Consider the following 57,274-nt stretch of genomic DNA (forward strand, 5'->3'; position numbering starts at 1 on the left):
ATTTTATATTAAGGCGATTGTAGAAATATATCCCGATATTTTTGTATTGCGGGGAAGATATGAATCAGATTGCGCTGGTTTACGTCGCCATGATATTTTTGTTCGCGTCTGCTGTGGATGCCGATGCCAAGCGTTTTCGGTTTTTTGCGGTGCCTGGCTTCAGTCGCGGTGAGACGATCGACAGGGTCTACGACTTGCCAAATCAAACGACTTTCGTGGTGGAAGGGAAGTTCTTTGACCTCGGTTATCTGAACAGCAGTAGTGGCGACGCTTATGTTCTTTATAATGGCGACCAATACGTGAAGTTGGACGAGGTGGGCCTTAAGGGCATTTCCAGTATGCTTGGATTTGACCCTACCGTCGAGGACCGCAAAAAACGTGCGGCGGCTTCGGAGGCGGCTGAGCCTGTAGGGAGACTGATAGGTGGGTTTGTGCTGCTCGTGGGCCTGTTCGTGCTCCTGCGCAGGGGTATTCGCTGGTACTATCGGTCGGGTAGCAGAAACGCTCGTCTCGAGCGGGAAGATATCGGGGAGGTCGTCGAATTACCGGAACCCCGTCCGCCGACCATACGTCAGCAACGTGCGCCAGTTACCCAGGATTATACGCCCGCTCTCAATGAGGTTGCATCGCCGACCAGAAGACCGGAGGCCGCGCCAAATCGCGCGGGGATGGCAGTCCTGCCGTTCGGACGCAGGAATGCCTGATGCCGTCTAGACAAACGGCATTTTCCAGGACGTTCCGGCTGTGACTGTTATTCGAACCTGTCGATGATGCTGATGCCACTTTCCTGGAAACGGTCCATGGCGGGAAGGGCGGTGATGGCATCGGAAAGGGTGATGTGGCGGCCGATCAGTTTTTCGGGCGCGAGCTTACCGCTCTCGATCATCGCCAGCATGTCTTCGTAGCGCCATGCCTGCATGCCGTGGCTGCCGTAAATCTCCAGCTCGTGGGCAATCACCCGGGCCATGGGGATGGCTGGCATGGCGTGATCGGCCAGCATCAGCCCTACCTGAACGTGGCGCCCGCGCCGGCGCAGGTTGCTGATGGAATTGCAGCAGGTCTGCGGGTGGCCAAGCGCGTCGATAGAGACATGCGCGCCGCCGCCGGTCACTTCGCGCACCGCCTCCGTAACATCGGCAACCGAGCGGCTGTTGATGGTGGCGGTTGCGCCGAGTTGGCGGGCAAGTTCGAGCTTGTCTTCCGCAATGTCGATGGCGACGACCTGAGCGCCGAGGCCTGCGCCGATCATGATGGCGGAGAGGCCGACGCCGCCGCAGCCATGTACCGCCAGCCACTCGCCGCCTTTCAGGCGACCCTGGTCCGTCACAGCCCGGAAGGACGTGGCGAAACGGCAGCCGAGACCGGCGGCAGTTGCGTAGCTCATCGTATCAGGCAGATGAACAAGGTTCTGGTCCGCGTAATCGATGGCGACATATTCGGCGAAAGAACCCCAATGGGTGAAGCCGGGCTGGAACTGCGTCTCACACACCTGTTGATTGCCGGAGCGGCATTCATGGCAACGGCCGCAGCCGGAAACGAAGGGAACGGTGACACGGTCGCCTGTCTTGAACCTGGTAACGTTCTTTCCGACCGCGGCGATAACGCCGGCGAATTCGTGGCCGGGGACATGCGGCAGGCGAATATCCGTATCGTGGCCCATCCAGCCATGCCAGTCGCTGCGGCAGAGGCCCGTCGCCTTCACCTCGATGACCACGCCGTCGTCGGTCGGCTCCGGATCAGGCAGGGATGCCATAATCGGGGTCTCGCCGAACAGTTCGTAAAAAAGCGCGCGCATCCTGGCCTCACATTGTCGGTAAGCAGATTTGAATTATACCTGCTCTATCTGCTTCCGACGCTGGAGAAAAGCCATTTAATCTTTGATCACCATAAGATCACCAGCCGCGAATTTAAGCGTTACTTGTTCGCCCAGGGCGGGCGGTGCGGTGCCGGGATCGTTGAACATGTCGAAAGACAAGGTCGAACCGCCGAGATCAAGACGGGTTCGGATGACCGAACCCAGGAACTGGCTTGAGGTGACGATACCGGAAATAGCGACGTCTCCCTTTGCGTCAGCCCCGAGAGCTCCTGCTTCCGGGCGCAAGGCGAGGGTGATTTTTTCACCGTTTGCAACATCGACCGGCTTGTGGAGCGTCACGTTCTGCTCTCCGACACGGATTGTGCTGGTAGAGGAATCGACGACGGTTGCGTCGATCAGGTTCAGCGTGCCGACGAAGGAGGCGACAAACCGGGTCGCGGGCTTGTTGTAGATATCGAAGGGCGAACCGATCTGGTCGGCGCGGCCGGAATTCATGACAACGATACGGTCGGAGATCGACAGGGCCTCTTCCTGATCGTGGGTCACGAAAATCGTGGTGATGCCGAGCTTTCGCTGGATCTGGCGGATTTCTTCGCGCAGCGATACGCGGATCTTGGCATCGAGCGCGGAAAGCGGCTCGTCCAGCAGAAGCACTTCCGGCTTCGGGGCCAATGCGCGGGCAAGCGCCACGCGCTGCTGCTGGCCGCCTGACATCTGGTAGGGGTAACGATCCGCCAGATGCTCCAGATGGATGAGCTGAAGCATTTCCTTCACGCGTGCATCGATCTCGGCTTTCGGCTTGCCGGCGACTTTGAGCCCGAAGGCGACATTTTCGTAGACGTTCATGTTGGGGAACAGCGCATAGGCCTGAAACACCATGCCGATATTGCGCTGGTTGGGCCTGAGCGTCGTCTGGTCCTTGCCGTTGATGACGATCGATCCGCCGGTAGGGATTTCGAAACCGGCGATCATGCGCAGCACGGTGGTCTTGCCGCAGCCCGACGGGCCTAGAAAGGAGACGAACTCGCCCTTTTCGATGGCCATGTTGAAATCATGGACGACCTGTACGGAGCCGAAGGATTTCTTGATATTGCTAAGTGTCAAAAAGCTCATGAAAATCTTGTCCTCAGGCCTTGGGAGGCGCGCCCTTCTGGTAGCGTGAAACGAGTTGGATCAACCCAAGGCAACCCCAGGTGATGCCGAAGGAGATCACGGCAAGTGCAGCCGGTTCATAGGCGCGGTTGGCGCCAAGCAGCTGCATATAGGGGCCAAAGGCCGGGCGGTTCAAAAGGGCGGCCATGGTGAATTCACCGATGACGATGGCGAAGGTCAAAAACGCACCTGACAGCACGGCGACCAGAACATTGGGCAGGATGATGCGCGACAGAATGGTCGTCCACCCCGCGCCAAGGCTCTGCGCCGCTTCCGTCAGCGTCGAGACGTCGATGGTCCTCAGACCAGTATCGACGGCGCGGTACATGTAGGGCAAGGCTAGCGTGGCATAACCGAACATCAAAAGCAGGTTGGTGCCGAAGGTCGTGCCGGTCAGCGGAAGCCAGCTGGAGGTGTTGTAAAGCCTGATATAACCGAACACGATGACGATGGCCGGGATGACCAGCGGCAGGAGCGTGATGAATTCGATATAGGGGCGCAGGCCCGGCAGTTTGAGGCGGACCCAATAGGCCGTGGGCACCACCAGCAGCACACCGAAAACGATGGTGAAGAGAGCCATCACCACAGAATAGCTGAAGGTTTCCTGAAAACGCGGGTCGGTGAGCACCTTGCCATAGGCGTCGAAGGAATATTCACCGCGGCGCATTTTCAGCGAGAAGTTGGTCATGCCGATCAGCGGCAGGGCGAAATAGAGCAGGCCGAAGATCAGCGCGCCCCAGGCGAAAAATTTCTTCATTTGAGCCACCTTTCGCTACGGGCGCGCAGCCAGATGTAAAGCGCATTGGCAATGCCGGTGACGACGATCATGCCGAAGGCGAGAGCGTAACCGAGATGCGGATTGCCGAGAACGTCGCCGCGGATCTGCGCGAAAAGCAGGATGGGCACGATGTTGAGCGACGAGCCGGTAAGCGCGATCGCGGTGGCCACCGCACCGAAGGCATTGGCAAACAGCAGCGACATGGTGCCAAGCAACGATGGCAGGAGGATGGGGAAGGCCACCATGCGCCAATATTGCACGCCGGTCGCGCCAAGGATTTCCGCAGCTTCGCGCCACTCGCGCTTCAATCCGTCAAGCGCCGGCGTGATGATGAGGATCATCAGCGGAATCTGGAAGAACAGATAGGTGACGGTCAGGCCCCAGAAGGACAGGATGTTGAAGCCGAGGAGTCTCAGATCAATGCCGATCTGCGTCTTTAAAAACACGGTGAGTAGGCCGACCGGGCCGAGTGTGGCGATGAAGGCGAAGGCGAGCGGCACGCCGGCAAATTGCGATGCGACGCCCGAAAATGTCAGGAGTGGTCCGCGAATGCGCTGCGGCAGACCGCCCAGAACCACGGCGGCGGCGACGGCAAAACCAATCAGGCAGCCAAGAGCCGCCGAGGCGAGGCTGATCTTGATCGAAATCCAGTAGGCCGCGAGGATGGACGAGGTGAAAAGCCCGGCGACGTTTTCCAGCGTCAGGCTGCCATCGGGACGCTGGAATGCACCGACCACGATTTTCATCGTCGGAAAAATCAGAAACAGCAGAACAAAAACAGCAAAAGGTACGACGCCTAACCAATGAAGCGGCAACTTTCTGCCCGCATCGGATGGTCCGCCGGTGTTGGTTGATGGCATGCCTGGTCCCCAAACGCCGTCTTCAAACGGTCTGTCTATAAAGTTCTTTATTATCGCACGTCCGGTTAAAACGGAATCGTCAGACGCACTTTCGATCTTTGTTTTGTGCAATTTCCGGGGGTAAAACCTAGGGAGTTTTACCTGAAATGCTCTCAAAGAAGCACCCCGGCTTTTTGAAAAGCCGGGGTGTATTTTTCAAAGGTTACTTCACGTTCGCGCCGACGACGCTGTCCCAGCCGCCGGTAACGGCGGCCTTGTTGGCGTCGACATCTTCGAGCGTCGGGAAGATTGCCTTTTCATAGGCTGCTGCCGGCGGCAGGCTGTCGATCAGTTCCTGCGGAACCTTGCCGGCCTTGACCATCGCGTTGAAGCGGATCGGGTGGCAATAACCCTTCAGCCAACCGAGCTGACCGTCGTCGGAATAGAGGTGTTCCATCCAGAGCTTGGCAGCGTTCGGATGCGGGGCGTAAGCGGAAATGCCCTGAACGTAAACGCCAGCCAGAACGCCTTTTTCCGGAACCACGACTTCCGTGGGCGGGTTGTCGTTCAGTGTCTTCTTCCAGGAGAGCGCGTTATAGTCCCAGGCGACGATGATCGGGGTAGCACCCTGTGCCAGCGTGCCAGCCTTGCCGATGACTGGCAGGAAGTTGCCAGCCTTGTTGAGCTCGGCGAAATATTTCAGGCCAGCCTCACCGGCTTCCTTGCCGGACTTCGCACCGCTGGCAAGACCGGCGGCGAGAACGCCGAGGATAGCCTGGTTGGAAGCGCGCGGATCGCCGGCAAGCGCTACCTGACCGGAATATTCCGGCTTCTGCAGGTCGGCCCAATCCTTCGGCACGTTCTTGACGAGGTCCTTGTTCACGAAGAAGGACATCACGCCGTAATAGTCGCCGTACCAGTAACCTTCCGGATCCTTGACGTTGTCAGGGATTTCGTCCCAGGTGGAGACCTTGTAAGGCTGCAGCAGGCCTTCGGCCTTCATCTGCGGGCCGAAAGCGAGACCGACGTCGACAACGTCAGGAGCCTGCGGGCCCTTGTTGTCCTTGTTCGCCTTTACCGCTTCGACTTCATCGGCAGAGCCGGCGTCGGGGTTGAGTTCGTTGACGGTGATTTCCGGATATTTCGCCTTGAAAGCGGCGATGACGTCGCCGTAACCACACCAGTCGTGCGGCAGCGCGACGGTGGTCAGCATGCCTTCCTTCTTGGCGGCAGCGATCAGTTCGGCGCTTGGCGCAGCGGCAGCGATCGCGGTGGAGGCCATTACCAGAGCGGTGGTGGCAGCAAGCAGTCGACGGCAATGAGAGATCACTTTTTTCTCCTCTTCGTGTTCTCGTATTACGGACGCTGATACGGATTCTGGATGAAGCTAATGTGACGGCTGGATTGCAATTTATTTATCCGGATTCCGTCACTTTACGCCCATTTTCCGCCATCACCCGGCTTTGTGCCTGCAATCGCGGGGTAATCCCATCATCATTCGTGTTGGACAGATATGTTCCCCAGCTTGTTTTTATCCCGCTTTATCGCGCTGGTAGCGATTTCAGGTATCCAATCAGCCGGCGGTTTCCGCGTCAAGCACTGTGCCGGCTACTAATGTTCATGTCCGGTCCGGCCTGCGGAACAGACGCGTCTGCTCGAACAGGCCTTCCAGCGCGTTCATGCGCTCCTTGGTTTCATCCCAGGTGCTGCTCTGCACCGCTTCGATCAGCGCTTCGACGACAAACAATGTAACGACCGATGAATCCCATGCCGAGGGGGCTTCGATCTTCACACGGAAGGTGTGCAGCGCGTGGCGCGCCACCGGCGATGTCCACTGATCCGTGAAAAGAATGATCTGTACGCCGTTTGCCTTCGCCACCTCGGCAAGCGTCGTCATGTCGTGCTCATAACGGCGGATGTCGAAGATCACCAGCACATCGCCGGCGCTCATATTCAACATATATTGAGGCCAGGCGCTGGAGTTGGACGACATCAGCGTCGTCTTTGGCCGGATCACCTGCATATGCGTGAAAAAATATTCGGCAATCGCGCCGGTGATGCGCCCGCCGACGAAATAGATGCTGCGTTTGCGGTCCGAGAGCAGCCTTGCGGCATTGTCGAAGACCGCGGTGTCGAGATCGCTCAAAGTGTCGCGCAGATTGCCCGTTATGGCGTCGGCGAAACGGTTGAGAATATGCAGACCCGGCGCATTGGTTGCCCAGCGGTCATGTTTGGCAACCGGGCCGGAGATCGTCGCTTCCAGTTCCTGGTGCAGATGGGCCTGAAACTCCGGGTAACCTTTGTATCCGAGCTTCTGCACCATGCGCGCCACCGTCGGCGTCGAAACACCCGCATTTTCGGCAATCGTGGTGATGCTGCCGAGACCCGAGACGGGGTAGTTGCCGAGAAGGCTCTCCGCCAGCCGTTTTTCCGAACGGGTCAGCGCGTCATAGTGGGCATGGATGACATCCGACACGGTGGCCGTCGTACTGCGCAAATCTTTCCCCTTCCGGTCTTTTTGCCGGTGTATGGGCGAATATAAGCATCTGTGCCAGCTATCGAGTCAATGGGGAAAATGAAGAGAAAATTTCAAAATTCCATTTGACACTCGCGATAATGTGAAGAATTCTTTTCGTCATCGGCGGGATGGCAGGTTTCGGGGCGGGATGCGTGCATGACGGTGCGTTCACGGTTTTTCACGGAAGCGGAAGGACAGGCTGTCGGCGTCGAGAACGCCGCAGCAAAGGGCGACGTCGTTCTGGTCTGCGAACATGCTTCAGCCACCATCCCGGAAAAACTCGGTACGCTCGGTCTTTCGCCGGACGTGCTTTCGAGCCATGCGGCCTGGGATCCGGGTGCCTTGGCGGTTGCAAGGCTGCTTTCGCAGAAGCTTGATGCCACGCTCATTCATCAGCGGTTTTCGCGCCTGGTCTATGATTGCAACCGGCCGCCGGAATCGCCTTCTGCCATGCCGGTCAAAAGCGAGATTTACAATATTCCCGGCAATCTCGATCTGAGCGATGCGGAACGGTTTGCCCGAACCTCGGCGCTTTACGTGCCGTTTCACGACCGTGTCAGTGAGATTATTGCCGAGCGGCAGGACCGCGGCCGCAAGGTGGTGGTGGTGACCATTCACAGTTTCACGCCGGTCTATCACGGTCAGTTCCGTGAAGTGCAGATCGGCATCCTGCACGATACTGACAGCCGGCTGGCCGATGCGATGCTGGTGGGCGCCGAGGGTTCTGCGCTCACGGTAAAGCGCAACGATCCCTACGGTCCGGAAGACGGTGTAACGCATACATTGCGGCTGCATGCGCTGCCGGACGGACTTTTGAACGTCATGATCGAGATCCGCAACGATCTGATCGCCAATGACGGAGACCAATCGGTAATTGCCGATTTTCTCCACGAGCTTATGGGGAAGGCGCTCTCATCAATCGATGAGTGAGGGAGCAATGGGGCGGCTTATGGTGAAAACACCGCGGCCGACCGTCAATTAGACTGCCGCAATCGACAAAAGCCGGAACGGCATGAAGCGGCAAGGGAACAGCAGATGCGTGCGGCGCAGTGCGGGAAACCTCCCGGGCGATGCCGGAAACTGGGGGCACAATCGGCCAATAACGGCTGGCTGGCTTTTTTTTCTATTAAGGAGAGAAGGGCATGGACGGTTCATCATCAGGCGTCAGCTACAAGAAGGCTGATGCATCCTATTTCGAAAAACGCGGACTATCCCGATACGCGGGCGTGTGGTCGCTGTGGTCGCTTGGCGTCGGCGCGGTTATATCAGGGCATTTTTCCGGATGGAATTTCGGTTTTTCCACCGGCGGCTGGGGTGGCATGCTGGTGGCGGGCATCATCATCGCCATTATGTATCTCGGGCTGACATTCTCGATTGCGGAAATGAGCCCGGCGCTGCCGCACACGGGTGCTGCCTATTCCTTTGCCCGCACGGCCATGGGCCCGTGGGGCGGTTTCGTCACCGGACTTTGCGAGAATGTCGAATATGTGCTGACGCCGGCGGTCGTCGTTACCTTCATCACCGCCTATGTGAACTCCATTCTCGGCCTCGATCCGGCCTATTCACCCTTCGTGTGGATAGCCTTCTACGCGATCTTCCTTGCTCTCAACGTCTTCGGACTTGAGCTTTCCTTCAAGGTCACCCTGGTCATCACGCTGATTTCACTCGGCGTTCTGGTGTTCTTCTGGGTTAGCGCCATTCCGAACATGGATTTTTCGCGTTACGCGCTTAATATCGGTGTCGGACCCGATGGCAAGGCTGTGGAGCTGCCGGAAGGCAACGGTTCCTTTTTCCCATTTGGTTTTTCGGGCGTTCTTGCCACGCTGCCTTTTGCGGTCTGGCTGTTTCTCGCCATCGAGCAGCTGCCGCTGGCGGCTGAAGAATCCGTTGATCCGAAACGCGATATGCCCAAGGGTATCATTCTCGGCGTCATCACGCTGATGGTTTCGGCCTTCATGATCGTGTTGCTGAACCCGTCACTACCGGGCGTCGGCGCCTTTCATCTCAGCTCGTCCCTTGAACCGCTGCTGGATGGCTTCAAGGCGATCTACGGCGATGGCGGCGTGGTGCTGCTTGGTCTCGTGGCATTGACCGGCCTGATTGCCAGCTTCCATACGATCCTCTATGCGCAGGGCCGCCAGATCTATTCGCTGTCGCGTGCGGGTTACTTCCCGACAGTGCTGTCAATCACTCATTCGAAATACCGGACGCCATACGTTGCCAATATTGCCGGCGCGCTCGTCGGCCTTGCGGTCATGCTCGTCATCTGGTTCTCGCTGGGTGCGGAACAGGGCGGCAGCATCATCGGCAGCGTGCTTTTGAACATGGCCGTGTTCGGTGCGATGTTCTCCTACATCCTGCAGGCGATTTCCTTCATTCTGCTCAGGAAAAATCTGCCGCATATCGAGCGGCCGTTTCGCTCGCCCTTCGGCATTCCGGGCGCGGTGTTGACAATCATCATCGCCATCGTGACGCTGCTCTATCAGATCCAGGATCCGAACTTCACCAAGGGTGTGCTGTGGGTAGCCGTATGGTTTGCGGTTGCCATTGCCTACTTCGCCTTTGTCGGACGCCATCGCCTCATCCTGTCGCCGGAAGAGGAGTTCGCGCTGGAGCACAAGCAGGCTGCCATGGCAGCGGCGGCTGCAAAGGCCTGATGCTCGAACTGACGGGCGGCCGCATACCGGCCGCCTGCTCGCCACATGAAAAGGGATGGACAAAATGACGAGCTATACATTCGACGCGCTGAAGATGGATGTGGCCGAAGGGCGCATCGACACGGTTCTGGCCTGCCTTGTCGACATGCAGGGGCGTCTGATGGGCAAACGGTTCCAGGCGGAGTTTTTCGTTGAAAGCGCCTTTGAGGAAACCCATAGCTGCAACTATGTGCTTGCCACCGACATGGAGATGGAAACCGTTCCCGGTTACAAATCCTCAAGCTGGGAAAAGGGCTATGGCGACTATACGCTGAAGCCCGACCTTTCGACGCTGCGGAAGGTGCCGTGGCTGGAAGGCACGGCGCTGGTTCTGTGCGATGTGCTCGATCACCACACCCATGAAGAAGTGCCGCATTCGCCGCGCGCGCTGCTGAAAAAGCAGGTGGCGCGGCTGGAGGCGATGGGGCTTAAGGCCTATATGGCCACCGAGCTCGAATTTTTCCTGTTCGACCAGACCTTCGATGCGGCACGCGCCAGCGGCTACAGGGACCTGAACCTCGCCAGCGGCTACAACGAAGACTATCATATCTTCCAGACGACCAAGGAAGAGGACGTCATGCGGGCGCTGCGCAAGGGCCTGCAGGGTGCGGGAATTCCGGTCGAGAATTCCAAGGGCGAGGCGTCTCCCGGTCAGGCGGAAATCAATGTGCGTTATGCCGAGGCGCTGACCATGGCCGACCGGCACGCCATCATCAAAAACGCCACCAAGGAGATCGCCTGGTCGAAGGGTAAGGCGGTGACGTTCCTTGCCAAGTGGAACTACAATGCCGCTGGCAGTTCCTCGCATATCCACCAGTCGCTGTGGAGCCTGGATGGCAAGCCGGCTTTCCTCGACAAGGATGGCGAACACGGCATGTCGGATGTGATGCGGCATTATGTTGCCGGGCTTCTGGCGCATGCCAGCGACATCACCTATTTCCTGGCGCCCTACATCAATTCCTACAAGCGGTTCATGGCTGGCACCTTCGCGCCGACCAAGGCGATATGGAGCCTCGACAACCGCACGGCAGGATACCGCCTTTGCGGCGCGGAAACCAAGGGCATCCGTATCGAGTGTCGTGTCGGCGGGTCGGATCTCAATCCCTATCTCGCCATGGCCGCCCTTCTTGCGGCGGGCATTGACGGCATTGAAAATAAACTCGAACTTGAGCCCGCTTTTGTCGGTGACGCCTATGGCGGGAAGGACGTGCGCGAGATACCCAAGACATTGCGCGACGCGACCGCCTTCCTGGACGGATCGAAAATGCTGCGTGAGGCCTTTGGCGACGACGTGGTCGATCACTATGTGCACGCCGCAAGGTGGGAGCAGGAAGAATACGACCGCCGCGTGACCGACTGGGAAGTGGCGCGCGGTTTCGAGAGAGCCTAATCATTACGGGAAAACATCATGACCATGATCCAGAATATCTCGCCCATCGACGGCTCGGTTTATGCCGAGCGGGAGGCGATGTCGCTGGAAGCGGCGCGCGCCGCCGTTTCTAAAGCGCGCAAGGCGCAGAAGGACTGGGCGCGACGTCCGCTTGAGGACCGTGTTCAGCTGGTTCTCAAGGGTGTGGCGCGCCTTAATGAAATGGTGGCCGAGGTGGTGCCGGAACTGGCGCATATGATGGGCCGCCCGGTTCGTTATGGCGGCGAGTTCAAGGGCTTCAACGAGCGCTCCAATTATGTCGCCTCCATTGCGGCGGATGCGCTGGCGCCGCTCGTCATCGAGGAAAGCGGCAATTTCGAACGCCGCATCGAGCGCGAAGCACATGGCGTGGTCTTCGTCATCGCGCCGTGGAACTATCCCTACATGACGGCGATCAATACCGTTGCCCCGGCTCTGATGGCCGGCAACACAGTCGTCATCAAACATGCGGCGCAAACGCTTCTCGTCGGCGAGCGGATGGTGCGGGCTTTCGTCGAGGCGGGCGTGCCTGACGATGTCTTCATCAATGTCTTCCTCGATCACGGCACGACCTCGGCGCTGATTTCCGAAGGCCTGTTCAATTTCGTCAACTTCACCGGTTCGGTGGAAGGCGGCCGAGCCATTGAGCGTGCTGCTGCCGGCACCTTCACCGGTCTCGGGCTTGAACTCGGCGGCAAGGACCCCGGCTATGTGATGGAGGATGCTGATCTCGACGCTGCCGTCGATACGCTGATGGATGGCGCGACCTATAATTCCGGGCAATGCTGCTGCGGCATCGAGCGTATCTACGTCAACGAAAACCTCTATGACGCATTCGTCGAGAAGTCCGTGGCGTGGGTGTCCAACTACAAGCTCGGCAATCCGCTGGAACAGGAAACGACACTCGGGCCGATGGCCAACAAGCGTTTCGCCAAGGTGGTGCGCGCACAGATCGCTGATGCCGTCTCAAAGGGCGCCAAGGCTTTGGTCGATCCCAAGCTTTTCCCTGCCGATGACGGCGAGAGCGCTTACGTCGCTCCGCAAGTGCTCGTCAATGTCGATCATTCCATGGAGTTCATGACCGAAGAAACCTTCGGCCCCGCTCTTGGCATCATGAAGGTGAAAAACGACGACGAGGCCATCGCCCTGATGAATGACAGCAAATATGGCCTCACTGCCTCGCTCTGGACGCAGGATGCAGCGCGTGCCGGGCGTATCGGCCGTGAGATCGAAACCGGCACCGTGTTCATGAACCGTGCGGATTATCTCGATCCCGCGCTCTGCTGGACAGGTGTGAAGGAAACGGGCCGTGGCGGCTCGCTTTCCGTTCTCGGTTTCCAGAACCTGACCCGACCGAAATCCTACCATCTGAAGAAAGTCACGAAATGAATATCGTCGCCAACTGGAGCTATCCCACCGCCGTCAAGCTTGGCCGTGGCCGGATCAAGGAACTGGCGGAAGCCTGCAAGACGCTCGGCATCAAGAAGCCGCTTCTCGTCACGGATCGCGGCCTTGCCAATATGGCGATTACCGCGCATGCGCTCGATGTACTGGAAGAGGCTGGGCTCGGCCGGGCGATCTTCGCCGACGTCGATCCGAACCCCAACGAAATCAACATGGAAGCCGGCGTAAAAGCCTATCGCGATGGCGGCCATGACGGCGTCGTCGCCTTCGGCGGTGGTTCCGGCCTCGATCTTGGCAAGACCATCGCATTCATGGCCGGGCAGACGCGCCCGGTCTGGGATTTCGAGGATATCGGTGACTGGTGGACGCGGGCGGACGCCTCGAAGATTGCGCCCATCGTCGCGGTTCCGACGACGGCGGGCACCGGTTCGGAAGTTGGCCGCGCCAGCGTCATCACCAATTCGCAGACCCATGTGAAGAAGATCATCTTCCATCCGAAGCTTTTGCCCGGTGTCGTCATCTGCGATCCGGAGCTTACAGTCGGCATGCCGAAGGTCATCACGGCAGGCACGGGCATGGACGCCTTTGCCCATTGCCTCGAAGCCTATTCGTCGCCGTTCTTCCATCCGATGAGCGCCGGCGTTGCGCTTGAAGGCCTGCGTCTGGTCAAGGAATTCCTGCCACGCGCCTATAAGGACGGCACGGATATCGAAGCGCGCACCAATATGATGGCGGCGGCTGCGATGGGGGCGGTTGCCTTCCAGAAGGGTCTCGGCGCCATTCACTCGCTCTCGCATCCGATCGGCGCTGTCTATAACACCCATCACGGCATGACCAATGCCGTGGTCATGCCTGCCGTCCTGCGTTTCAACCGCCCGGCCATCGAAGACAAGATTGCCCGCGCTGCCGCATATCTCGGCATTTCGGGCGGTTTCGATGGTTTCTATGATTATGTGCTGGAGCTTCGCAAGGAACTCGGCGTGCCTGATAACCTGACCGCCATGGGCATTAAGCCTGACCGCATCGACGAACTGGCGGCAGAAGCGATCAAGGATCCGAGCTGCGGCGGCAATCCGGTGCCGATGACGCTGGAGAATACCAGGAAATTGTTTGAGGACTGCTTTTAAAGGGTAGTTATGGCAGCCATGAGATTTTCAGTTTTTTCGCCATTGCTCGCAGTGGCGTTTCTAAGCCTGCCCCTTGTGGCGCAGGCCGCTTCTTTCAGGGAACTTTCCGGTCAGGGTTACAAAGTCGGAGCTCTGTCGAGCACTAAGGCGGGGATCCGGGGATGGAATTTGTCCAGGGGTTCAGACCGCTATTTCTGTGAAATGCGCGCGACTATGGCGTATTCTGGAAAGAAAGGCATGGTGTCCTTCACCAGCGCCGGACGCATGATTACGCTTGATCGTGCAACCGTTGAGAAAAGGCTGGGCAGTTCCCTGAACTTGCCGAAGTACGAGGATCTAAAAGCCGGCCGCCTGCGCGCGGACGATGTGGGTTCCTGCCGAAAGCTGGGGTGATCAATCAGATGGCAAAAGCCCGCGATTTATCGCGGGCTTTTTGTTGTCCACACAAACGATCTTAGTCTTTTCTTAACCATGTTCGTTAAGGTTATGGAAAGCACCATGATTGGTTCGGTGCATGAATGAGCATGAAACGGCTCTGATCATCAGGGGATATCATGCCTGTCATTACTTTTGCTAACACCAAGGGCGGCGCGGGAAAAACAACTGCCGTATTGCTTCTGGCAACCGAACTTGCCCGCAGCGGCCACCGCGTAACGGTTCTGGATGCCGATCCGCAATTGTGGATTTCCCGCTGGCACGAATTATCAGGCGAGATCGAAAATCTCTCGGTAATTTCGCATGTCACGATGGCGTCCCTCGAGGGGCATATCCGCGAAAACAATGCCAATACCGACTGTTTCATCATCGATCTGCCGGGAGCGAAAAACCCGCTTCTGACCATGGCGCTTGGTATTTCCGACCATGTGCTGATACCGGTGCAGGGCTGCGCCATGGATGCGCGTGGGGCTGCCGAGGTTCTTGACCATATCGAGTTCCTGAACCGCAAGATGGGCAAGGCGATCGCCCATTCCATCGTGCTGACGCGGGTCAACGCCATGGTGGCGACGCGCTCGCTGCTGCTCGTCAAAATGCTGCTGGCCGAGAAGAACGTTTCGGTCCTGAATACGCCGATTGTCGAAAGAGCGGCCTATCGCGATATCTTCGATTATGGCGGAACGCTTCTCTGTCTCGACAAGGACAAGGTCAGCAATATCGACAAGGCGGTGGAGAATGCGAAAGCATTCGCGAGCGAGGTGCTAGGCCTTTTGCCGAAACCCCTGTCGCGGTTGGGCACCCAACCCGCGCGCTTTTTCACCCGCAAGGCGGCTTGAAAACACTGCCAATGCCCGGACTGCTGGAGGTGCGGGCATTATTTTTTGCTTGATTTGGAAATGATCGTTTCCTATATTGCGATCATGACCGATACCACCCACACCAATTCCCCGGAACAACGCCATCGCGGCAGGCCGCGCGAGTTCGATATTGACCGCGCGCTTGATGGAGCAATCCGTGTTTTTTCTAGGCGCGGGTATCACGCCACCTCTGTCGGTGATCTTACAGATGCGATGGAACTGGCGCAGGGCAGTCTCTACAAGGCTTTCAAGGACAAGAAATCCATCTTCATCGCGACGATGGAGCGCTACAGGACCTTGCAGACGGAGCGGTTTGAAGCCGCCGTTGCCGGTTATGATACCGGTTACGAGCGTTTGCGAGCCGGCCTGATGTTTTATGCGGAACGGTCGCACGGTGCCACCGGTTCGGATGGATGCCTCGTGGTTGGCGCTGCCGCCGATCTCGCCGCACTGGACGACGATATCGCTGTCGTGGTCGAGCGGGCGGTGAAGGCGAGGGAGCGGATCGTTGCCCGGCTGGTGGCTGAGGGGCAGAGGGATGGTTCCGTGCAGTCGAAGACTGATCCCGATGATCTCGCCAGAGCGATGTTGTGCATGATGTACGGCATGCGGGTGGTGGGAAAGACCGGGCGCAGTCTGGAAGAGATGACGGCCGTGGTGGATATCGCCCTGAAACTTGCCGACTAATTTTGTGGCTATTTAGGAAACATTCGTTTCCATATTGGAGAAAATGATGACGACGCGTGTAGTTGAAGGGGAGGATGTTTACGAAACATCCATTTCCCCGGCCCTGACTTTTCTACTGGCTACCGCCTGCGGACTGATTGCGGCTAATCTTTATTATGGCCAGCCCCTTGCCGGCATCATCGGGGCGGAGCTTGGCCTGTCTGCCGGCGCAACCGGTCTGATCGTGACCCTGACGCAGATCGGTTACGGCGTCGGGCTGCTGTTCGTCGTGCCGCTTGGCGATCTGGTCGAGAATCGCAGGCTGGTCGTCAGCACCGTTTCGATGGCGGTGCTTGCGCTCCTCGCGGCGGCTTTTGCCCCGCATGCGGCACCTTTTCTGATTGCGGCCTTTCTGGTCGGTATTAGTTCGGTCGCGGTGCAGGTTATCGTTCCCTATGCGGCGCACATGGCGCCGCACGCTGTTCGAGGGCGGGTAGTCGGCAATGTCATGAGCGGATTGATGGCGGGTATCATGCTGGCGCGCCCGGTCTCCAGCCTCCTGTCGGAAGTGGTCTCCTGGCGCGGTGTGTTCCTGACGTCGGCTGGCGTCATGGCAATTCTCGCCGTTGTGCTCTATCGCCTTTTGCCCGTTCGTGTGCCTGAGGCAAGGCTGGGTTATGGGGCGTTGATGGCCTCCATGGGCAGGCTTGCCGCCCATACGCCTATCCTGCGGCGGCGGGCGATCTATCACGCCTTCCTGTTTGCTGCCTTCAGCCTGTTCTGGACGACGACGCCGCTTTATCTGAGCGGGCCGCATTTCAATCTCAGCCAGGGCCAGATTGCGCTGTTTGCCCTTGCCGGTGCAGCAGGCACCGTCGCCGCGCCGATTGCGGGGCGCATGGCTGACCGGGGCTGGACCTATGCCGCTACTTTTGCCGCGATGGTGGCAGCGGCGCTGTCATTCGCCGTCACGCATCTTGCGCCCGAAGGATCGCATCTGGCACTCGGCATTCTCGTGGTCGCCGCCATCGTTCTCGATTTCGGCGTCACCACCAATCTGGTGCTCGGTCAGCGCGCCATCTTCACGCTCGGGGCGGAATTCCGCAGCCGTCTGAACGGCGTCTACATGGCGACATTTTTCATGGGCGGTGCGATTGGCTCTGCCGTCGGCGGCTGGGCCTATTCCGTCGGGGAATGGGGTGCTGCGTCCTGGGTCGGCTTTGCTCTACCAGCGGCGGCGCTGCTTTACTTCCTGACTGAAAAGCGCGGATAACATTCATCAACGAAAAAGCCCGGCGGAATGGCATCCGCCGGGCTTTTGCAATTCGTCTTCGCGGTCAATCCTATTCCGCGAACTCAACCACGACGCCGGGTCGGACCATTTTTGCCAGCTCCGTCGCATCCCAGTTGGTGAGGCGGATACAGCCGTGGCTGTTGGTCTTGCCGATCTTCGAGGGTTCCGGCGTGCCGTGGATACCGTAGGTCGGTTTGGAAAGGGCAATCCAGACCGTGCCGACAGGGCCGTTTGGACCGGGCGGGATTTGCAGGATCTTGTCGTTCTGGCCCTGCCTGAAGTTGATCTTCGGATTGTAGGTGTAACCCGGATTAAGCGCGACGCGCTCGACGGTGTGTGTGCCGCTTGGCGAGGGCGTGTCCGTAGAACCGATGGTGGCGGGATAAGCGGCGATCAGAGCGCCATCCTCTCCATAAGCGAAGACCTGCTTGATGCCCTTATGCGCGACGATGCGGGCCACCTGTCCCTTTTTGGGTTCCCCGGGATTGACCACCTTGATGATGGTGCCGGGCACGGAGAAATCGATGCCGGGGTTCAGTTCTTTCAGATAGGTCTCGTCCATGTGGAAGCGTTCGGCCAACGCCTCCGACGTGGAGGTGAAGGAGAGGGCGGGTAGCTGCGACTTCTCCGCATAGTCATCCGGAATGGAGGCGACATAGGGGCCGGCTGCATCGGCTGCGGTGATCGTATAATCGACGATCGGCATGCCGCCGGAGGCGCGCAGACGCTCGAGAATGTCCTCGGAATTGTTCGGGTCGAGTTTTTCGCCGGTCATGTCCTGCCAGGCGGCAATCGCCTTGTTGACGTTGTCGCCCATCTTGCCATCGATCACGCCGGGCGAGATGCCTTCGCGGTCGAGGAAGGTCTGAAGTGCCACGATCTCCTGGCGAGACCTGTTGACCGGTGTGGTGACGGGCGTGTGGCGCTCGATCAGGTGCTGCGGCTGCGGAACGGCAGCCGTGGTGCTTTCTTCGGGCATCGGCTGGTTGAGCGGCGCGCTTTCGACAGCGCCCGGGCCGGGAACCGAGCCGGTATAGACATCATCGCCGGAACCATTGCCGCGATATTCGCGGTAATCGCGCACGCTTCTATTATCCTGATAACCGTAATCGCGCTGCGGCTCACGATATTCACCGCCGGGGGCGGGGGGGTAATAGGTTGTGTCGCGCTGCTGTACCTGTTGCCGCTGCTGATAGCCTGACGGCATTTCAGTGGCCAGCAGGTTGCCGTACCGGTCATAAAATACCGTGCGGCCCATATTGTCGCGACTGATGACGATGTCGCCACGTTGGGGCACGAAGTCGAGAACACGGCCATCCGGCGTCACCAGAACCGGCTGTTCCTGATAGCCATAACGCTGCTGCGCGCCAGCCTGTAGAGGCGCGCAAACCGCCGCCAAGGCAATCGCCAGACCCAGAGCTGCGTTAACAAACTGTTTCACGATTCTGCTATCCCTTACTTCGTTCACCGATAAACACACCGTAATCTTGACCCTATTGTGAAAAAGGTGAATTCACGGTTAAAGCAATCTTAATTTACGTCACGGTTAGTAGCGTTTCCGTGATTATTGCGCTTTTACTGCCACAGGGAGGTTGTCTTGCGTTCGTTTCAGGCCGGCAAATCGCCACGCATTTTCCTCGATGAAACCTCCGTTTTCGATATTGGCGCCTGTGTTGTCGATGGTATCGACATCGCGCCCGGCCGTGCCATTCCAGATGATGGCGATCCGCGCATCGACCATTCGCTGGAAGGCTTTCTGTTCACCTGCGGTCCCGATCATATCCGCCATCCCGAACCGATCGGCGGTGAGGGCGAGGGGCGTCGATATCCTTTGCATGGGTCCTTCTCCGCGCATCCCGCCAAGATAGTTGCCTTCGACGTTCATGAGTCCAATGCATTGGCGCGTGCCGAGGTTCCCGTGAACCTTGCCGATGGCGGCACGGCCCTTCTCGAGCGGACATGGCGCATCGATGGCGAAAGCGGCGAAGTCAGCCTCGATGACCGGATCGTCAATACGAGTTCGCGGCCGATCCCGGTTTTTCTGATGTACCACATGAATGTCGGCGCGCGGCTGTTTGACGAGGCCGTTCGGCTGGAAGGTGCCATGTTCGATGGCGGTGGTCATGGCTGGCGCTTTGGCGAGGAGCCGGGCACGGTGTTCTGTGTTCCCGCCGGTCAGGATGAATGGGCGGAACTTGCGCTCGGTCCGATTGCTACAATTGGCGGCAAGACGCTGAAAGTACGTTTCGGCACGGAGACGTTGCCCTATCTGCAGATGTGGCGGAACCAGAAGGATCCGGCCAATGTGCTTGGCATCGAACCGGTTTCGCACCGCTGGGTGGCGCGCGGCGAGCTTGAGGCCGCCGGCGAGTTCAATATGCTGCAGCCGGGCGAAAGCCGCTCCTATGGTCTTCGCTTTTCCATCCTCTGAATAGGGGACTGAATGGCGTACCGAATGAAGGCGCCGCATCATTGACGCAAGGGTTTTGAGCCCTTACATCGGATGCGGATTTCAGACAGTGGCGACAGCGTGCCAGCGGCGCCAAGGCGCCGGTTTAAGCGGAGGCATTAATATGGATATCAGGCGCATAGACGACGAATATTCGGTCACGGGACAGATCAGCGTTGCCGATCTCGACGAGGTCAAGGCACTCGGCTTCAAGTCGATCGTCTGCCACCGCCCGGATGGCGAAGAAGAAGGCCAGCCGCTTTTCGCCGATATTGCCGAGCGTGCCGAACAGCTTGGCCTGACCATCGTGCATGTACCGGTTGGCCGCTACGGCGTCGATGCGGATGCGGTTACCGGCATGGTGGATGCGCTTGACGAATTGCAGCGCCCGATGCTCGGCTATTGCCGTTCCGGCGCGCGCTCGACTGCGATCTACGAAAAGACCCACCACCTGCGCGGCTGATTTTCCGCGGATAATTCGATTTTCTAAAGCCAATCAACAGGAGTTTTCCATGACCATCAAGCGTATCGAACCGGGCAAGCGCATGAGCGGCGCCGTCATCCACGGCAACACCGTTTATCTGGCCGGCCAGGTCGGTGAGGGCGTGTCCGTGACCGATCAGAGCAAGTCGGCGCTGGCTGAAGTCGATCGTCTGCTGGCCGCTGCCGGTTCCGACAAGTCGAAGATCCTGCAGACCATCATCTACCTCTCCGACATGTCCACCTTCGGCGAAATGAACGCCGTCTGGGAAGGCTGGATCGACCCGGCAAACCCGCCGGCCCGCGCCACCAGCGAAGCGGCGCTTGCTACTCCGGACTACAAGGTCGAGTTCATCGTTACCGCTGCTCTCTGAGTAACGGTTTGATTTTGAGGAAGGCCGGGTTGCGGAATGCAGCCCGGCCTTTTTTGTTGGGAAAATTCGAAACGCTCGTTTTGTCATCCTCGGGCTTGTCCCGAGGATCCAATCACGTATCGCAAATTGATAGGTAGCAGATGCTCGGAACAGGCCCGAGCATGACGGAGGAGAGGCGATCGTCCCAGGTTTGTGAATCGCTTGCGCCCATCACTTCACTGGCTGGGCGAGCGCCTTCTCAAGCTGCTTCAACGTCTTCACCCGTTCAGCAAACCACAGCCGTGCCAGGTCGTTGGCTGAGGCGAGGTCGATACCATCAGGGTCTACGGAAGTGATTTTCCAGCGTGCGGTTTTCGCACCCGCAAGAGCGGCCAGCCGTGATGCCTCACCCTTGATGGCGTTGAGGCGCGCGGCCTCGTCCGCTGCCGCAGCCATCAGCTGTTCCGCGCCGGAAAGGTCACTGCGCAGATCGGCAGGTGTGATGTTGCTGGCATTGCGGGCAGGGCCACCATTGATCTGCACGCCCTCTGTCCGCAGCCGGTAGAGCCTTGTATCGGGAAGAGAGAGGTAGAGTTTTGCCTTGGGATAGCGGTCGATGTAGCGCTGTCTGGCAAGTGGCACTTCTTCCGGATCGATCAGTTCCGCCTTGCCTACCAGTGTCAGCCGAGGCAGCGTCAGCGCGTCACCCTTGCCGAAGGGGGCAAGTGTCAACGAGATACGCTGGTCGGCCTCCATGTTTCGGGCATGCAGCGTCAGGCCAGCCGCGAAGAAGAACGGTGTACCATCCGGCTCTATGCCGATATTGGTGGCGGTCGTATAGGGATAACCGCTGACCGGATCGAGGGTCGCGAGCGCCGCTGTGCGGGATGTGTGCAGGACATCGCGTGCCACGCGCACGGCCTCGAATGGCGCACCAGCCGAAGGTTCGATCTTTGCGCCGCGTGGGGTGATGACGGGAGGGGCTGCATCCGGCATGTCGTTTCCTAACCTGTATTTCTAGTCAGGATTTACACCATGCCGGAGCCATGTCCATGCGCAATATCAGGTCCGGCTTCTGATCTGGGTCAGCGTGCGGGTTGGCGTGATCGCTTCGGCATCCAGCTTCACCTCGATGATGGCGGGCTTGCCGCTTGCCCGGGCGCGTTCGAAGGCGGCGGCGAAGTCTTGCGTCTTTTCGACCGTTTCGCCGTGGCCACCATAGGCCTTGGCGAAGGCCGCGAAATCCGGGTTGACGAGATCGGTGCCGCTGACGCGGCCGGGATATTCCCGCTCCTGATGCATGCGGATCGTGCCATAGGTGCCGTTATTGACCAGCACGGTGATGATAGGCAGTCCGTACCGCACGGCGGTGATGAATTCCTGCCCATGCATCATGAAGCAGCCATCACCGGCAAAGCAGATCACCTCGCGCTCGGGAAACAGGTGCTTGGCGGCCACAGCCGCGGGCAGGCCGTAACCCATCGAGCCGGAGGTCGGCGCCGATTGAGTGTTGAAGCGGCGGAAGCGGTGGAAGCGGTGTACCCAGGTGGCATAGTTGCCCGCGCCATTGGTGAAGATGGCATCATCCGGCACGTTGGCCTCGATCCAGTCCATGATCGGACCCATCTGCACCGCGCCCGGACCGGTCTGCGGCGGTGTCGACCAGGTGAGGTAAGCCGAATGCATGGTGGCCGTGCGGTCCGCCCAGGCGGCGTTATCGGGGAGCGTTACGGAAGAAAGGGCGGCGACGAAACCATCCGGGGAGGCGCAGATTGCGAGATCGGGGCGATAGACGCGGCCAAGCTCTTCGGCTTCCGGGTAGATGTGGACAAGTTTCTGCGACGGGTAGGGAATGTCGATCAGCGTGTAGCCGGAGGAAGGCATTTCCGAGAGGCGACCGCCGAGCAGCACCACGAGGTCGGCTTCCTTGATTTCCTTCGCCAAGGCCGGGTTGATGCCGATGCCGACATCGCCCGCGTAAGACGGGCTCAAGTGATCGAACAGCATCTGGCGACGGAAGGAACAGCCGACGGGCAGTTTGTTCTTTTCGGAAAAAGCCGTGAAGCTTGCGACGCTTTCTTCGGACCAGCGTGTGCCGCCGATGATCAAGATTGGTCGCTTGGCCTCGCCCAGCATTTTTGAGAAAGCGGCGATCTGCGACGGGCCGGGATGCGCTTCGACCGGGGTATAGGGCTTTGCCTCGGGGGCTTCAACCTCTTCAACCAGCATGTCTTCGGGTAATGTCAGCACCACGGGGCCGGGGCGGCCGGAGGTGGCGACGGCAAAGGCGCGGGTGACGAATTCCGGAATGCGGCGCGCATCGTCGATCTCGCCCACCCATTTGGCGAATTCGGTAAAGGCGCGGCGATATTCCACTTCCTGAAACGCCTCACGCTCGCGGGCTTCGCGCTGTACCTGGCCGATGAACAGGATCATCGGAATGGAATCCTGCCTTGCGATATGCAGGCCGGCAGAGGCGTTGGTGGCGCCGGGACCGCGCGTTACCATGCAGATGCCGGGTTCGCCGGTCAACCTGCCCCAGGTGTCGGCCATCATGGCAGCGCCGCCTTCCTGGCGGCAGACCACGGTTTCAATGCCGCTTTCATAAAGCGCGTCCAGCACCGCCAGATAGCTTTCACCGGGAACGCAGGAAACGCGGGAGACGCCATTGGCTTTCAGCGCTTCGACGATCAGTTGTCCGCCTGTTCTTTTCATTCCGGTTGCTTTCATGGCGTCGTGGTCCTTTCGATGTTTTCCAGTTCGGCCAGCACTTGCGCCTGATGCTCGCCAAGCTTCGGGCTCGGGCGTTCGTAACGCAGCGGCGTCTGTGACATGATAATCGGTGTCCGCACACCGGGGATGACGGTGCCATCCTGCGCCTCGAGATCAACACGCAGGCCACGTGCCTGAACCTGTGGATCGGCGAACATTTCCTCGATGGAGTTGATTGGCCCGGCCGGTACGGCGTTCTGCTCGCAAGCGGTCAGAAGATCGCGCTTCTGCCATTTCAGCGTTTCGGTGGAAATGATCTGCCGGACCTCGACCTTGTGCGCCACGCGGGCCTTGTTTGTCGCGTAACGCTCGTCATCGGCAATCGCGCCAATGCCGAGAATATTACAGAGGCGGCGGAACTGGCCGTCATTGCCGACCGCGAGGATCAGGAAACCATCAGCCGTCGGCACCACCTCATAGGGGGAAATATTCGGATGGGCGTTGCCGAGCCTGACGGGGGCATTGCCGGAAATCAGGTAATTCATATTCTGGTTGGCGAGCACGGCCGACTGCACGTCCAGAAGCGCCATGTCGATATGCTGGCCTTCACCTGACCGCATGGCGTGGATCAGCGCGGCCTGAATGGCTGACACGGAATAGATGCCGGTGAAGATATCGGCAACGGCAACGCCCGCCTTCATAGGCTGACCGTCGGGTTCGCCGGTGATCGACATGAAACCGGACATGCCCTGCACGATATAATCATAACCGGCGAAATCGGCATAGGGTCCGGTCTGGCCGAAGCCGGTGATGGAGCAATAGATCAGCTTCGGATTGAGAACCCTGAGACTCTCATAGTCGAGGCCATATTTGGCAAGCCCGCCGCGTTTGAAATTCTCGATGACAACATCGGCGGTTCGCACGAGCCGCCGCACCAGCGCACAGCCTTCCGCCGTCTTGAGATCGGCGACGATGGAGCGTTTGCCGCGATTGGTGGCATGGTAATAGGCGGCGGAGAGGTTTTCGCCATCGGCGCTTTCGACAAAGGGCGGACCCCATGCGCGGGTATCGTCTCCACCTTCAGGATTCTCGACCTTGATGACATCCGCACCCATATCGGCCAGCATCTGCCCCGCCCAGGGACCGGCCAGAACACGCGCCAGTTCGATGACGCGAATGCCTGATAGTGGCGGTTTCCTGTTCGGCGTTTCGGTCATTTGTCCCCCGGTGTTTTCTGCTTGCCGGTTTATAGACGTCTCCCCGCATTGCCGCATGTGATTTTATCTCATGGACTTATTCCGTTTCGGCAAAGGCTCGTCATTTGCCAACGACGCGGCCGCACCAGGCGGCGAAATCCGCAGCCACGGCATGCCAGCCGATCTCGTTCAGGGTTTCGTGGCGCATGCCCCGATAGATCGTGTGTTCTACATGGCCGAAACCTGCTTCGCGGAAGCGTTCGGCAAGCCAGACGATCTCTTTGCCGTCATTGGTCGCGGCATCCTGATCGCCGCTGACAAGCAAAATCGGCAGCGTCTTCGGCAGGCGTTCGATGAGCCTCGGCGCACGATAGGACAATTCAAAGACATCCTGCCAAAGGGAGACGCTGGCCTCGAACTGGCAAAGCGGATCCTCCACATAAGCGTCCACCGCTACCCTGTCACGGCTCAGCCAGTCCGCATGAGTGCGTTTTTCCGGCATTCTGGCATTCCAGGCACGGAAGGTTGCTTTGGGCAGGATGGCGCTCGGCACATCAGAGCCTTTCAGCATCTTTTCAAGGCGCAGCACGATCTGTGCAAGACGGCCCATGACACCGGGATTGAGGTTGGAATTCCAGATGGACAGAGCATCAAAGGCATCCGGATGGCTGACGGCGGTGTTGAGCGCCACAAGGCCGCCCATGGAATGGCCGAACAGGATGACCGGCAGGCCGGGATGTCTTTCGCCGACCATCCGGCGCATCGCCATGACATCGGCAACGACCTTCTCGGCTCCGTCCTTCCAGGCGAAGCGGCCAATCGGCGCATCGGCAGCCTTTGTGCGGCCATGGCCACGATGATCGTGGGCATAGACCTCGAAACCCTGCTTTGCCATGACATCGGCAAAACGGCGGTAACGGCCGGCGTGCTCCACCAAGCCGTGGCAGATCATCAGCACGCCGCGCGCCGGAGAAAGGGCAGAGGGCTGGTGGCGAAAGGCGATGGATGCGCCTGATGGAGCGTCGAGCCTCTCAATCCGGCTGAACGTCAAGTCATCCGTCGTCTCATTCATGCTTTCACCCGTGCCTGCCATGGTATCCCTTGTCATAATCATGGGGTCATAATCGTGCCAGAGGTTGCCCCAAGGTCCTATTTACCCTACATAGCGGCAAATTTCCCGATACGTACTCTTTAAAATCCGATGTGGAGCATTCGCTACAATGGCACGTCAATTCATCTATCACATGGCCGGGCTGAACAAGTCCTATGGCGCGAAGAAGGTTCTTGAGAACGTCCATCTCTCCTTCTACCCCGATGCCAAGATCGGTATCCTCGGTCCGAACGGTGCCGGTAAGTCGACCGTTTTGAAGATCATGGCCGGTCTCGACAAGGAATATACCGGTGAGGCCTGGCTCGCTGAGGGTGCGACGCTCGGTTATCTCGAGCAGGAGCCGAAGCTCGACGAAAACAAGACCGTGATGGAGAACGTCATGGAAGGTGTGGCGAGCAAGACGGCAATCGTCGACCGCTACAACGAGCTGATGATGAACTATTCCGACGAAACGGCGGATGAGGGCGCAAAGCTTCAGGACATCATTGACAGCCAGAACCTGTGGGATCTGGAAAATCAGGTCGAAATGGCCATGGATGCGCTGCGTTGCCCGCCTGGCGACTCGGCAGTAACCGGCCTTTCGGGTGGTGAGCGTCGCCGCGTGGCGCTCTGCAAGCTGCTGCTTTCGCAGCCTGACCTGCTGCTGCTCGACGAACCGACCAACCATCTTGACGCCGAAACCATCGCCTGGCTCGAAAAGCACCTGCGCGACTATCCCGGCGCCGTGATGATGATCACCCACGATCGCTACTTCCTCGACAACGTCACCGGCTGGATTCTAGAACTCGACCGTGGCCGTGGTATTCCCTACGAAGGCAACTATTCCGCCTATCTGCAGGCAAAAGCCAAGCGCATGCAGCAGGAATCCCGCGAAGACGCCTCGCGCCAGAAGGCCATCAGCCGCGAACAGGAGTGGATCGCTTCCAGCCCCAAGGCTCGCCAGACGAAGTCCAAGGCGCGTATCCGCGCTTATGACGAACTGGTGGAAGCCGCTGAAAATCGCCGTCCCGGCGACGCGCAGATCGTCATTCCGGTCGCCGAGCGTCTGGGCCGCGTCGTTATCGAGGCGGAAAACCTCACAAAGTCCTATGGTGACCGGGTTCTGATCGAAAACCTCACCTTCAAGCTGCCTCCGGGCGGCATCGTCGGCGTCATCGGCCCGAACGGTGCGGGTAAAACCACGCTGTTTCGCATGATCACGGGTCAGGAAAAGCCCGATAGCGGTTCGGTGACCATTGGTGAGACCGTGCACCTTGGTTACGTCGACCAGAGCCGCGATACGCTGGCGGGTGACAAAACCGTCTGGGAGGAAATCTCCGGCGGCAACGACATCATCAAGCTCGGGAAGTTCGAAACGAACTCCCGCGCTTATTGCGGCGCCTTCAACTTCAAGGGCGGCGATCAGCAGCAGAAGGTCGGCAACCTCTCCGGTGGTCAGCGTAACCGCGTTCACCTTGCCAAGATGCTGAAGGCAGGCGGCAACGTGCTGCTGCTCGACGAACCGACCAACGACCTTGATACGGAAACGCTGGCAGCGCTCGAAGAAGCGCTGGAAGCCTTCGCCGGTTGCGCCGTTATCATCAGCCACGATCGCATGTTCCTCGACCGTCTGGCCACTCACATCCTCGCCTTCGAGGGTGACAGCCACGTGGAATGGTTCGAAGGCAACTTCGAAGACTATGAAAAGGACAAGGTCCGTCGTCTCGGCCCGGAAAGCATCAAGCCCGGCCGCGTCAGCTACAAGCGCCTGACGCGCTAATCCTGTTCTCGGATCACTTCAGAAAGGCCCGCCCAAAAGCGGGCCTTTTTTCATGCAATAAATGGGGCTTGAGGGGAGAGCGTGGCAAATTGCGCTTGCATCTCGCGTGACGCCGACATAAAGATATCTTTATATGTTGATTAGATTGCAAGGTGCGGCAGACGTGGCGTTCGGTTTGGATAAATTGGTGGATCTCTTGAAGGCGGCCGGTGAGCCGACGCGCTTTCGCTTGCTGGCGCTTCTGGCGGCCGGCGATCTGACCGTCACCGATCTCACCGAAATTCTCGGCCAGTCGCAGCCCCGTATTTCCCGTCATCTCAAGCTTTTGACTGAAGAAGGGTTGATCGAGCGGTATCAGGAGGGCGCCTGGGCCTATTTCCGCCTGCGGCAGGATGGCGAGCCCGCCGTTGTTATCAGGCAACTGCTGGGCGCCGCATCGCCCTCTGACGCCGTTCTCCAGCGCGACAGCGAACGCCTTGCCACCGTCAAGCGGGTAAGGGCGGAGCGGGCGCAGGATTATTTCAGCCGCAATGCCTCCGCCTGGGACGAGTTGCGCCGCCTGCATGTGAGCGACGAGGCCGTGGAAGGCGCATTGCTGAAGCTGGTCGGAACCACCCCGATCGACTCGCTGCTCGATCTCGGTACCGGCACGGGCCGCATCCTGCAGCTTCTGAGCGGCATCTATCGCCGGGCAATCGGCGTCGATGCCAGCCGCGACATGTTGTCGGTGGCGCGCTCCAATCTGGACAAGGCGGGCGTGGTCAATGCATCCGTTCGCCATGGCGATATTCTCAACCTGCCGCTGGAAGGCCAGGATTTCGATCTGATCGTCATCCATCAGGTTCTGCATTTTCTCGACCAGCCGGAGATCGCGCTTTCCGAAGCCGCCCGCATGTTGCGTCCCGGTGGCCGGCTGATCGTCATCGATCTTGCACCCCATTCCTTCGAGCATCTTCGCGACGAGCATGCGCATGTGCGGCTCGGCTTTTCGCATCCGCTTATGGATGAATGGCTGAAAAAGGCCGGGCTCGTGCTCGACCGTGCCGTCGATCTTCATTCTGAACGGGCGTCCGATGAATCCTTGGACGTCACGATATGGGTTGCCCGCGACCAGCGGCTGCTGATGGCAGACGATGTGGTGCAAGAGGCCGTTTTACTTGCTGCCGGGAGGGCATGATATGTTGAGGTCGGAAACCGCGCGCCACAATGGCGAAATCCGGGGGGATATCCGGTTATCTTTCGAGTTTTTCCCGCCCAAGAACCCCGAGATGGAGAACCAGCTCTGGGAAACGGTTGCCGAGCTGAAGAAATGGGATCCGGATTTCGTCTCCGTCACCTATGGCGCGGGCGGTTCCACCAAGGCGCCGACGCTGGATGCGGTGCGCCGGATGATCGGTGACAGTCATCTGCCGACCGCCGCGCACCTGACCTGCGTGGATGCCAGCCGTGACGACGTACATCAGGTCGTTGAAGAGTTTCGCAATGCTGGCGTTCGCCATTTCGTGGCGCTGCGCGGCGATCCGTCGACCGGTATCGGCACGGACTACAGGCCGCATCCGCAAGGTTACGAGAATGCCGCCGCTCTGGTGAAGGGGCTACGCGATATCAGCGATTTCGAGGTTTCCGTTTCTGCCTATCCCGAAAAGCACCCGGAGAGCGCCAGCGATGCGGTCGATATCGATATGCTGAAGCGCAAGGCGGACAACGGCGCAACGCGGGCGCTGACGCAGTTCTTCTTCGATAATGACGTGTTCGAGCGCTACATGGAGCGGGTTACGGCTGCCGGTATCACCATTCCGGTGGTTCCGGGTATCATGCCGATCCAGAACCTGACCCAGCTCAAGCGTTTCGCCGGCCGCTGCGGTACCAGTGTGCCCAGTTTTCTGGATGAGCGTTTTGCAGGTTATGATGACGATCTCGAGGGACGCGCCCGCGTTGCGGCGGAAGTTGCTGCCGAGCAAATCGCTGATCTTCAACGGCGCGGTGTCAACGAGTTCCATATCTACACGATGAACCGTGCGCCGCTGGTCGATGCGGTGCTTGAGAACCTCGGTCTTGAGCGTTTGCGCCGCAGCGCCGCCTGATTTCAGATATTCCATTTACGACTGGAAAAAAGCGCAGGCCCGACAGGACCTGCGCTTTTCAAACTCGTGTCATCTACGGTTCTTTTCTGCGTTTGGTCTTCACGTCTCGTCAGATGAAAAGCATCATCGCTACGAACAAAAACGCCAAACCGACTGCCAAGGCATTGAGAGATTTTGTAAGTCCCATGGGTGCCTCCTGTTGTTGACAGGTTCGATAATATGACCGTTTTGTGGCACTTGAAAAGCGGTTTCTGTGATGCGGTGCAGCATGCTTTGTGGCCGCTTAAAAAAGTAACTTCTGTAATTAGTTGAAAATAAAAGATTATTTTCTCATCACGCAGTGCTTCATATCTTTAAAAAAAGTAAATGACCGGGGTGTTATCCCCAGTCATCCGGTCGAGATTAACAGTTTGCGCCTTGATTCCGGCCGATAGATTAAAGGCCTGAAGGTGCGCTTAACACAGGTTAAAGCGCCTGGAGAAGTGCCTGGGTCGGCCATCCATCCGCGGGGATTCCGAGACGCTGCTGTTCCTTCTGGATGGCGACGCGGGTGCCGGAACCGAGAATTCCGTCCACCTTGCCAACATCGTGGCCGCGCGCTTCAAGCTTGGTCTGCAACTCTTTCATCGTCGCGTCATCGAAGCCCGGATCAGGATTGCCCTTGTTATAGACAGGGGCGCCCATCAGACGGTTGGCGAAATAGGCAGCCGAGGTCGTGTAGATGAACGACTGGTTCCATTCCAGATAGATGTTGAAGTTGGGATAGGTGAGGAAGGTCGGTCCCTTGCGGCCCTGCGGCATGATGAGGGCTGCGGGCAGGGAGGCGAAATTTTTGTTACCGTCGCGCGGGGTTACGCCGAGGGTAAACCAGTCACCGGCGGTAAGCGAACCGCCGAGGCCGGATTTCTCCCACGGCAGGTTTTCCGGTACGGAAACTTCCTGCATCCAGGGTTCGCCCTTCTTGAAGCCGAGGTGCTGGATGAATTTCGCCGCCGTGAGGATCGCATCCGGTGCGCTGCTCTTGACGTTGACATGGCCATCGCCATCACCATCGATGCCGAAAGCGATGATGTCCTTGGGCAGCATCTGTACCTGGCCGATTTCACCGGCCCACGCACCCGTGTTGGACGTGGGGTCGAGATCGCCATGCTGGACCATTTCGATGAGGGCCAGCAATTGCGGACGGAAGAGTTCCGGGCGGCGGCAATCATGCGAGAGGGTCACCAGCGCGTTACGGGTGTTGAAATCGCCCTGGACGGCACCGAAATCGGTCTCCATGGCCCAGAAAGCGGCAATGACGCCAGCCGGTATACCGAATTCGTTCTCGGCACGGGCAAAGGTTGATGAGAGCTCCTGCAGCTTCTTGCGGCCGATATCGAGACGGGCCTGGCTGACGGTGCGCTGGGAAAATTCGAGGAAGGTCTGGCGGAAGACGCCCTGTGCGCGGTCACGTGAAAGCACTTTGGGGTCTATCTGCGCGCCGGCCAGCGCCTTTTCGATGGCAGCCGCCGGAACACCCTTGGCAGCGGCCTCAGCCTTCACGCCCTCAAGAAATGCGCCGAGATCACCGCCGCAGGCAACCTGCTTTGGATCGTCAGGCGAGGCCACAGGCGGTGTGGCAAGGACGGAGCCGGTGGAGAGAAGCGACAGAGCGGCGGCAAAAATGATGCTGCGCGACCGAAAAGTGGGCATGGGAATTTCCTCGATAGGTTGTTAGCCCGCTTTACCCACATGTTTGCGACAAAAAAACGGGTCCAGCGATCTGCCGGTGCAGAAGAACGCCGATTTTTCGAATGTGTTGCTTCTTGGCCGTATTATTTGGCCGAAGCGATCCATTTCCGCCAGTTTTTCTCACTTCCGGCGAAGACATTGATGTCGGTCGGGCCGTTGACGCCGGGCACGACGCCGGTGGCCGTATATTGCCAGAAGGCCCACTGCCGGTCTTCGTAAATCTTGGCGGGATGCGCGGCGACGGAGCGCACCCAGAAATGGTAATTCTTGAACTGGCCAACGAGGTTGTCGCGGTGGAAGTCGACCGAGGTGTAGATGATCGGGCGCTTGCCGTAATGGGCCTCGAGGCGGTCGAGGAAACGCTGCATCTCGGCACGGACGATGCCAGGAGCCGGGCGCGTCTTGCAGGTGGGGGAGGAGGGGTTCCATTCCACATCGAGAACCGGTGGCAGGGTGACGGCTTCCTTTGGCACGTTGCTGATGAACCAGTCGGCCTGAGCGTCCGCCGTCGAGCAGAAATAATAGAAATGGTATGGCGCGTGCAGGATATCTGCCGCCGCCGCACTGCGCCAATGGTCGCCGAATTTCGGATCGATGCGGTCTGAGCCTTCGGTGGCCTTGATGAAGACGAAGGAAACGCCGGATTTGCGAACGGTCCGCCAGTCGACGTCGCCATTCCATTTGGACACGTCGATGCCATGCACCTCGTGGCGATGCGGGTTGTTCGTGCCAAAATCCTGTGGGTCGGTATCGGAGAATTTCGGCTTGGAAACAGAAGCCGTTTCAAGCAGGTCATAGCTCGTGGACGTACAGCCGCCGATCAACAACATAGCCGACAAAAGTGCCGATAGACGCAGCCGCATTGGAACCCTGATGAATTATTGTTGCCCATCCACGGCCGCAAAGTGGCGCGCCGCATCTCCCGATTTACCCATAACATGGTAAACAAGCCGTTATAGCAAGGGGCCGTGGCGTTTTTTCGGCTCGCAAGTCGCTGGATTCCAAGAGATTTGCGGTCTTTCAGTCCCAGTGGCGTATACTTGTAGGACCGCTGGCTGGCAGCGTCTCGCCCGCATTTGCAGAGGCGAGGCGCCTTAACCCTTGAGGATCAGGCGTCTGCCAGAATACGGCTGACTTTTGGCTGCACTTCGGCGACCGGAAGCGTGATGATGGCCCGCCAGGCGTAACCCCGGGCAATCTCCTCGAATTCGAGATTACCGTCAAAACGGCCTGCCATGTTGGCCAGAACGTAACGGAGATTGGCGCGGGGCGTGACGTGGAAGCGGGTGAGCCATGCCTGCAAAAGTGCGCGGAACCACTTGGGCAACTGTTCCTGCTGGCCGAAATCGACGATGTGCAGCGAGCCGCCGGGCTTGAGAGCTGTCAGCGCCTGTTCGATGGCCTTTTCCCAGTCCGGTATCATCGAAAGCGCATAGGGGATCATGACTCGGTCGAAACCGTCCGGCTGACCGAATTCTGCGGCGCGGAAAGCGGTGGCGTCGGCCACGCGCAGAACGGGGCGTTCCGTCTTTCCGGTAAAATTCTCGGATGCGGTCAGCAGCATTTCGGCGGAGATATCGAGACCGAACAGTCTTGCTTCCGGAAACTTGCGGCTGGCCAGCAGCAGGTTGCGGCCGGTACCGCAGCCGACTTCAAGCAGCGTGCCACCCTTGGGCACATCGAGGCCGGAAATGGTCCTGTCGCGGCCCAGAAGGTAATATTTGCGGGTAATATCGTAGATATGCCGCTGGTGGCGATACATGCGGTCCATCAGGCTCGCATGCGCCTCATCCGCAAGGCCGACGTTCTCGCCGATGGCTTTCATGCCAGAGCCCTCTGATAGATATGGAAGCCGCCATAGATGGCCGAACGGTCCATGGCGTTGAGCTCATTGGAGCGTTCCTCTAGATAGATCCACTGGTTGCGTATATCGGCCGAGAGACGGCCTTCAATCACGCTCTTTTCGGCGGCGGTGCGGAAGATGACGCGGGCGCCGGGAGCGGCGGTGCGGCTGATCTGCGACCACAATTCGTTGAGCTGCACATCCGTCATCCAGTCCTGCGCATCGAGCAGAATGTAGCGATCGACGCCGTTTGCCGGCTTTTTGGAAAGCAGCTCGGTATAGGTGGCGTGGTGCACGGCAACGCGGGCGGTGTTGTCGCGGATCGTCTCGTAATATTCCCGCTTGAGATAAGCGGGTAGGGCACCCTCATGCGGCTCGGGATAACGGCGCGCGAAGGCCTGCCAGGCGAAATAATTGTCGCTGAGCGGAAAGTTGCAGGCAAGCTTTTCCAGCCGCTCCTTGAGGACGGAGGCGACCGTGCCGTCGTTGGAAAGGCTTGCCAGCTCGTCATATTGGCGGGGTGGAATGCCAAGGCCGAACAGCGAACTTTTTCGCTTCGTCAGCCAGCGCACCACCGGCTTGTCGAACAGCGGTGCGACCTTGCTGTCGAAGAATCGACGCTGTTCATCCAGCGTGCGGCTATTGGCCATTTCGGTCAGCTTGACGCCGTGCAGGCGCGCCATAAGGTGGCCGGCGCCGATGAAACGGCCGAGCAGACCGGTGCGGTATATGTTCCTGTCGAATACCGAGATGCGGCGACGGCCGGACAGGGTGCGCTTCGACCAGTAGGCCTTGGTCGTGTCGTCGAGATGGTCGGCGATGAATCGGTCGTAGCCGTGACTATTGCTGCGCGTATTGGCGCGGCCGAACTGGCGAACCACATCCTGATGGGCCGGGAGATGGCGGAAGGCGGCAAGCTTCAGCTTGTTGAGAGCGATGTGATGCGGGTTGAGATCCACCACATCGATGCTGGCAGGGTTGCGGGAGAGGTAGGCCAGCATGTTGCAGCCACCCGAGCCGATGGTGACGATGCGGTGGCCTTCAGCAAGCTCCATCGCTTCCATATCGATTTCCGGGTCTTCCCAGATTTGCGGATAAACCAGACCGGAAAAGAGAACCCCGAAGAACCGTTCGGAAAAACCGCTTTTCGAGAGCGCCTTGTGCTGGAGCAATGCGGACTTCAGTTTCGTATTCTTGCTGAAGCCGGTCTTGGGTGCCGCACTCGTCATATGTTCACCTCTCAATAGATTGAGAGGCGTCTACAGTCACGACGCTACAGTTTGATGACAGGGGTTGTGGGCCGACGTAACGAATCGAAAAGGCGGTGTGAAACCAACTCAGGTCTCAAGCTTAGATTTGGATGCGACGTCATCCTCGGGCTTGTACAGAGGATCCAACCACATATCGTAAAATCAAAAGCTTGCAGATCCCAGGGACAAGCCAGAGGAGACGAAAGTGACGTGCTCGACGTTTTTAAGAAAAGCTGCTTTCCTGCATTGCAGTCCCGGTGCTGCTCAAAGGCTTACTTGCGCAGAACGTGCAGCATGCCCTTGCGCTTGGCGTCGTAATAATAACCGCGTGCATAAAGCCTGACAGCATTGTCCCGGTTGTTGTCAGCAACAAGCCAGGCGCCGCTCAGATATTTGACGGCATATTTGAGGTTGGTTTCGGCATCGAACAGGCCAGAGGCGGGACCATCAAAGCCCATGGAGCGGGCCGTGGCGTGCTTGATCTGCATCAGGCCGAAGTGGCCGCCATTATAGGCGCCGGGATTGTATCTGCTTTCACGCTGCACCACGCGATGCACCAGATCTTCCGGCACATTATACATGACAGCGTATTTCGAAATAAGCCCGCTCAGCTTTTCACGTCCGGCCGGTGCGGATTTGTACGGCGCCGTCATCGTTTCGTTCTGCCGGATAGCGGCAAGGGCGGCGTTGGTCGGACCGGCCGCATAGGCCAGAACCGTGCTGTCCGGCTTCGGCAGTGGAATGACTTTGCGTTCCGCGGTCAGTTCGGTACCGATCGACGGCGTTCCGGGCGGCGGCGGTGCGGGCGGGAAGCTGCCCTTGACGGCAACCACCTGCGGCAGGTCGGCGGCAGCCGGTTTCCCGGCGGCACTTGCGGTTTCGATCGCTGCGGCTGCCGGCGTTGCGGCGTGCGGTGCAAGAGCCGCAGCCGTCGTCGGCGCGGCTGTCGTTACCGTTGCCTGCGCGACCTCTGTCTGTTGTTGCTGCGGCTGCATCTGGATTGGGCTCGCCACTGCCGCTGCAATTTCCGCTGCCGGCGGCAGCGCCACGCGGCCACCCTTGACGGCGGCGACGGTTGGAAGCGATTCGGGCTGGGAAGAGGCTGCCACGTCAGTGGCATGTGCTGCCGGTGCGGCGGTATCAGCCGGGGTACCAGCCGTTTCCGACTGTGCGGAGGCTTGTGCCGGTGCGGTTTGGTTGACGGCAGCTATTTTCGGGCCGTTCGGCCCTTCCTTTGCGGCATATTCGACGCTGGTGCATCCGGCCAAAGCCAGGGCAAGGCCCACCGTGGAAGACAGAAGAAGTGCGCTTCTTCCGCGGAATTTTGCCGAATTTCGCATGTTGCCGCCTTCGTTATGCCTGTCTGTCGATACCCCCGCGTCGAGCGAAGCAGGCAGTGTCCCATCGAGCCTTCATTAACCTATTGTAAGGATAGCGGCAAGCCGGGACGTGGCGTCGCGGTTTTTCAGGCGGCGATGCGGCGGTATCCGGCGCTGACGGCACGGCCAGAAATGAAGTGAGTGCGGTATTTCGGCCGGATTTTTTTGTTGCCGGACATGCGGCGCACCAGTGCCAGCGTGGAGCCGGCAAAGAGTGCCTGCGCTGCCAGAATGCCAAGTGCCAGCAACAGGATTGCGGCCTGCGCTACGGCCAGCGTTTCGACCGCATTGCCGGAGGTGGAAACGAATTGCGGCAACAGTGCCAGGAAGAACATGAAATAGCGCGGACGAAACGCTGCAATGGCGTAGCAATCACGGAAAATGCCGCTGGATGATTTGCCGGGCAGATTGTCATTGTCTGCATTGGCTGCCTGGGCGGCGGGGGTGGCAAAGTTCCATAACAGGAAAAGAATCAGCCAGCCGATACCAGTCCACTGAACGATTTCCACAAAGGCATGCGGCAGATAGGCAAGGCCAGCGGCTGGAAACGCGGATATCGTCATGGCTGTGACGATGCCAAGCGCGCCGCCAGTGATGGAGGCAAACACCGTTTTTCTGCCGCGGATAGCAGCATAGGAGGCGACAGAGAATACAAGGGGAGAGGGAAGTGCGAACACAACGGCACATGCTGCACAAAAAACCAGCCACGCCTGTCCAGACATTCTCTTCCTCCTTGCCCTCCCTGTCGCCGCTTTCTCCAGCCTATCGTAAAATTAGGCCGCTGTGAACGGTTGACCGACGTGTTCCATCACTTCGGTAAACCATTTTGCAGACAGGTCGAAATGCTTTCCGCCCTTGATACGCGGAAACTCGATGGTCCGCAATTTACCCTTTTGGTCTTCGTCGTGGCCGGTGACGCCCGAAACCTTGTTCAGCGCGCTTTCGACGGCAAGATCGACCATGCCCTGGATGAGGCGCAGATCATCGCCATTGGCGGGAGCGGAGCGGGCGAAGTAACCGGATTTCTGGACCATGGAGCGTTCGGCGCCGATGAGGCCGGCGAATTGCTTCTGGAACCAGCCGCCGACATTGATGGTGTCGATCTTCACATGGCCGAAGGCATCGCGCTTGACGGCTTCACCGGCGGCTTCGCGTTCGGCAACGATGGAATCGAGCCCCGCTCCTTCGGAAACGAACAACGTGACGTAGCCGTGTTTGTCCATGATCGCCTTCAGCCGTTCGGCTTCCGCTTCGATGTCAAACGCCATTTCCGGCAGGTAGATGCCGTCTATGTTCTTCATCTGCGTGTTCATCATCAGTCCTTCGACATATTCATTGCCGTTGGTCTTCTGGATGTAGGCGCGGGCGGTCGCAGCCGTCAGCCAGCCGCAATGGCGGCCCATGACTTCGTGGATGACAAAGGTCTTCGGCGCAGCACTCTGCTCGTTGCTGACATTGTCGAAGAAGGAAGCGCCCACTTCGGCCGCGGTCCATGCGCCGAGCGACTGCCTGATCGGAACCACGTCGTTATCCACGGTCTTCGGCAGCCCGACGACGGTCAGATCGTAACCGTTGGCGCCGAGATAGGCGGCAAGGTCGGCGGCCGTCGTGTTGGTGTCGTCGCCGCCGATGGTGTGGAGAATGGTGATGCCGTCGGCAGCCAGCCGTTCGGCGGCAACGCGCAGCGGATTTTCACCCTCTTTCACCAGCCCGCGCTTGGCGCAATCGGCAGCGTTGGTGAGCTTTACGCGGCTGTTGCCGATCGGCGATCCGCCATAACGGTGCAGCAGATGCGCCTTTTCGCGCATGTCCTTGTTGATCTCGATCCGGTCGCCCAGAAGCACGCCCTGATAGCCGGAACGATAGGCCACAATGTCAATATCAGGCGCGACGTCGCTATAACGCTCGATCAGGCCGCCAACGGCTGAAGAGAGACAGGGAGCAAGGCCACCCGCGGTCAGCATTGCGACTTTCTGTTTGGCCATCGTGGCTCTCCTTTGCTTGGATAGAAAGATATGTCTGGCAAATGGATGCGACAGCCACGTGTAGGTGTAAAGTGAATTTATCACGAAAAATGCCGATTTCTCGCGGTTTTTCAGCAGCTTGGGCAAAGAAGCCGAATATAATCGTTTCAATCGCCTCCAACCTTGCACCAGGCTTCGCCGTCTGTGGAAAACCGTTGCTCTCCCGTTTGCCGCCCCCTTGCTCCTGAAGAAAAACTGTCGCAAAAATGAATAAAAGTTAATGCCGCAGCGGCGCCGCGCATATTGCATTCACGGCGATATGCCGTCATGCTTGGCGTCATGATGTTCGATTTCGCCTGTTTGCATATTTCATCCCTGTGGGAACGGCTGCTCGGCGCGATCGGTGACGCGGCAGGCAGCACGCTCGGTCGCGTGGTAGAGGCGATCCGCACCCTTTTCGAGGGAGATCCGGAGACCCGCCGCAAGGTTTCTTTTTCCGTCGCCATTATCGCGCTGTCGGCAAAGATGGCAAAGGCCGATGGTGTCGTGAACGATGCCGAAGTGCGCGCCTTCCGGCAGATTTTCGATTTTCCTGAAGAAGAGGCCAGAAACGTTGCCCGCCTTTATAATCTCGCACGCCAGGACGTTGCGGGATACGAGGCCTATGCCGAGCGTCTTGCCGGTCTTTGCGGCTCCGGCCATGACAATTGCGAGATGCTGGAAAGCGTCATCGATGGCCTGTTCCACATCGCCAAGGCAGACGGCTTGATCCACGAGCGGGAACTGGCGTTTCTCGGCCGTATCGCGGAAATCTTCCATATTACCGAAGATCATTTCGAAACGATCATGGCACGGCACGTCCATATGGATGGGCGCGATCCCTATCGCGTGCTTGGCGTTTCGCCCTCGGACGACTTTCTGGATATTCGCAAGCGTTACCGTTCGCTGGTTGCCGAGCACCATCCGGACAAGCTCATCGCGCGCGGTGTGCCGATGGAATTGCACGCTGCCGCGAATGAGCGTATGGCGGCTCTCAATGCCGCCTATGAGGCCATCGAGAAAGAACGCCGCGTCGCATGAGTGAATTTCTGCCGGATTTCAACCCGGATTTCGGGGGCGCAACCATTGCGCCTTCTCCCAACCATGGCGAAAGACAGGGCGTGGCAGGCCCGGATATCATCCTCCTGCACTATACCGGCATGACGACCGCCGATGGCGCCCTTTCGTGGCTCTGCAATCCCGAAAGCCAGGTCTCCAGCCACTATTTCGTTTTTGAAGACGGGCGTGTCATGCAGCTTGTTGCGGAAACTCGCCGCGCCTGGCATGCGGGCAAAAGCAGCTGGGCGGGGGAGGCGGACATCAATTCCCGCTCCATCGGGATTGAAATCGCCAATCAGGGCCATCCGGGCGGCCTGCCGGAATTTCCGGAAAAACAGGTGGCTGCCGTCATCGAATTGTGTCGCGATTGCGGCCAGCGGTGGTCTATCTCCCCTGAAAGGGTGCTTGCGCATTCCGATGTGGCGCCGATCCGCAAGGTTGATCCGGGTGAAAAATTCCCATGGGACATCCTGTCGCGGCACGGTGTCGGTCATTGGGTAGAGCCAGCGCCGATCCGCGGCGGACGTTTTTTTCAGCGCGGCGATCACGGCCAGCCAGTGGAAGCGCTCCAGTCCATGCTATCCATTTACGGATATGGCGTTGAAATAACAGGCGCATATTGCGAAAAAACAGAAGGTGCCGTGGCCGCCTTTCAGCGGCATTTCCGCCCGGCGCTGGTGGATGGTATCGCGGATTTTTCCACGATCGACACGCTGCATCGGCTGATTGCCAGCCTTCCGAAATTTTCGGCCGTTTGAACGCCGTTTCTGGAAAAGCCTTCCCCGTTTCCCGGTCGCGCAAGTCGATTTTTTTGTTGTGCCACAGTTAATCCGCATTGAGGAAGTCTAAGAGCCGCAGTGGACGCGGTGCTGTTCTTCAGGGGAGCTTGCCGTCAATATCAATCAAGGAGACTGGACGGTAGAAGGTCGTAATCGACTTTCCGCGCGCTGGACGTTTTTATCGTTTCATTGTTCCGGTTATCCGATCTGGAGACTATTTCAACAGATGAACAGAGTTTTTGTTGCTGTCGCAGCGGGCGTTGCTATGCTCGTTTCGCAGGCGGGGATTGCTTTTGCCAAAGACGAGGACGTCAAGACCAAAACCGTGACGCTGGGGACCTTCTTCCGTACGCCCGGTTATCCCGTTCCCGAAAAGAGCCTGCCTTCGTCGCTCAAGAACGACTATTCCGATCTGATCGTCAAATATGCCAAGCGTTACGGCGTCCCCACCAATCTGGCCCATGCCGTCGTTTCTGTCGAAAGCAAGTTCAACCCTAGGGCTCGCGGCAGCGCAGGCGAGGTCGGGCTGATGCAGATCAAGCCGGCAACGGCGCGCATGATGGGCTTTCGCGGCACGACCAAAGCCCTCTTCGACCCCGAGACCAATATTCGCTGGGGCATGCAATATCTGGCAACCGCACACCAGCTTGGCGGCGGTGAGGTTTGCAGCACGATCCTGCGTTACAATGCCGGCCACGGCGCCACCCGCATGAACCCGGTGTCCAAGCGTTATTGCGGCAAGGTCCAGGCGCTTCTGGCCAGCTGAGGTCTTTTGCTGAAGCGTGTCGTGATGTTTCAGATTGGCGATAAGCTTTAAGTCCTCGTTTTATCGCATCTCGTTATTGCAAAACCGCTGCACGCTCTTGCGCGGCATGTTTCGGACGTCACGAAAATCGATTCCGGTTTATGCGTGCATGCTGTAGTCAGGAGCAAACCTGATGCGGAGCATGACATGCCGGATTTCAAATATATCGTGGTCGGTGCCGGAATGATGGGTGCGGCGGCAGCGAGGCACCTTTCGGCGCAAACGGATGGCGTGGCGCTGATCGGGCCGGATGAACCCGCCGATCGCAAGACCCATACCGGTGTGTTTTCAAGTCACTATGACGAGGCGCGCATCACCCGTGGTTTCGATGGCGATCCCGTCTGGGCGGAGCTGGCGCAACGCTCCATCCGGCGCTATGCCGAGATCGAAGCAAAAAGCGGCATCCGTTTCTTCACCGAAGCGGGCTGTCTGTTTACCGGAAACGGCAAGGGGCTTGCTGGAGACTACGTTTCGCGAGCCTTGGTCTCGACCGACCGTCTCGGTCTTGGCGTGGAAACGATCGGCGGCGATGCGCTGGCTCCCCGGTTCCCGATGTTTTCCCTGCCGTCGGATCACGACGGTTACTTCGAGGCGCAGAATGCCGGCCACGTCAATCCGCGTGCGCTTGTGAGGGCGCAATGCACGATTGCTGCTGCGCAGGGCGCGCGACTGATCCGCGAGACGGCGGCGCATGTTCGCGATACCTCCCATGGTGTGGAAGTTTCCACCAGGGAAGGGGCCGTACACACGGCCGAAAAGGTCATAGTGGCCGCTGGCGGTTTCACCAACATGGCTGATCTTCTGCCTTCCTCGGTCGATATGGCGGCAACGGGCCGCACCATCGTGTTTTTCGAACTCGACGAAGCAAGGCAGGCCCTCTTCGGCTCCATGCCCTCGACCATCGTGCTGGCGGAGACCGAGGACGATATCGTCTATATTCTGCCGCCTGTGCGTTACCCCGACGGCAAGGTCTATCTGAAGATCGGCGGTGAGAGCGAAAAGGGCAGGCTGGAAACGCTGGCCGAAGCAGTCGGCTGGTTTCATTCCGACGGCACGCCGGGCGAAGTGGAATTCCTGACGAAGCGGGCGCTATCGCTCATGCCGGAACTTGCGGGCTGCCCCGTGACCTCTGGTTCCTGCGTCGCATCCATTACCCGTAGCGGTTATCCATATATCGGCTATACGCAATCTTCCAATATCGCGGTTCTGACCGGTGGCAATTTCGTTTCCGCCAAGTCTTCCGACGAAATCGGGCGGCTAGGCGCGGTGCTGCTTCTGGATGGCCAACTGACCGAGAGTGATTTTGCTGCCGAAATGTCGCCCGTTTTTATCTGACATTCAGCAGCGAAGCGGCTACAAAATCGCGGCTGTATTAGAGCGGGTTGAGGCGAAGAGGGCGGCATGTCGGGACATTTCAAATATATCGTTGTCGGTCGTGGCATGATGGGTGCTGCCGCCGCCCGCCATCTGGCGGAAAACACCGAAGGTGTGGCCCTGATCGGCCCCGGTGAACCTGCCGACATCAAGTCACATCCGGGTGTTTTCGCCAGCCATTACGATGAGGCGCGCATTACCCGCACCATTGATGGTGATGCGGACTGGGCACTGCTCGCCAACCGCTCGATCGCGCGCTACACCGACATCGCGGCAAGGAGCGGCGTGGAATTTTACGCTCCCGTCGGCTGTCTGATGGTTGGGCCTGAACGCGGTGGCGACAATCCTTTTATCGACAACGTCTGTGAGGCAGCGGCGCGTCTGCGGGTTTCCACGGAAATGCTTGACGACGCAGGTCTGAAAAGCGCCTTCCCCTATTTCTCCTTCGAGCCGGGCTGCGAAGGCGTGTTCGAAAAGGACAATGCCGGTTACGTCAATCCGCGCGCGCTGGTGAAGGCGCAGAACGTTCTGGCAGACAAAGCCGGCGTTACGCTCATCGACGATATAGTCGTCTCAACGCGGGAAGAGGCTGGCCATGCACGCGTCGAGACGGCCTCGGGTGCGGTTTATACAGCAGACCGGGTGCTGGTCGCTGCGGGTGGCTTCTCGATCACGAAGGATTTGTTGCCGCAGCCCGTCGCTCTCAATGTCTATGCGCGCACCGTCGCCTTCTTCGAGGTAGACGAGGCGGAGCTGGGACAATATGCGGGCATGCCGTCGCTGATTTACGAGCCGCGCGACACGACGAAACATATCTATCTCCTGCCGCCCGTCCGTTATCCCGATGGCAGGTTCTATCTGAAAATCGGCGGCGATCCCGATGATAAGAAGCTAGATAGCGATCCCGAAATCCGTGCATGGTTCCGTTCCGGCGGGCGCGAAAGCGTTCGCGACCATCTCTCTGCCATCGTCGGGACCTTGGTGCCATCCATCGACCGGTCGCGCATTTCCATGGCCGCCTGCGTGGTGTCCAAAACGCCGGGCGGTTATCCGGCCATCGGCTTTACGACGTCACCGCGCATTGCGGTTCTGACTGGCGGCAATGGTACGGCGGCCAAGAGTTCCGACGAGATCGGGCGGTTAGGCGCCCTGTTGCTGCGGGATGGAAAAATTGGCAACGACGACTATGCAACGGATTTCAAGCCTGCATTTCTTTGATCTTCCGTTACGCTTTTCGGTGGCTTTCGCCAAAGAACATGGGTATTGACGCCATGCCAGTTGGCTGGGCAGCCGCGCTTTACCAATGTCGAAAGACGGTAAGGTGAGGAAAGTCCGGGCTCCACGGAAATACGGTGCCGGATAACGTCCGGCGGGGGCGACCCCAGGGAAAGTGCCACAGAGAGCAAACCGCCATGCCTGGCATGGTAAGGGTGAAAGGGTGGGGTAAGAGCCCACCGCGCCGCTGGTGACAGTGGTGGCAAGGTAAACCCCACCGGGAGCAAGACCGAATAGGGATGACACGGGGCGCGGGCGAAAGCCTTCGTCTACAGCCGGTTTCCGGGCCCGTCATCCGGGTGGGTTGCGAGAGGCGGCATGCAAATGCCGTCCCAGATGAATGGCTGCCACGTTCCGGGTCAAACCGGGGCCATACAGAACCCGGCTTACAGGCCAACTGGCGAATTTCCTGCCGCTTTTTTCGGTGGCGATCAGCCCTCGATGATATGGGGCACGTAGCGGGAGAGATTTGCGGTGATAGGTGACGCGTCCTCGCGAATCCCGAGCCCGCAGGGCCGATCGGCGACGATCCAGCTTCCTAACACGGCGTATCCGAAATCGCTCTTGAACAATGGTGCGTAGGCCTGAAAAACATACCCCTCTTGGCCATAATTGCCGGGGGCCGATAAAATTTCGCGTCGGTTTCGATAAAGGCTGACATTTTCGCCTTCACGCGAAAGAAGCGGCTTCACCACGTAATCCTGTAATTCATATATTTCAGGATCGTCCGGGAAGAAACTCGGGAGCAGATTCGGGTGATTGGGATGCCGCTGCCAGAGCAAAGGCAGCAGGCCTTTGTTCGACAGCACGGCTTTCCAGGCCGGCTCGATGAAAATATCGCCTTGCGCAGGCAGATGCGTGGCAAAGGATTCTCGTAACATGTATTCCCAGGGATAAAGCTTGAAGCAGCGTTCGATGACGCGACTTTGAAGGTCAGCATAACGCCCGCACGCATCGATGCCGATGTCTCTGATATCGAGGAATTGGGCACGGTGGCCCGCCTGAATGGCGCAGTCCATGAGATAAATCGTCGTGCCGCAATCCTCGGCGTTGTCGCTCACCGCCGCGAAATGGAAAATCCTGTCGCGCGAGAATTGCCCGAAGGCCTCAATCAAGGCTTCCTGAACCGAGTTGAACTGGTCGGTTTGCGGCGGGAGCGTTCCAAGGGCGACCTGATCGGTCAGCCAGTTATATTGGAAATATCCCGTTTCGAATACGGAAGTTGGCGTGTCGGCGTTGTATTCCAGCAGCTTTGCAGGGCCATGCCCGTCATAGGCAAGATCGAAGCGGCCATACAGGTGGCGGTCGCACCGCCGCCAAGAATTTCGAATGACATCATGGTGATCGCGGGGGATGGCAAGACGGGTTAAAGCCTCCTCACTGTGTACGATGTCGGCGACGAGATCCATGCACATGTCGTGCAGGATCTGGCTCGGTTCTTCGATGTCGCGCTCGATTTCATCCAGTCCAAAGCAATAGGCTGCATCGTCCACCCAGTAAGGCTCGCCATGCATTTCATGGAAGGAGAAACCGACAGCATTGGCTTTCTCGCGCCAATCCGGGCGCGGCGGGACTGTGATGCGGCGCATATCAGCTTCCTGAAAAGGAGTGGCCGCCGAATCCACCACGGCCCTTGACGTTCGTTTTGGCGTTGGACGTCTTCACGTCATTCGCCAGCGCGCCTCCTCCTGACGTGATTCCGCCGCCGCCTTGGTCCTGTTCACTGGCCGTCACATCCGGTATGACGAGGTCGCCGTTGCGTTTTCGATAGGCCGACATCGCACCGTTGGAACCCGACTCGCTGTTTTTCTGCCTGCGGCGATAGTTGCTGTAGTCGGCAAAGTTTTCGATGGACCGAGGCATAACAAAACCGGCGGGTGAGGGTGTGAAGACGCCTATGCCGGTGGGGTTAGTGGAATTGAGATTTTGTTTCAGCTCAAAGCAGTTTCCCGCGCCGTATTCCATTTCACATGCGACCATATTGAGAAATTTAGGTGCAGTGGCGAGGTGATGTTGGCCGGCGTCTTCGGATGCCGCTTGGCAAGCCTTGGGATAGACACCGGAGGCAACGCATTTTTCAACTGAGGTATAAAGAACCTCTTCCTCCGATGAAAAAGCCATAAAAAGGCCTATTGCGGCAATCGTACCGAGGGCGAGACGCGGGTGTTCTGTCACGTCCAAATACATGTCTGTTCCTCAATAGGCCATGCAGGCGGCGTTTAAAATCCCGATGACCACAGCGATGCCGCCGCTCCAGAGCCCGGCCGCAACGTTATCCTCGGTGATTTTCAGGTGCAGGTCGGTCATGGAGAGTTTGGCGATGTAGAATGCGAGAACCTGTACCAGCAGGCCGATCACTGCCCAGACGATATAGTCGGGGAGGCTGACGGAATTAGCCGCCGCCGAGGCGAGCGGCAGGCTGAAGCCGATCAGTGCCCCCAAAAAAGCGACGACGGCGGCAAAGTTGCCGGCCTTGATCAACTCCCCCTCGCGGTGGGGAGTAAGGCGGGTGTAAATAGCGGAAAAGGTTGCCAGGCAGAGCAGGCCGATCAGAAAATAACTTAAGAAGGCAGGTAAGCCTGCCACGTAATTCGGCATTATTGTCTCACAATGAAAAACACAACTTCAGAAATCAAAATCAATTGAAAGTTTAAAAAGTCAAGCGTCGCGGCGTTGTTGTTTGTAGAGAATGACGGTTCTGGCTGAGCGCAACATGCGCATTGCTTCTGCGTCAAATCGAACCTCTGCAACTGGTCTATCGCTAAATCACACAGATAGCCGTAACGCCAACCAAGTTGGCATTCCCACGGCACCATCAGAGCGTCTTTTGCGATTTAAGTGGCGCGTGTTCGGCGAGGGCCGCCAAGTGTCTGTTTCGCAAACAAAAAATTGGCATATCGACCCAAGTTTTATTTGTTTCCGCTGGCACATGAGTTCGCGAAGTAAACCATTCGTTAAACTTAACGGCTTATGAATTTCCGATGCGGAGTCGGTATCGTGCCGGCTTCTCCCATTGACGCCCATAGTGTCCCATGGTATCCCAAATGCACACCGCACTGGGTCGTGTTTTTGACCCGCAATCGCTGAAACGAGTGAGGAGCCTGCAACGGGCTGCTGCAGGGCATGTCGCCCTGACGCTTGGCGATGTGTCGTGCGTACCGGTGTTGTCTGTGGGGCGGATGATTCGCTTTGCGGAATGCGGTTTTGGCGAGTTGAGTAATGGACCGCTTTTTATCGAACGTAACGAACAGGATCGACGCCAAGGGGCGCGTTTCGGTTCCGTCTCCGTTTCGTTCGGTGCTGGCACAGCGTGGGATTCAGGAGCTTTATTGTCTTCAGGATTTCGCGTTTCCGGCAATCAGTGTCGGCGGTCCGGATTTGCTGGAGCGCTACGAGCGGCAGATCGCGTCCATGGATGCCTTCTCGCCGGAGGCGAACGCAATGTCGCTGCTGGTACACGGCGGCGGCGTTTTCATGAAGCTCGATCAGGAAGGTCGGTTGATGGTGACGGATTTCGTCCGGGAATTTACCGGCATATCCACGGATGTCACCTTCGTTGGACGAGCGGATCATTTTCAGCTTTGGCAACCGCAGGCGTTTTTGGCGGCGCAGGCGGCAGCAAGAGCGGGGCGCGGTTTTTCGGCTGCACGCCCCGCATAGGACGGGGACACAGAATGGCGGCGAATTCTGGCGGGCGATCTTCTGATGCCGGTGAGGGACCTCAGCGTCACATCCCGGTCCTGCTTCGCGAAGTGATCGCTGCGCTCGAACCCGCATCCGGCAAGGTCATCCTCGACGGCACTTTCGGCGCCGGTGGCTACACCCAGGCAATTCTCGATCAAGGTGCCAATGTCATCGCGCTTGACCGCGATCCTAACGCGATCGCCGGCGGCCAGGCCATGGTTGCTGCAAATGGCGGCAGGCTTACCCTCATTCAATCGCAATTTTCCGATCTGGCAAGGCACGCGCCGGAAGGCGGTCTTGACGGCGTGGTTCTCGATATCGGCGTTTCCTCCATGCAGATAGACGAGGCCGAGCGCGGTTTTTCCTTCCAGAAGAACGGTCCTCTCGACATGCGCATGTCCAGCTCCGGCGTTTCGGCGGCGGATGTCGTCAATCGCGCCAAGGTCGGCGATCTCATCCGCATCTTCGGTTTTCTCGGCGAGGAAAAGCAGCCGGGCCGCATCGCCCGCGCGATTGAAAAGAGGAGGGCGGAAGAGCCCTTCCGCACCACGCGTGATCTGGCGGGCCTCATTGAAATCGTTACGCCGCGCAAGGCTAAAGACAAGATCCATCCCGCAACACGGGTGTTTCAGGCGCTGCGTGTTTTCGTCAATGACGAACTCGGCGAATTGGCGCAGGCCCTGTTTGCTGCCGAGCGGGCCTTGAAGCCCGGCGGCCGGCTGGTTGTCGTCACGTTCCATTCGCTCGAAGACCGCATCGTCAAGAAATTTTTCTCCGAACGTTCCGGAAAGGCGGCGGGTTCCCGCCATCTGCCGATGGTGGAGGACAAGCCCGCCATTTTCGAAAATATCGGCAAGCCGATGGTCGCTGCAAGCGACGAGGAGGCGGAGATCAATCCGCGGGCCCGTTCGGCCAAGCTGCGCGCCGGCCTGCGCACGGCGGCACCTGCCCGGGCGGCAGATTTTTCGATTTTCGAACTTCCCGATCTCGCCAGCCTTGAAAAGATGGGAGGCTGATATGCTGCGCACATTCGATGTCGTGTTGATGGGGGTCATGGTCGCTGCGGCGGTGGTGACCTATTCGATCAAGCACAAAACCGATCTCAAGCTGGAACAGGTCCGCAAGCTCGAGACCGAAATCAAGCTCGAAAAAGACACGATCGATCTTTTGCGGGCCGACTGGGCATTGCTGACGCAGCCGAACCGCCTTCATCGTCTCGTGAATGCCTATCAGGACGAGCTTGGCCTTTCGCCGACGCTGCCGACACAATTGGCGCAGCCGCGCGAATTGCCGATGCTGCGCTCGCAATTGCCGCAGCCGCCCGAGCCGGAAGGCATGAGCGTTGCGGATGTCATCGCCGCTGCCGTCAACGGCTCCAAGCCGGGCGCTACGCTTGGCGGAACTGCCAAGAAGAAATCACCGCCCGCCGGCCAGATTGCCGCCAATGGCGCTCCTGTTCCAACACCGCGGGCGCGTGTTTCCCGTCCCACGGCGGCGCCGGCTCCTGCCGTCGCCGCTGTCGCAGGCGATGAAGATGGCGAAATGGATGAAACCATAACTGGATCGGTGGACCGCTGATGTCTTTTCTCTCCCGCGTCATGGTTCTGAAGAGCAAGGCTCACTTTTCCGCCAGCACCACCGGCATTCACACTGACCATGCAGCTTTCGAGGGCGCTCGCAAGAAGAGGGCGGCCCAGGCGAAAAGCCGCGTCGGTCTCATCATTTTCGGCTTCATCGCCTTTTACGGCGTCGTGGGCGGCCGTCTGGTGCAATATGGCCTTGCCGAGCAGGAGACGGTTTCGAGCATTGCCCCTGCCGACCGGCTGATGGCGTCGCGTCCCGATCTTCTTGATCGTAACGGCGAGGTTCTGGCGACTGATATCCGCACCGTGTCGCTGTTTGCGGAGCCGCATCGCATCGTCGATATCGACGAAGCCATCGAGAAGCTGCGCACTGTATTGCCAGATCTCGACCAGCGCGGCACCTATCAGAAGCTTTCCTCCAATTCGCGCTTTCAGTGGCTGCGCCGTCAGTTGACGCCGAAGCAGCAGAGCCAGATCCTGGCGCTCGGCATTCCCGGTGTCGGTTTCCGCCCGGAAAAGCGCCGCTTCTACCCTGGCGGGCCAACAGCTGCGCATGTTGTCGGTCACGTCAATATCGACAATCGCGGTGTTGCCGGAATGGAACGTTACGTCGACAGCCAGGGACTGGCCGATCTGACGGCGCTCGGCATGACCAGCGATCAGCCGCTGGAGCCGGTGAAGCTTTCCATCGATCTACGCGTCCAGTCCATCGTGCGTGAAGTCGTGACCTCGGCTATCACCAAGTTCCAGGCGATCGGCGCGGGGGCTGTGGTTCTGGATGTGCATACCGGCGAAGTGCTCGCTATGGCCTCCGTGCCGGATTATGATCCGAACAACCCGGCAGAAGGTGCCAAGGAAGGATGGCTCAACCGCATGTCGAACGGCACGTTCGAAATGGGCTCCACCTTTAAATCCTTTACCATTGCCATGGGTCTCGATTCGGGTCGCGTCCGCCTTGGCGATATGTTCGACGCGCGTTATCCGATCCGCATCGGTGGCTTCACTATCAAGGACTTCCACGGCAAGGGCCGCATGCTCTCGGTGCCGGAAATTTTCCAGTATTCGTCGAACATCGGTACGGCAAAAATCGCCGACACCGTGGGGACCGAAGGACACAAGGAATTCCTGACGCGGCTTGGCCTTCTGACGCGCATGCAGACCGAACTGCCTGAAGTGGCGCTGCCTTCGCAGCCCCGCGAATGGAAGAAGATCAACTCGATCACCATTTCATTCGGCCACGGCGTTTCAACAACGCCGTTGCAGACAGCAGTTGCCGGTGCCGCGCTCGTCAATGGTGGGAAGTTGATCGAGCCGACATTCCTGCCGCGCACGCGCGAACAGGCGGATCAGGTCGCAAAACAGGTGCTGAAGCCCGGCGCCAGCAAGGATATGCGCTTCCTGTTCGAATGGAACGGTGTCAACGGTTCTGGCCGTAATGCGCGCGTCGACGGTTTCAATGTCGGCGGCAAGACCGGTACGGCTGACAAGGTCGTCAATGGCCGTTATGTGCATGACAAGAACTTCAATGCCTTCCTTTCGGCATTCCCGATGGACGACCCGCAATATGTGGTGCTCTCTTTCATCGACGAACCGAAGACGGACAAGGGCAATGGCGCGGCACTTGCAGGCACCTCGGCTGCGCCGATGGTGCACGATATCATCAGCCGCACGGCGGCAGTGCTGGGCGTGAAGCCGAAGTTCGGCAAGGATGGCTCGGCCTTGCTCGTGTCTTATTGATTGTTAGAGCTTATGGTGTTCCGGCGAATCGCGCCGGGGGGACAAGACGGACACAGTCGATGAATTTGCGAGATATATCCGGGACGGCGTTTCCGGAATTGAATGAATTGCTCCTGTCTGAGATAGGGGCAATCGAAATCGGGGGAATTACCGCAGACAGCCGCAAGGCTGCGCCCGGCAGCCTGTTCGTGGCGGTTGCGGGAACCAAGGCGGATGGCGCGGCCTATGTGAAGGACGCGGTCGCCAAGGGTGCGGTCGCCGTCGTTTCCGGGCATGCGGTGGATGCCGATGTGCCGGTCCTTGCTGTCACCGACCCGCGCCTCTACCTTTCGCTCGCCGCTTCCCGTTTTTACGGAAAACAGCCCGAAACCATGGTCGCCGTTACCGGCACAGCGGGAAAGACCTCCGTTGCCTCCTTCGTGCGGCAAATCTGGGCTTTCGCTGGCCATGCCGCCGCCCAGATCGGCACGACGGGTGTCATCGCTCCCGGCCGCGAAGATTATGGCGCGCTTACCACACCGGATCCGGTGACGCTGCATGCGCTTCTCGCCGAGCTTGCTGCCGAAGGTGTGACCCATGCAGCCATGGAAGCTTCGAGCCACGGCCTCGACCAGCGTCGCCTTGACGGCGTGAAGCTCGCTGCGGCCGGTTTCACCAATCTCGGCCGTGATCACATGGATTATCACCCGACCAACAAGGACTACATGGCCGCGAAGATGCGGCTGTTCGACACGCTGATGGAAAAGGGCGCGCCAGCCGTCATTTTTGCCGACGACCCTTGGTCGGATAAGGCCATTCGCGCCGCCGCGGATGCAGGCCTCAATGTGCGCACCGTTGGCCGGAAGGGCGATTATCTAACGCTGAAGCGTGTAGAGCATTTCCGTCACAAGCAGCTGATCGAAGTGCACCATGACGGCGTGATCCACGAAGTCGACATTCCGCTGGCCGGCGATTTTCAGGTAGCCAATGCTCTCGTCGCCGCCGGTCTTGCCATGTCCACCGGCGTTTCCGCCCCAACGGCCATGAAGGCGCTTGAAAAGCTGATCGGTGCTGCCGGTCGCCTGGAACTTGTGGGCCAGACGAAGAACGGCGCGCTTGCCTATGTGGATTATGCCCACAAGCCGGATGCGCTTGAAAATGTTCTGACCTCGGTCAGGCCCTTCACCTCCGGCCGCATCATCACCGTCTTCGGCTGCGGCGGCGACCGTGACAAGGGCAAGCGCCCGATCATGGGCGAAGTGGCGACACGTCTTTCCGACATCGTTATCGTTACCGACGACAATCCGCGCTCGGAAGACGCTGCAACGATCCGTTCCGAAGTCATGGCGGCTGCGCCGGGTGCGTTGGAAATTGGCGATAGGGCAGAGGCGATCCGTCATGCGGTGTCGCTGCTTTCGAACGGCGATACGCTGATCGTCGCGGGCAAGGGGCATGAAGAGGGGCAGATCGTCGGTTCCGTGACGCTGCCGTTTTCCGATCATGAACAGGTGCGTACCGCGCTGGAAGGATTGAAGATTTGAATTGGTTATGGACAGTCGCCGACATGATCGCCATCACGGCAGGGCGTCCCGTCGGGAACCTGCCGACCGGTATCACCGGCATTTCCATCGACAGCCGGACTGTGAAGGCTGGTGAAGCATTTTTCGCCATCAAGGGCGATAGGGTCGACGGCCATGACTATACGAGTTTTGCTGTCGCCAATGGTGCGGGCCTGCTGGTCGTCGCCGAAGGTAAGCTGCCGGCCCTCGGCCGCCTGACCGTGCCCATGATCGTCGTGGAGGATGTCCTCGCGGCGCTTGGCAAGCTCGCCATTGCGGCGCGTGAAAGGACCACGGCGCGGATCATCGCGGTGACCGGTTCTGTCGGCAAGACGACGACGAAGGAAATGTTGCGGCAGGCACTGGCGCCTTCGGGCCGGGTTCATGCGGCGGTGGCGTCCTTCAACAATCACTGGGGTGTGCCGCTGACGCTGGCGCGCATGCCCGCCGATACCGAATTCGGCGTTTTCGAAATCGGTATGAACCACTCCGGCGAGATCCGTCCGCTGGTCAAGATGGTACGTCCGCATGTCGCGATCATTACCACCATTGCGCCAGCTCATTTGGGCAATTTCAAGAACATAGAAGAGATCGCAAGCGCCAAGGCGGAGATATTCGAAGGGTTGGAGGAGGGCGGCTTCGTCATCCTCAACCGTGACAACGCCCAGTTCGAGCAACTTGAAGAAGCGGCGCAGGACCAGGGTATCGAGCATATCCTGACCTTCGGGCAGCATGCCAAGGCCGATTTCCGGCTGGCCGATTTCGAAAGCACGTCCACGGGCTCGACCATCTGGGCGATCCTGAACGGCGAAACGAGCGAATTGCACCTGAACATTCCCGGCAGGCATATTGCCGACAACGCCATGGCGGTGCTTGGCGCTGTTGCCGTCACCGGCGCCAATCTCGACCGCGCTTTCGAGGTGCTCGGAACGCTCGAGGCAGTCAAGGGGCGCGGACAGCGCCATCGACTGACGATTGAAAGCGGTTCCTTCCTGCTGATCGATGAGAGCTACAACGCCAACCCCGCCTCCATGCGGGCGGCGATTGCCGTGCTTGCGGAAACAGAAACGCAGGGTTATGGCCGTCGCGTTGCCGTTCTCGGCGACATGCTGGAGATGGGTGAATTCTCAGCCCAGCTACACGAGGAACTGGCGGGGCCGCTGCTAGCCGGTGGTATCGAACATGTCTGGCTGGCTGGGGAGGCGATGGCCGCCCTTCGCGATGCGCTTCCGGACAGTGTAACTGTCATCTGGTTCCCGACGACAGCTGAACTTGCCGATTTTGCCCTGCAATGGGTGCAACCGGGCGATGCGCTGATGGTAAAATCGTCACTTGGGCTGGGTTTCGGCAAGATTGTCGCGGCACTGCTTGACAAGTATCCGGCATTCCCCGAGACGGAACGCCAAGTCTGAAATAGCCTTTTGAAAGGGCAATTATGCTGATCTGGCTCGTCGAACTGTCGGATAAAATTCAAGTCTTCAACCTCTTCCGGTACATCACCTTCCGGGCGGGTGCGGCGATGTTCACCTCTGCGTTGATCGTCTTCCTTTTTGGACCGGCGATCATCAATTCGCTGCGCGTGCGCCAGGGCAAGGGCCAGCCAATCCGCGCCGACGGGCCGCAGACGCATTTCAAGAAGGCTGGCACGCCGACCATGGGCGGGCTGATGATCCTTGCCGGTATTCTCGGCGGTTCGCTGCTCTGGGGTGACCTGTCGAACGTCTACGTCGTCGCCGTTCTGATGGTGACGCTCGGCTTCGGGGCTATCGGCTTTTACGACGACTATCTCAAGGTGACGAAGCAGAGCGACAAGGGCTTTTCCGGCAAAGCCCGTCTCGGCATCGAATTCCTGATTGCCGCGATTGCCGTGTTCTTCATGATGAAGGTGGCGCTTGCTTCCGCACCGCATGGCGGCACGCTCGGAAGCTCCATCGCCTTTCCGTTCTTCAAGGAACTCGTGATCAATCTCGGCTATTTCTTCGTGCTGTTCGGTGCTTTCGTGATTGTCGGCGCCGGCAATGCGGTTAACCTGACCGACGGTCTCGATGGTCTCGCCATCGTGCCTGTTATGATTGCAGCCGCCACCTTCGGCGTGATTGCTTATCTCGCCGGTAACGCGGTTTTCGCCAATTACCTGCAGATCAACTTCGTGCCCGGAACGGGTGAGCTCGCTGTCATCGTCGGCGCGGTGGTCGGGGCTGGTCTCGGCTTCCTGTGGTTCAACGCGCCGCCCGCCGCCATCTTCATGGGTGATACGGGTTCGCTGGCGCTCGGCGGCCTCATCGGCTCCATCGCTGTCGCCACCAAGCACGAGATCGTCATGGTCATCGTCGGCGGCCTGTTCGTGATGGAAACGCTCTCGGTCATCATCCAGGTTTTCTGGTTCAAGCGCACCGGCAGGCGCGTTTTTCTGATGGCGCCCATCCACCATCATTTCGAGAAAAAAGGCTGGACGGAAAGCCAGGTGGTCATCCGTTTCTGGATCATTTCCGTCGGTCTGGCGCTGCTCGGCCTCGCTACGCTGAAGCTGAGGTGAGCGATGATCCCGGTCTCGTCGTTCAGAGATAAGAAGGTCGCGCTTTTCGGGCTTGGCGGTTCGGGCCTTGTCACGGCCCGGGCGCTGGTTGCCGGCGGGGCGGATGTCGTTGCTTTCGACGATAATCCCGACAGCGTCGCCAAGGCTGAGGCCGAAGGGATAACGACGGCTGATCTTCGAACGATAGACTGGCATTCCTTTTCGTCTTTCGTGCTCGCACCCGGCGTGCCGCTAACGCATCCGAAGCCGCACTGGTCGGTCGATCTTGCCCGGGCGGCGGGTGTCGAGATTATCGGCGATATCGAGCTTTTCATTCGCGAGCGCCGAGCGCATGCGCCGGATTGCCCCTTCATCGCCATCACCGGCACGAACGGCAAATCCACGACGACCGCACTGATTGCCCATATCCTCAAGGCTTCGGGCCGCGATACACAACTCGGCGGCAATATCGGCACTGCGGTGCTGAGCCTCGATCCGCCGAAAGCGCAACGTTTCTATGTCGTTGAATGCTCGTCCTACCAGATCGATCTGGCGCCGACGATCAATCCGACGGCCGGCATTCTGCTCAATCTGACGCCCGACCATCTCGACCGGCACGGCACCATGCAGCATTATGCCGATGTTAAGGAACGGCTTGTGGCGGGCAGTGGCACGGCAATTGTCGGCGTTGATGACAGCTATTCCACGCTGATCGCCGACCGCATCGAGCGTGCCGGCGTGAAGGTGGAGCGCATTTCCAAGCGCAATGTCGTTTCCGAAGGTCTTTATGCCGAAGGCAGCCGCATCCTGCGGGCGCATGGGGGCAAGTCCTCGCTGCTGGTCGATCTCGACGGCATCCAGACGCTTCGCGGCAGCCACAATGCCCAGAATGCAGCGGCTGCAATTGCCGCATGCCTTGCCGTCGGCGTTTCCGAAGAGGACGTTCGCGCAGGTCTCAAGTCCTTCCCCGGCCTAAAACATCGCATGCAGCCGGTCGGTCGGCGCGGCAATGTCACTTTCGTCAATGACAGCAAGGCAACCAATGCCGATGCCGCGGCACCGGCCTTGTCGAGCTATGAGCGCATCTATTGGATCGCGGGCGGTCTGCCAAAGGCCGGCGGCATTGCCAGCCTTGCGCCCCTTTTTCCGCGCATCGCCAAGGCCTATCTGATCGGCGAGGCGGCGGCGGAATTTGCAGCGACGCTCGGCGAAGCCGTGCCTTATGAAATATCCGGCACGCTGGACAAGGCGGTGCAGCATGCGGCGGCGGATGCGGAAAAAGATGCGACGGCCGGCAATATCGTGATGTTATCCCCGGCTTGCGCAAGCTTCGACCAATATAAGAACTTTGAAATCAGAGGTGATTCGTTCGTCGCGCAGGTTGCGGCGCTCGATGGCATGACGATGCTCGTTCACTCTGGAAAAGGGGGCTGAGGCCATGGTAAGCCGAGTTGATCGCGGTCCGGTCGCGGAATGGTTCTGGACCATCGACCGTTTCTTTCTGGCGGCGTTCATCGCGCTGATGGGCATCGGCCTGATGCTGTCATTTGCGGCGTCGCCGGCGGTTGCCGAACGCATCGGTCTCAACAGCTTCTTCTTCGTGGAACGTCAGGCGATGTTCATGGTGCCTTCGCTGGCGATCATGATCGGTCTTTCCTTCCTGTCGCCGCGTCAGGTCCGGCGCGTGGCGGTGATGATGCTGATCGCGTCGCTGCTGATGATGATTTTCGCGCTGTTCTTCGGTATCGAGGTTAAGGGCGCACGGCGCTGGATTTCCATCGGCAGCTTCTCGATCCAGCCATCGGAATTCATGAAACCCGCCTTCGTCATTGTCTGCGCCTGGCTGTTTGCCGAACGCGCGCGTCACCCCGAAATTCCCGGCAACCTCTTCGCTATCATCACCTTCGGTATCGTGGCGGCACTTCTGATCGCCCAGCCCGACTTTGGCCAGACCATCCTGACATCGGTGGTGTGGGGCGGCATGTTCTTCATGGCCGGTGTTCCGTGGTTCTGGATCATCGTGCTCGGCGGCCTCGGCGTTCTCGGCATCGTCTCCGCCTATCTGCTCCTGCCGCACGTCGCCGGCCGTATCGACCGTTTCTGGACCGGTGAGGGTGATACCTTCCAGGTGGATACGGCGCGCGAGGCGATCATTCGTGGCGACTGGTTCGGTCGCGGCCCGGGCGAGGGCATCGTCAAGCGTATCATTCCCGACAGCCATACCGACTTCATCTTCTCGGTGGCGGCGGAAGAATTCGGCATTGTTTTCTGCATGTTCCTTGTGGCGATCTTCGCCTTCATCGTGTTGCGCGGCCTCTCGCACGCCTTTAGGGAAAAAGACGATTTCTGCCGCTTTGCCGTGGCCGGTCTGGTCCTGCAGATCGGCATGCAGTCGATGATCAATATCGGCGTTAATCTGGAGCTGATGCCCGCCAAGGGCATGACGCTGCCGCTGATTTCCTATGGCGGTTCGTCGATGATGGCGATCTGCGTGACGGCAGGCTTCCTTCTGGCGCTGACACGCCACAGGCCGGAAAAGAGGGCGCAGGAGCGCAGCTTCTTCCGCGTCGGTTCCGGCGTTCCTGCGGAGTAAATGATCATGAGCAAGGGTATTGTTCTGCTCGCCGCCGGGGGTACCGGCGGCCATGTCTTTCCAGCCGAGGCCTTGGCGCACACGCTGAAGGCGCGCGGGTATCAGGTGCATCTGGTCACCGACAGCCGCGCCGAGCGTTATGCGGGGAAGTTTCCGGCGGAAGAAATTCACGTCGTTCCATCCGCCACCATCGGTTCGAAAAACCCGATTTCCTTGGCGCGTTCGCTGTGGAAGCTGTGGACAGGGCTGCGTTCAGCGCGCCGGCTGATCACGAAGCTGAAACCGGTTGCGGTCGTCGGCTTTGGCGGTTATCCCACCGTGCCGCCGCTGCTTGCCTCGACCGGGCTTGGCGTGCCATCGATCATTCACGAGCAGAATGCGGTGATGGGTCGTGCCAACAAGGCGCTGGCGGCCCGTGTGAAGGCGATTGCCGGCGGTTTTCTGCCGCCCGCCAACGGCCAATATTCCGACAAGACGGTTGCGACCGGCAATCCCGTGCGCCCGGCGGTGCTGGCGGCGTCAGAGATACCCTATACGCCTTCGCAGACCGGCGAGACGTTCCAGCTCGTGGTTTTCGGCGGCAGCCAGGGAGCGCAGTTCTTTTCCAGCGCGGTTCCGGCGGCGATATGCCTGTTGAAGGACGAGCAGCGCAAGCGCATCGTCGTGACCCAGCAGGCGCGCCCCGAAGACAAGGACAGTGTGATCTCCTCGTATCAGAAGCTGGGCGTGAAGGCGGATGTCTCGCCTTTCTTCGGCGACATGGCCTCGCGCATCGGTGAGGCCGATCTGGTCATCAGCCGTTCGGGTGCATCGACGGTATCGGAGCTTTCGGTGATCGGCCGACCCTCGATCCTCGTGCCTTATCCGCATGCGCTGGATCACGATCAGGCGGCCAATGCGGCAGCGCTTTCGGCAGCCGGCGGTGCAAGCGTTATCAAGCAGTCGGAACTGTCGCCGCAGAAGCTCTCCGGCCTTCTGTCCTCGGCGCTGTC

Annotated in this window: 52 protein-coding genes and 1 other RNA gene (1 of these 53 cut by a window edge); 32 read left to right on the forward strand and 21 right to left on the reverse strand. The window is 59.1% G+C overall.

All coding sequences use genetic code 11. From position 1 onward, the window contains the following. Positions 1-59 precede the first annotated feature (59 nt). Positions 60-704: a hypothetical protein gene (locus tag GH784_RS12390; RefSeq protein WP_153793448.1), complete on the forward strand. Its 645-nt coding sequence runs from the start codon at positions 60-62 to the stop codon at positions 702-704. 47 nt (positions 705-751) lie between these two features. Here GH784_RS12390 and GH784_RS12395 read toward each other — a convergent pair whose 3' ends face one another. The 6 genes from GH784_RS12395 to GH784_RS12420 all read right to left on the reverse strand — a co-directional run bounded on the left by GH784_RS12395 (position 752) and on the right by GH784_RS12420 (position 7,082). Continuing rightward, positions 752-1,795: a zinc-dependent alcohol dehydrogenase family protein gene (locus GH784_RS12395; RefSeq protein ID WP_065702332.1), complete on the reverse strand. Its 1,044-nt coding sequence runs from the start codon at positions 1,793-1,795 to the stop codon at positions 752-754. 75 nt (positions 1,796-1,870) lie between these two features. Continuing rightward, positions 1,871-2,929 carry an ABC transporter ATP-binding protein gene (locus GH784_RS12400; RefSeq protein ID WP_003513332.1) on the reverse strand — a complete coding sequence of 353 codons (1,059 nt, stop codon included), beginning with the start codon at positions 2,927-2,929 and terminating at the stop codon, positions 1,871-1,873. A 13-nt stretch (positions 2,930-2,942) separates the two neighbouring features. Next, positions 2,943-3,725 (reverse strand): ABC transporter permease, encoded by a 783-nt coding sequence (locus GH784_RS12405; protein ID WP_003513330.1) that lies wholly within the window; start codon positions 3,723-3,725, stop codon positions 2,943-2,945. Then, positions 3,722-4,606, reverse strand: a complete 885-nt coding sequence (locus tag GH784_RS12410; protein ID WP_003513327.1) for an ABC transporter permease — start codon at positions 4,604-4,606, stop codon at positions 3,722-3,724. Before GH784_RS12410 ends, GH784_RS12405 begins: the two co-directional genes overlap by 4 nt. Before the next feature lie 202 nt (positions 4,607-4,808). Further along, entirely contained in the window at positions 4,809-5,915 is a 1,107-nt protein-coding gene (locus tag GH784_RS12415; RefSeq protein ID WP_003513325.1) for an ABC transporter substrate-binding protein, read from the reverse strand. Between the two features lie 288 nt (positions 5,916-6,203). Further along, positions 6,204-7,082, reverse strand: a complete 879-nt coding sequence (locus GH784_RS12420; RefSeq protein WP_003513323.1) for a MurR/RpiR family transcriptional regulator — start codon at positions 7,080-7,082, stop codon at positions 6,204-6,206. A 177-nt stretch (positions 7,083-7,259) separates the two neighbouring features. Between GH784_RS12420 and GH784_RS12425 the strand changes: the two genes are divergently transcribed. The 9 genes from GH784_RS12425 to GH784_RS12465 all read left to right on the forward strand — a co-directional run bounded on the left by GH784_RS12425 (position 7,260) and on the right by GH784_RS12465 (position 16,969). Further along, a complete protein-coding gene (locus tag GH784_RS12425; protein WP_065702333.1) occupies positions 7,260-8,033 on the forward strand; it encodes an N-formylglutamate amidohydrolase in 774 nt (257 codons plus the stop codon). 212 nt (positions 8,034-8,245) lie between these two features. Then, entirely contained in the window at positions 8,246-9,760 is a 1,515-nt protein-coding gene (locus GH784_RS12430; RefSeq protein ID WP_003513319.1) for an amino acid permease, read from the forward strand. A 64-nt stretch (positions 9,761-9,824) separates the two neighbouring features. Continuing rightward, the gene (locus tag GH784_RS12435) at positions 9,825-11,189 is read left to right on the forward strand and encodes a glutamine synthetase family protein (protein ID WP_013636540.1); all 1,365 of its coding nucleotides are present in this window, start codon (positions 9,825-9,827) and stop codon (positions 11,187-11,189) included. An 18-nt stretch (positions 11,190-11,207) separates the two neighbouring features. Then, complete coding sequence (locus GH784_RS12440) at positions 11,208-12,596, forward strand: aldehyde dehydrogenase family protein (RefSeq protein WP_013636539.1); 1,389 nt, start codon at positions 11,208-11,210, stop codon at positions 12,594-12,596. Further along, complete coding sequence (locus GH784_RS12445; RefSeq protein WP_003513312.1) at positions 12,593-13,738, forward strand: iron-containing alcohol dehydrogenase; 1,146 nt, start codon at positions 12,593-12,595, stop codon at positions 13,736-13,738. Before GH784_RS12440 ends, GH784_RS12445 begins: the two co-directional genes overlap by 4 nt. A gap of 9 nt (positions 13,739-13,747) precedes the next feature. After that, the gene (locus GH784_RS12450; protein WP_065702334.1) at positions 13,748-14,131 is read left to right on the forward strand and encodes a hypothetical protein; all 384 of its coding nucleotides are present in this window, start codon (positions 13,748-13,750) and stop codon (positions 14,129-14,131) included. A 161-nt stretch (positions 14,132-14,292) separates the two neighbouring features. Beyond that, positions 14,293-15,009, forward strand: coding sequence for a ParA family protein (locus GH784_RS12455; protein ID WP_065702335.1), 717 nt, complete (start codon positions 14,293-14,295; stop codon positions 15,007-15,009). Between the two features lie 60 nt (positions 15,010-15,069). Beyond that, the gene (locus GH784_RS12460; protein ID WP_065702336.1) at positions 15,070-15,717 is read left to right on the forward strand and encodes a TetR/AcrR family transcriptional regulator; all 648 of its coding nucleotides are present in this window, start codon (positions 15,070-15,072) and stop codon (positions 15,715-15,717) included. Between the two features lie 46 nt (positions 15,718-15,763). Then, a complete protein-coding gene (locus GH784_RS12465; RefSeq protein ID WP_019565262.1) occupies positions 15,764-16,969 on the forward strand; it encodes an MFS transporter in 1,206 nt (401 codons plus the stop codon). Between the two features lie 70 nt (positions 16,970-17,039). Here the strand turns inward: GH784_RS12465 and GH784_RS12470 are convergent, their stop codons facing one another. After that, complete coding sequence (locus GH784_RS12470; protein ID WP_065702338.1) at positions 17,040-18,431, reverse strand: L,D-transpeptidase family protein; 1,392 nt, start codon at positions 18,429-18,431, stop codon at positions 17,040-17,042. Positions 18,432-18,587: 156 nt separating this feature from the next. Here GH784_RS12470 and GH784_RS12475 point away from each other — a divergent pair, with 156 nt between their 5' ends. From GH784_RS12475 to GH784_RS12485, 3 genes are all read left to right on the forward strand, one after another. Beyond that, entirely contained in the window at positions 18,588-19,421 is an 834-nt protein-coding gene (locus tag GH784_RS12475) for an aldose 1-epimerase family protein (RefSeq protein ID WP_065702339.1), read from the forward strand. A 142-nt stretch (positions 19,422-19,563) separates the two neighbouring features. Next, positions 19,564-19,902, forward strand: coding sequence for a protein tyrosine phosphatase family protein (locus GH784_RS12480; RefSeq protein WP_003513297.1), 339 nt, complete (start codon positions 19,564-19,566; stop codon positions 19,900-19,902). Between the two features lie 49 nt (positions 19,903-19,951). Then, complete coding sequence (locus GH784_RS12485) at positions 19,952-20,293, forward strand: RidA family protein (RefSeq protein ID WP_003513295.1); 342 nt, start codon at positions 19,952-19,954, stop codon at positions 20,291-20,293. A gap of 210 nt (positions 20,294-20,503) precedes the next feature. Here the strand turns inward: GH784_RS12485 and GH784_RS12490 are convergent, their stop codons facing one another. From GH784_RS12490 to GH784_RS12505, 4 genes are all read right to left on the reverse strand, one after another. Next, the gene (locus tag GH784_RS12490; protein ID WP_065702340.1) at positions 20,504-21,268 is read right to left on the reverse strand and encodes a HugZ family pyridoxamine 5'-phosphate oxidase; all 765 of its coding nucleotides are present in this window, start codon (positions 21,266-21,268) and stop codon (positions 20,504-20,506) included. A gap of 66 nt (positions 21,269-21,334) precedes the next feature. Beyond that, the gene (locus GH784_RS12495) at positions 21,335-23,002 is read right to left on the reverse strand and encodes a thiamine pyrophosphate-binding protein (protein WP_065702341.1); all 1,668 of its coding nucleotides are present in this window, start codon (positions 23,000-23,002) and stop codon (positions 21,335-21,337) included. After that, positions 22,999-24,201, reverse strand: a complete 1,203-nt coding sequence (locus tag GH784_RS12500) for a CaiB/BaiF CoA transferase family protein (protein ID WP_038491653.1) — start codon at positions 24,199-24,201, stop codon at positions 22,999-23,001. The genes GH784_RS12495 and GH784_RS12500 overlap by 4 nt, the downstream gene beginning before the upstream one ends. Positions 24,202-24,301: 100 nt before the next feature. Further along, on the reverse strand, positions 24,302-25,273 hold the full coding sequence (locus GH784_RS12505) for an alpha/beta fold hydrolase (protein ID WP_173995117.1): 972 nt from the start codon (positions 25,271-25,273) through the stop codon (positions 24,302-24,304). 127 nt (positions 25,274-25,400) lie between these two features. Between GH784_RS12505 and ettA the strand changes: the two genes are divergently transcribed. The 3 genes from ettA to metF all read left to right on the forward strand — a co-directional run bounded on the left by ettA (position 25,401) and on the right by metF (position 29,134). After that, positions 25,401-27,050 (forward strand): energy-dependent translational throttle protein EttA, encoded by a 1,650-nt coding sequence (ettA, locus tag GH784_RS12510; RefSeq protein WP_003513287.1) that lies wholly within the window; start codon positions 25,401-25,403, stop codon positions 27,048-27,050. A 163-nt stretch (positions 27,051-27,213) separates the two neighbouring features. Continuing rightward, positions 27,214-28,227, forward strand: a complete 1,014-nt coding sequence (locus GH784_RS12515) for an ArsR/SmtB family transcription factor (protein WP_019565268.1) — start codon at positions 27,214-27,216, stop codon at positions 28,225-28,227. Between the two features lies 1 nt (position 28,228). Next, entirely contained in the window at positions 28,229-29,134 is a 906-nt protein-coding gene (gene metF, locus GH784_RS12520) for a methylenetetrahydrofolate reductase [NAD(P)H] (protein WP_003513283.1), read from the forward strand. 465 nt (positions 29,135-29,599) lie between these two features. Here metF and GH784_RS12525 read toward each other — a convergent pair whose 3' ends face one another. From GH784_RS12525 to GH784_RS12555, 7 genes are all read right to left on the reverse strand, one after another. Then, on the reverse strand, positions 29,600-30,826 hold the full coding sequence (locus GH784_RS12525; protein ID WP_065702342.1) for a lytic murein transglycosylase: 1,227 nt from the start codon (positions 30,824-30,826) through the stop codon (positions 29,600-29,602). A 122-nt stretch (positions 30,827-30,948) separates the two neighbouring features. After that, the gene (locus tag GH784_RS12530; protein ID WP_013636525.1) at positions 30,949-31,728 is read right to left on the reverse strand and encodes a glycoside hydrolase family 25 protein; all 780 of its coding nucleotides are present in this window, start codon (positions 31,726-31,728) and stop codon (positions 30,949-30,951) included. Between the two features lie 245 nt (positions 31,729-31,973). Then, positions 31,974-32,690: a class I SAM-dependent methyltransferase gene (locus GH784_RS12535; RefSeq protein ID WP_065702343.1), complete on the reverse strand. Its 717-nt coding sequence runs from the start codon at positions 32,688-32,690 to the stop codon at positions 31,974-31,976. Then, the gene (locus GH784_RS12540; protein ID WP_065702344.1) at positions 32,687-33,937 is read right to left on the reverse strand and encodes a BtaA family protein; all 1,251 of its coding nucleotides are present in this window, start codon (positions 33,935-33,937) and stop codon (positions 32,687-32,689) included. The genes GH784_RS12535 and GH784_RS12540 overlap by 4 nt, the downstream gene beginning before the upstream one ends. 293 nt (positions 33,938-34,230) lie before the next feature. After that, positions 34,231-35,298 (reverse strand): lytic transglycosylase domain-containing protein, encoded by a 1,068-nt coding sequence (locus GH784_RS12545; RefSeq protein ID WP_065702345.1) that lies wholly within the window; start codon positions 35,296-35,298, stop codon positions 34,231-34,233. Between the two features lie 125 nt (positions 35,299-35,423). Beyond that, the gene (locus GH784_RS12550) at positions 35,424-36,059 is read right to left on the reverse strand and encodes a LysE family translocator (protein ID WP_065702346.1); all 636 of its coding nucleotides are present in this window, start codon (positions 36,057-36,059) and stop codon (positions 35,424-35,426) included. A 51-nt stretch (positions 36,060-36,110) separates the two neighbouring features. Next, a complete protein-coding gene (locus GH784_RS12555; RefSeq protein WP_003513264.1) occupies positions 36,111-37,322 on the reverse strand; it encodes a pyrophosphate--fructose-6-phosphate 1-phosphotransferase in 1,212 nt (403 codons plus the stop codon). A gap of 318 nt (positions 37,323-37,640) precedes the next feature. On the opposite strand from GH784_RS12555, the gene GH784_RS12560 reads away from it, so the two are divergent. From GH784_RS12560 to rnpB, 6 genes are all read left to right on the forward strand, one after another. Continuing rightward, positions 37,641-38,381: a J domain-containing protein gene (locus GH784_RS12560; RefSeq protein ID WP_013636520.1), complete on the forward strand. Its 741-nt coding sequence runs from the start codon at positions 37,641-37,643 to the stop codon at positions 38,379-38,381. Beyond that, positions 38,378-39,157: an N-acetylmuramoyl-L-alanine amidase gene (locus GH784_RS12565; RefSeq protein ID WP_065702347.1), complete on the forward strand. Its 780-nt coding sequence runs from the start codon at positions 38,378-38,380 to the stop codon at positions 39,155-39,157. The genes GH784_RS12560 and GH784_RS12565 overlap by 4 nt, the downstream gene beginning before the upstream one ends. A 247-nt stretch (positions 39,158-39,404) precedes the next feature. Beyond that, positions 39,405-39,944, forward strand: a complete 540-nt coding sequence (locus tag GH784_RS12570; protein WP_003513258.1) for a lytic transglycosylase domain-containing protein — start codon at positions 39,405-39,407, stop codon at positions 39,942-39,944. Positions 39,945-40,130: 186 nt separating this feature from the next. Next, entirely contained in the window at positions 40,131-41,318 is a 1,188-nt protein-coding gene (locus GH784_RS12575; RefSeq protein ID WP_065702348.1) for an NAD(P)/FAD-dependent oxidoreductase, read from the forward strand. 66 nt (positions 41,319-41,384) lie between these two features. Continuing rightward, entirely contained in the window at positions 41,385-42,575 is a 1,191-nt protein-coding gene (locus GH784_RS12580) for an FAD-dependent oxidoreductase (RefSeq protein WP_111828577.1), read from the forward strand. A gap of 56 nt (positions 42,576-42,631) precedes the next feature. Further along, positions 42,632-43,037, forward strand: an RNA gene (gene rnpB, locus GH784_RS12585) — RNase P RNA component class A. 26 nt (positions 43,038-43,063) lie between these two features. On the opposite strand, the gene GH784_RS12590 is transcribed toward rnpB, so the two are convergent. Genes GH784_RS12590 through GH784_RS12600 form a run of 3 tightly spaced genes read right to left on the reverse strand, consistent with a single transcriptional unit; the run spans position 43,064 to position 45,230 of the window. Beyond that, complete coding sequence (locus GH784_RS12590) at positions 43,064-44,221, reverse strand: glutathionylspermidine synthase family protein (RefSeq protein ID WP_065702349.1); 1,158 nt, start codon at positions 44,219-44,221, stop codon at positions 43,064-43,066. A 1-nt stretch (position 44,222) separates the two neighbouring features. Beyond that, entirely contained in the window at positions 44,223-44,819 is a 597-nt protein-coding gene (locus GH784_RS12595) for a DUF1190 domain-containing protein (protein WP_003513247.1), read from the reverse strand. Positions 44,820-44,828: 9 nt separating this feature from the next. Beyond that, a complete protein-coding gene (locus tag GH784_RS12600; protein WP_003513245.1) occupies positions 44,829-45,230 on the reverse strand; it encodes a DUF350 domain-containing protein in 402 nt (133 codons plus the stop codon). Between the two features lie 621 nt (positions 45,231-45,851). Between GH784_RS12600 and mraZ the strand changes: the two genes are divergently transcribed. The 10 genes in view from mraZ to murG are tightly spaced (at most 59 nt apart) and all read left to right on the forward strand, a layout consistent with a single transcriptional unit that may run on beyond the window. Beyond that, positions 45,852-46,292 carry a division/cell wall cluster transcriptional repressor MraZ gene (mraZ, locus tag GH784_RS12610; protein ID WP_003513235.1) on the forward strand — a complete coding sequence of 147 codons (441 nt, stop codon included), beginning with the start codon at positions 45,852-45,854 and terminating at the stop codon, positions 46,290-46,292. Between the two features lie 14 nt (positions 46,293-46,306). Then, the gene (rsmH, locus tag GH784_RS12615) at positions 46,307-47,332 is read left to right on the forward strand and encodes a 16S rRNA (cytosine(1402)-N(4))-methyltransferase RsmH (RefSeq protein ID WP_013636514.1); all 1,026 of its coding nucleotides are present in this window, start codon (positions 46,307-46,309) and stop codon (positions 47,330-47,332) included. A gap of 1 nt (position 47,333) precedes the next feature. Further along, positions 47,334-47,894, forward strand: coding sequence for a cell division protein FtsL (gene ftsL, locus GH784_RS12620; protein ID WP_019565277.1), 561 nt, complete (start codon positions 47,334-47,336; stop codon positions 47,892-47,894). Further along, a complete protein-coding gene (locus GH784_RS12625; RefSeq protein WP_003513230.1) occupies positions 47,894-49,636 on the forward strand; it encodes a peptidoglycan D,D-transpeptidase FtsI family protein in 1,743 nt (580 codons plus the stop codon). The genes ftsL and GH784_RS12625 overlap by 1 nt, the downstream gene beginning before the upstream one ends. A gap of 59 nt (positions 49,637-49,695) precedes the next feature. Beyond that, positions 49,696-51,156 carry a UDP-N-acetylmuramoyl-L-alanyl-D-glutamate--2,6-diaminopimelate ligase gene (locus GH784_RS12630; protein ID WP_065702351.1) on the forward strand — a complete coding sequence of 487 codons (1,461 nt, stop codon included), beginning with the start codon at positions 49,696-49,698 and terminating at the stop codon, positions 51,154-51,156. Next, positions 51,153-52,586 carry a UDP-N-acetylmuramoylalanyl-D-glutamyl-2,6-diaminopimelate--D-alanyl-D-alanine ligase gene (locus tag GH784_RS12635; RefSeq protein WP_026330779.1) on the forward strand — a complete coding sequence of 478 codons (1,434 nt, stop codon included), beginning with the start codon at positions 51,153-51,155 and terminating at the stop codon, positions 52,584-52,586. The genes GH784_RS12630 and GH784_RS12635 overlap by 4 nt, the downstream gene beginning before the upstream one ends. Before the next feature lie 23 nt (positions 52,587-52,609). Next, positions 52,610-53,710: a phospho-N-acetylmuramoyl-pentapeptide-transferase gene (gene mraY, locus GH784_RS12640; RefSeq protein WP_003513226.1), complete on the forward strand. Its 1,101-nt coding sequence runs from the start codon at positions 52,610-52,612 to the stop codon at positions 53,708-53,710. A gap of 3 nt (positions 53,711-53,713) precedes the next feature. Further along, positions 53,714-55,123: a UDP-N-acetylmuramoyl-L-alanine--D-glutamate ligase gene (gene murD / locus GH784_RS12645; protein ID WP_065659189.1), complete on the forward strand. Its 1,410-nt coding sequence runs from the start codon at positions 53,714-53,716 to the stop codon at positions 55,121-55,123. A gap of 4 nt (positions 55,124-55,127) precedes the next feature. Continuing rightward, positions 55,128-56,282, forward strand: coding sequence for a putative lipid II flippase FtsW (gene ftsW / locus GH784_RS12650; protein ID WP_003513223.1), 1,155 nt, complete (start codon positions 55,128-55,130; stop codon positions 56,280-56,282). A 6-nt stretch (positions 56,283-56,288) separates the two neighbouring features. Continuing rightward, positions 56,289-57,274, forward strand: partial view of an undecaprenyldiphospho-muramoylpentapeptide beta-N-acetylglucosaminyltransferase gene (gene murG / locus GH784_RS12655; RefSeq protein WP_065702533.1) — the 5' portion only. 151 nt of this gene lie beyond the right edge of the window; the window shows 986 of its 1,137 coding nt (coding positions 1-986); the start codon lies at positions 56,289-56,291; its stop codon lies off the right edge, out of view.

Origin of the sequence: Agrobacterium tumefaciens, from assembly GCF_009649785.1 — a bacterium.
Taxonomy (GTDB): domain Bacteria; phylum Pseudomonadota; class Alphaproteobacteria; order Rhizobiales; family Rhizobiaceae; genus Agrobacterium; species Agrobacterium tumefaciens.

Excerpts from the sequence above, each read along its gene's own strand:
- GH784_RS12390 (WP_153793448.1), top strand. The coding sequence starts at position 60 with ATGAATCAGATTGCGCTGGTTTACGTCGCCATGATATTTTTGTTCGCG.
- GH784_RS12395 (WP_065702332.1), bottom strand. The coding sequence starts at position 1,795 with ATGCGCGCGCTTTTTTACGAACTGTTCGGCGAGACCCCGATTATGGCA.
- GH784_RS12400 (WP_003513332.1), bottom strand. The coding sequence starts at position 2,929 with ATGAGCTTTTTGACACTTAGCAATATCAAGAAATCCTTCGGCTCCGTA.
- GH784_RS12405 (WP_003513330.1), bottom strand. The coding sequence starts at position 3,725 with ATGAAGAAATTTTTCGCCTGGGGCGCGCTGATCTTCGGCCTGCTCTAT.
- GH784_RS12410 (WP_003513327.1), bottom strand. The coding sequence starts at position 4,606 with ATGCCATCAACCAACACCGGCGGACCATCCGATGCGGGCAGAAAGTTG.
- GH784_RS12425 (WP_065702333.1), top strand. The coding sequence starts at position 7,260 with ATGACGGTGCGTTCACGGTTTTTCACGGAAGCGGAAGGACAGGCTGTC.
- GH784_RS12430 (WP_003513319.1), top strand. The coding sequence starts at position 8,246 with ATGGACGGTTCATCATCAGGCGTCAGCTACAAGAAGGCTGATGCATCC.
- GH784_RS12435 (WP_013636540.1), top strand. The coding sequence starts at position 9,825 with ATGACGAGCTATACATTCGACGCGCTGAAGATGGATGTGGCCGAAGGG.
- GH784_RS12440 (WP_013636539.1), top strand. The coding sequence starts at position 11,208 with ATGACCATGATCCAGAATATCTCGCCCATCGACGGCTCGGTTTATGCC.
- GH784_RS12445 (WP_003513312.1), top strand. The coding sequence starts at position 12,593 with ATGAATATCGTCGCCAACTGGAGCTATCCCACCGCCGTCAAGCTTGGC.
- GH784_RS12450 (WP_065702334.1), top strand. The coding sequence starts at position 13,748 with ATGGCAGCCATGAGATTTTCAGTTTTTTCGCCATTGCTCGCAGTGGCG.
- GH784_RS12455 (WP_065702335.1), top strand. The coding sequence starts at position 14,293 with ATGCCTGTCATTACTTTTGCTAACACCAAGGGCGGCGCGGGAAAAACA.
- GH784_RS12460 (WP_065702336.1), top strand. The coding sequence starts at position 15,070 with ATGATCGTTTCCTATATTGCGATCATGACCGATACCACCCACACCAAT.
- GH784_RS12465 (WP_019565262.1), top strand. The coding sequence starts at position 15,764 with ATGACGACGCGTGTAGTTGAAGGGGAGGATGTTTACGAAACATCCATT.
- GH784_RS12480 (WP_003513297.1), top strand. The coding sequence starts at position 19,564 with ATGGATATCAGGCGCATAGACGACGAATATTCGGTCACGGGACAGATC.
- GH784_RS12485 (WP_003513295.1), top strand. The coding sequence starts at position 19,952 with ATGACCATCAAGCGTATCGAACCGGGCAAGCGCATGAGCGGCGCCGTC.
- GH784_RS12490 (WP_065702340.1), bottom strand. The coding sequence starts at position 21,268 with ATGCCGGATGCAGCCCCTCCCGTCATCACCCCACGCGGCGCAAAGATC.
- GH784_RS12495 (WP_065702341.1), bottom strand. The coding sequence starts at position 23,002 with ATGAAAGCAACCGGAATGAAAAGAACAGGCGGACAACTGATCGTCGAA.
- GH784_RS12500 (WP_038491653.1), bottom strand. The coding sequence starts at position 24,201 with ATGACCGAAACGCCGAACAGGAAACCGCCACTATCAGGCATTCGCGTC.
- GH784_RS12505 (WP_173995117.1), bottom strand. The coding sequence starts at position 25,273 with ATGGCAGGCACGGGTGAAAGCATGAATGAGACGACGGATGACTTGACG.
- ettA (WP_003513287.1), top strand. The coding sequence starts at position 25,401 with ATGGCACGTCAATTCATCTATCACATGGCCGGGCTGAACAAGTCCTAT.
- metF (WP_003513283.1), top strand. The coding sequence starts at position 28,229 with ATGTTGAGGTCGGAAACCGCGCGCCACAATGGCGAAATCCGGGGGGAT.
- GH784_RS12525 (WP_065702342.1), bottom strand. The coding sequence starts at position 30,826 with ATGCCCACTTTTCGGTCGCGCAGCATCATTTTTGCCGCCGCTCTGTCG.
- GH784_RS12530 (WP_013636525.1), bottom strand. The coding sequence starts at position 31,728 with ATGCGGCTGCGTCTATCGGCACTTTTGTCGGCTATGTTGTTGATCGGC.
- GH784_RS12535 (WP_065702343.1), bottom strand. The coding sequence starts at position 32,690 with ATGAAAGCCATCGGCGAGAACGTCGGCCTTGCGGATGAGGCGCATGCG.
- GH784_RS12540 (WP_065702344.1), bottom strand. The coding sequence starts at position 33,937 with ATGACGAGTGCGGCACCCAAGACCGGCTTCAGCAAGAATACGAAACTG.
- GH784_RS12545 (WP_065702345.1), bottom strand. The coding sequence starts at position 35,298 with ATGCGAAATTCGGCAAAATTCCGCGGAAGAAGCGCACTTCTTCTGTCT.
- GH784_RS12550 (WP_065702346.1), bottom strand. The coding sequence starts at position 36,059 with ATGTCTGGACAGGCGTGGCTGGTTTTTTGTGCAGCATGTGCCGTTGTG.
- GH784_RS12555 (WP_003513264.1), bottom strand. The coding sequence starts at position 37,322 with ATGGCCAAACAGAAAGTCGCAATGCTGACCGCGGGTGGCCTTGCTCCC.
- GH784_RS12560 (WP_013636520.1), top strand. The coding sequence starts at position 37,641 with ATGATGTTCGATTTCGCCTGTTTGCATATTTCATCCCTGTGGGAACGG.
- GH784_RS12565 (WP_065702347.1), top strand. The coding sequence starts at position 38,378 with ATGAGTGAATTTCTGCCGGATTTCAACCCGGATTTCGGGGGCGCAACC.
- GH784_RS12570 (WP_003513258.1), top strand. The coding sequence starts at position 39,405 with ATGAACAGAGTTTTTGTTGCTGTCGCAGCGGGCGTTGCTATGCTCGTT.
- GH784_RS12575 (WP_065702348.1), top strand. The coding sequence starts at position 40,131 with ATGCCGGATTTCAAATATATCGTGGTCGGTGCCGGAATGATGGGTGCG.
- GH784_RS12580 (WP_111828577.1), top strand. The coding sequence starts at position 41,385 with ATGTCGGGACATTTCAAATATATCGTTGTCGGTCGTGGCATGATGGGT.
- GH784_RS12590 (WP_065702349.1), bottom strand. The coding sequence starts at position 44,221 with ATGCGCCGCATCACAGTCCCGCCGCGCCCGGATTGGCGCGAGAAAGCC.
- GH784_RS12595 (WP_003513247.1), bottom strand. The coding sequence starts at position 44,819 with ATGTATTTGGACGTGACAGAACACCCGCGTCTCGCCCTCGGTACGATT.
- GH784_RS12600 (WP_003513245.1), bottom strand. The coding sequence starts at position 45,230 with ATGCCGAATTACGTGGCAGGCTTACCTGCCTTCTTAAGTTATTTTCTG.
- mraZ (WP_003513235.1), top strand. The coding sequence starts at position 45,852 with ATGGACCGCTTTTTATCGAACGTAACGAACAGGATCGACGCCAAGGGG.
- rsmH (WP_013636514.1), top strand. The coding sequence starts at position 46,307 with ATGGCGGCGAATTCTGGCGGGCGATCTTCTGATGCCGGTGAGGGACCT.
- ftsL (WP_019565277.1), top strand. The coding sequence starts at position 47,334 with ATGCTGCGCACATTCGATGTCGTGTTGATGGGGGTCATGGTCGCTGCG.
- GH784_RS12625 (WP_003513230.1), top strand. The coding sequence starts at position 47,894 with ATGTCTTTTCTCTCCCGCGTCATGGTTCTGAAGAGCAAGGCTCACTTT.
- GH784_RS12630 (WP_065702351.1), top strand. The coding sequence starts at position 49,696 with ATGAATTTGCGAGATATATCCGGGACGGCGTTTCCGGAATTGAATGAA.
- mraY (WP_003513226.1), top strand. The coding sequence starts at position 52,610 with ATGCTGATCTGGCTCGTCGAACTGTCGGATAAAATTCAAGTCTTCAAC.
- murD (WP_065659189.1), top strand. The coding sequence starts at position 53,714 with ATGATCCCGGTCTCGTCGTTCAGAGATAAGAAGGTCGCGCTTTTCGGG.
- ftsW (WP_003513223.1), top strand. The coding sequence starts at position 55,128 with ATGGTAAGCCGAGTTGATCGCGGTCCGGTCGCGGAATGGTTCTGGACC.